Here is a 56,041-nt window from a genome sequence, read left to right as displayed (position 1 = left end):
GAGTCACGTACCCCTTGTGCTCCGAGAAGCCGTAGGAAGGGAACTGCCCGTCCAACTCGACCATGATCCGGTCCCGGGTCACCTTGGCCAGCACGCTGGCGGCGGCCACGCACGCGGCCACGCGGTCGCCCTTCCAGACGGCCAGGCCGGGCACACCCATGCCGTCGAGCGGGAAGCCGTCGGTCAGCACGTACTCAGGCCCCACGGGCAGCGACGCCAGTGCCCGGCGCATCGCCAGCAGGTTGCACACGTGCAGCCCCCGGGCATCGACCTCGGCCGCCGGAATGACGACCACCGAATAGGCCAGGGCCCGCTTGACCACCTCGGCATAGATGCGCTCCCGGGCCAGCGGCGTCAACAGCTTCGAGTCCGCCAGGCCCTCGATCTCGCCGCGCTTCCCCTCGGGCAGCACCGCGGCCGCGGCCACCAGCGGACCGGCACACGCACCCCGGCCGGCCTCGTCGGCGCCCGCCACATGCCGGAACCCACGCCGCTGCAGCGCGCGCTCGAGGGCGTAGAGGCCGCCCTCGCGGCGTACCACGGTGCGTGGTGGTGTCAGCACGGCTGATCAGTCCTTCCCCAGCACCCGGCGCAGCACGACGGTGAGCTCGTCGGGGTAGTACCGCTCCTTCGTACGCTCCAGTTCCTCGATCGACCACCACCGGTGCTCGGTGATCGACTCCTGCTCGATCTGGTCGAAGCCGGTGGTGTCCACCACCCACGTCGGCACGCGCAGCAGGAAGAACTCCTGCTGCTGCCGGTACCAGACGCCGTCGACCCGAGGACAGGCCGCCACCAGGCGTGAACCAGTAGGTGTGCGAAGGCCGCCCAGGATCGACGCCGTGGAACAACAGCACGCGCTCACCGTCGTCGACCAGCAACACCCGCGCGGCACGCCGCGGCCGAAACTCGGTCACCGAGCCAGCTTAGTCAGGCGCGCCCCGGCGCCTGACCAACGCCTAGCCCGCCGACGGATCCGGCACGGTGTTGAACGTCTCCGGAACCGACAGCCACGTCGCCCGGCCCACCGGCCAGAAGACCACGAACGCCCGGCCGACCACCGAGTCCTCGGTGATCGTCGAGATCAGCGGGTCGCCGTCGCTCTGCTTCCAGTGCTCCAGCGAGTCGCCGGACGCGGCCCGGTGGTCGCCCATCACCCAGATGCGGCCCTTGGGCACCGTGAAGTCGAAGGGCTGGTCCGCGGCGGGGTCGCTGATGCCGTTCTCGTTGAACAGGTACGGCTCGTCGATCGAGTGCCCGTTGACCCGCAGCCGCTTCTGCTCGTCGCAGCACTCGATCCGGTCGCCGCCGACGGCGATCACGCGCTTGATGAAGTCTTCGTCGTCGAGCCCGCTGCGCCACTCCGACGGCGCGCGGAACACGATGATCTCGCCACGCTCGGGTGAGCGGAAGTTATAGACGATCTTGTTGACCAGCACCCGGTCGTTGACGTTGAGCGTGTGCTCCATCGACGGCGACGGGATGTAGAAGGTCTGCAGGAGGAATGCCCGCACCAGGACGGCGACGAGGATCGCGACGCCCAGCAGGATCGGCAGTTCTTTCCAGAACGACGAGCTGCGCGGCGACTTCTGGGGGGTCTGTTCCTCAATCACGGACGGAGCCTACGTTGTAGATCTGGGAGTCTGCGTCGGGAACGCGCCAGAAAAAGGACGGACGCGAAGATTGGCATTGTGACGACAATGTCTCCCTTTCCCGGCAGAGGCGAATCAGTTCCACGAATGGGCACGCCGGTGCCGCCACCCTCGCCACCATCGATCGGTGGCGGGACGCTGTCGAACGTATCGGGGATCGACAGGTTGGCCCACCGGTCCTGCGGCCACACCACCACGAACGCGCGTCCCACCACGTTGTCGACCGGGACCGGCCCCTGACAACGCGCGTCCTGCGAGACACCGCGGTGGTCGCCCATCACGAACAACTGGTTGGGCGGCACGACCACTTCGGCGAACTGCCGCGACCGGCACTCGCCGGCCACCGGCGGCACGTCGAGCGGCGAGTTGTCGAAGATGTACGGCTCGTCGAGGCCCTTGCCGTTGACCATCACGCGGCCTTGGTCGTCGCAACAGCTGACCCGGTCGCCACCGACGGCGATCACGCGCTTGATGAAGTCCTTGGCGCCGGGCCGGCTGATCCCGATGAGGTCGCCGAACGTACGGCCCAAACTGCTGAACAGGCCCGGGTCGCCGCCGTCGACCGGCTGCGGCGCCCAGGCCTCGGGACCCCGGAACACGACGACCTCGCCGCGCTTCGGATCCCGTACGTCATAAACGATCTTGTTGACCAGCACCCGGTCGCCGACGAGCAGGGTGTTCTCCATCGAGCCGGACGGGATGAAGAACGCCTGCAGCAGCAGGCTGCGGATCAGCACAGCGAGGCAGAACGCCACGATCAGCAGCAGTGGCAGCTCTTGCCAGAGAGGCATTTGCATGCGGCGCCGGGGAAACCGGCGCCGCCGTTCCTGGCCGACATCGCCTCGATCCACGCCGAGCCTCTCCCCAGGTCAGTCAAGCGCCCGCAGGCGGACGCACACCACCGCCCGAGGCGATTCCCGATCGAGAGGCCTCGTGGGGGCTAGCCTAACCGCACGAGGCCATGGCACAGCAGTGACAGATGTCAGCTCGGCTGCTTCTCGCGCTTCTCCTTGATCTTGGCCTTCTTGCCGCGCAGCTCACGGAGGTAGTACAGCTTCGCGCGACGCACGTCACCGCGGGTCACGACCTCGATCCGGTCGATGGCCGGGCTGTTGACGGGGTAGGTGCGCTCGACACCGACACCGAAGCTCATCTTGCGGACGGTGAAGGTCTCCCGCAGGCCAGCACCCTGGCGGCGAATGACCACGCCCTGGAAGATCTGGACACGGGACCGGTTGCCTTCAACGACTCGGGCGTGCACCTTGACGGTGTCACCGGCGCGGAAGTCAGGAATGTCGGTCCGCTGAGACTGGGCGTCGACGGCGTCCAGGGTGTTCATCGCTCATCCTTCGGTATGACGGCACACCGGACCCGGTGCGCGACGGGTGATCCTGATCCCCCACCAGTCCAGGAGATCCTCGCAGCCATTCCACGGCGTGGCGCGACTGCGGCAAGAAGCAACCTCACTACTTTGCCATACGGCCCGGCGCTCCCCGAAATCACCCCATGGGCAAGATCAATATCGAGGGGATGTCCCGGGTCCGTCTGGGCCGCGACCGTCGCTCCCGCCGGAGACCGCTCCGCTGCCAGGTCCGTCGCCGGTCGCGCGTTGGAGATCGAGGAAATCGTTGCTGCCGGAGCAGCATCCATCTCCCTAGATCCGCCCGCATCCGCGGCAGCGGCGGCGTGGCGCGGGAGCGGACGCCCGCGTCGCGTACCCGGTTGTGCATTAGACAACCGACACAACCAACTTGCCCGTTGTGTGCCGACGGGCGAAGTCGACGCAGGCTTGTGGGCCTTCGGCGAGCGTGTAGCGGCGGCCGATCGTGGCTCGTAGAGCGCCGGTGACGGCGGCCTCGGCCACCTCGCGCATGCCGCCGAGTGCGCCGTCCATGTCCAGCACGAAGTGCAGGTCGACGTCGTCGCGGCCGAGCCACCCCGGCTCCGGGACGGGATACGTGATCGTCAACAGCCGTCCCCCGGGTCGCAGCGAGCTCGCCACCCGCTTGAGGTCGTCGCTCGGCAGCACCGCGTTGATCACCACGTCGATCCCCGACGGGTAGTCCGAGTAGCCGATCACCTCAGCCGCACCCAATGCCCGCAGCAGCTCCACGTCCGAGGTCGTCGCGGTCGCGATCACCTCGGCGCCCGCAGCGGCCAACAACGGCACCACCGTCGTGCCGACCCCGCCGGTCGCGCCGACGACCAGCACCCGCTCCCCCGCCCGGATCCCGGCCGTCGCCAGCAACGCCCGCGCGGTCAGGCCGACCGTGGGCAGCGCGGCCGCGGCCTCCAGAGCCAGCCCCGCGGGTCGATGGGCGAGGAACGGGGTGTCCGCCTCGAAGACCGCGTACTCCGCCAACGATCCGGTGCCCAGCGACGGCCTGGTCTGGCCCGCCATCGCCCGCAACGCCCGCGGGATCGCCTGCCCGAAGATCTCGTCGCCCACCGCGAACGCCGTCACCCCCGCGCCGACCGCGCTCACCGTCCCGGCGAAGTCGTTGCCCGGCACGTGCGGGAACTCCAACGGCACCGAGTCGCGGAAGTCGCCGCTCGGCAGCCGCACGTCGGCCGGGTTGATCGAGGCCGCGGCGATGCGCACCTGGATCTGTCCCGGACCCGCCTGCGGCACCGGCACCTCGGCGACCTCGTAGGACTCCGGCGGCCCGTACCCGGTAGCAACGACAGCTCTCATCACCCGCACCCACCTCAGCTAAACGGACCGCTTGGTCACCTTCGCTCAAGCTAACAATAAACGGACCGCCCGGTCAACTTGCTAGAGTCCCCAGGTGACCGAGACGCCGCGACCGCTGCGGGCCGACGCCGTCCGCAACCGGCGGGCACTGCTCGCCGCGGCGGCGGACGAGTTCGCCGAGCGCGGCCTGGACGCCTCGATCGCCGACATCGCCCGCCGGGCCGGGGTCGGCAAGGGCACGGTCTTCCGGCACTTCGCCACGAAGGACGACCTCATCGCGGCGATCGTCATCGACCGGATGGACGCCCTGAACGCCGCCGGCGAGCGCCTGCTGGCCGAGGCGCCCGACGCCGGCGTCGCACTGCGGGAGTTCCTCTCCATCGCCGCCGAGCAGCGCCAGCAGCGCGACCTCTCGTTCCTCCAGCAGGCCGGCGACCTGTCCCCGGAGGTCACCGCCGTCCGCACGCGGATGTACGACACGATCGACCGGCTCGTCGAGAAAGCCCACGCGAGCAACGCCGTGCGTCGGGACGTCACCGGCACCGACGTGATCCTGCTGATGTGCGCGCCGAACTACGTCGTCAGCTACGTCCCGGACGCACCGCCGGACCTGTGGCGCCGCTACCTGGCGATCATCTTCGACGGCCTACGGCCGGAGGGGGCACAGCCCCTGCCCCACCCGCCACCGACAGCAACCGCTTGAGCGAGACCGTCGATCGGCCCCGACACCCACTCCCGGGAGCCGCGATGGCGCCAGCCCTGACCGCGTCAGCTCTCGTCCGGAAGGGGCGCAGCGGCCTCGTCGAGCACGGACCGGTCGGCTTTGTCGAGCTCCGGCGCGTCAGGCCCGACCAACATGTCTGGGCGACGCGAAGCGGTCCGGCGCAGTGACTCGTCCCGGCGCCAGCGCGCGATCCGGCCGTGGTCACCCGACCGCAGGATGTCCGGCACGGCCAGGTCCCGCCACACCGGCGGCTTCGTGTAAACCGGCGCTTCCAGCAGCCCAGCCGCGTGCGACTCCTCCGCCAGGGAGTCGGCATTGCCGAGCACACCCGGCAGCAGCCGGACCACCGCCTCCATGACCACCAGGACCGCGACCTCGCCGCCGAAGAGCACATAGTCGCCCAGCGACACCTCGGTCACCGGCATCCGGGACGAGGCGTGGTCGATCACCCGCTGGTCGATGCCCTCGTAACGCCCACACGCGAAGACCAGATGAGACTCGGCGGCCAGCGCGTGCGCCGTCGCCTGGGTAAAGGGAGCGCCTACCGGCGTCGGCACGACCAGCCTCGACGACGGTCCCGCCAACGAATCGAGCGCCTGACCCCACGGCTCCGGCCGCATCACCATGCCAGGCCCACCGCCGTAGGGCGTGTCGTCCACGGTGCGATGGACGTCGGACGTCCACGACCGCAGGTCGTGCACCCCGACGGACAGCAGCCCGGTCGCCTGCGCCTTGCCGATCAGCGACAGCGACAACGGCGCCAGGTAGTCGGGAAAGATCGTTACTACGTCGACCCGCATCACAGGTCCAGCAGACCCTCCGGCGCGTCGACGATCACGCGGCCGCCGGCCAGGTCGACCTCGGGCACGATCGCCTTCACGAACGGCACCAGCGCCGGACGACCGTCCGGGCGAGAAAGCACGAGCAGGTCCGAAGCCGGCGCGTGGTCGATCCGGGCGACGGTGCCGAGCACCTCACCGCCGGGGCTCACCGCGGACAGGCCGACCAACTGGTGGTCCAGGAACTCGTCCGGATCCTCGGGCACCGCGATCTCGTCGGAGTCGACGACGAGCAGCACGTTGCGCAGGTTGTCCACGAGGTCACGGTCGTAGTAGCCGTCGAAGAGCACCAACGGGCGTCCCTGGTGCCAGCGCAGGTCCTCGATGGTGAGCGTCTCCGGCACGACGGAAGCGACGCTGGCCGCTGTCGGGTCGGTGCGCAGCACCGACCCGACAGCGAACCGCTGCTCGGGCTCGTCGGTCCGGACCTCGACGGTGACCTCACCGCGAATGCCGTGGGGCCGACCGATCCGGCCGACGACGAGGAGCATCAGTACGCGTCGACGATGTCGACCCGGACGCCCCGGCCGCCGATCGAACCGATGACCTGGCGGAGAGCCTTGGCGGTGCGCCCGCCGCGGCCGATCACGGTGCCCAGGTCCTCGGGGTTGACACGCACTTCGAGCCGCTTGCCACGACGTGAGTCGACCATCCGGACACGTACGTCATCCGGGTGGTCGACGATGCCCTTGACGAGGTGCTCCAGCGCGGGCCGGAGTGCCACGTCAGGCCTGCTCGCCGGAGTCCGCAACCGCCTGCTCCTCGGACTTGGGTGCGTCGGCCTTGGGAGCCTCGGCCTCAGCCTTGGGCTCCGCGGCCTTCGCGGACTTCTTCGCTGCCTTGGTCGGCGCCGGCGCGTCGCTCAGCCCGGCCGCGGCACGCGCCTCGACCTCGTAGGCCTCACGCTTGTCGACCCGCGGCGCGGCGACGAGCAGCGGCGGCGGAGCCGGCAGGCCCTTGAACTGCTGCCAGTCGCCGGTCCGCTCGAGGATCCGCTGCACGGCCTCGCTCGGCTGCGCACCCACCGACAGCCAGTACTGCACGCGGTCGGACTTGACCTCGATCAGCGACGGCTCTTCCTTGGGGTGGTAGATGCCGACGTACTCGATCGCCCGGCCGTCACGCTTGGTGCGCGAGTCGGCGACGACGATGCGGTATTGCGGGTTGCGGATCTTGCCCATCCGCAGAAGCCGGATCTTTACGGCCACAGTCTGTTCGCTCCTGTTGCGATACGTGGGTGATCGGCCGGCCGACGCAGTGGGGTTTGAGTCGAGGACCGTTCGTGGACTGGCAACGCGTTCGGGGTAGAGGGCGCCAAACGCATGCCGGATACCAACTAGCCATTCTGCCAGATGGTCCGTCGAAGCATTCGGCGGGCCATCCGGACATCAAAACAGAGGTTATTCGTGTCCCGGGTTCGTCGGGGGCGCGACCGTTGCTCCCGCCGGAGATCGCTCCGCTGCGCTCCACTTGCCAGCTTCGCGGCTGGTCACCGTTACCGCAAAACGGTCAGACCGCCCGCGGGCGGTCCCAACCCGACGGAAGATCAGCCGGGATCCGCCACGCCGGGTCCGGAAGGAGGTCGCACCAGGTGCCGTCGAAGGGGAACTTGCCCGCTTCGATCAGCTCCAGGACCGCTTCGCCGTTCTGGCGGATCGTGGCCGCCTCGGCCGCGTCCCAGTAGCCCGATTTGCCGGTTTTTGCGGCTAGCTCGTCCTCGTCCTTCCAACTCCACGTGCGGTCTGGCGCCACCACGATGTCCAGCGCGTGGTCAGCCGTGTCGATGCCGGCGACGTCGCCGTCGTCCCACCGGGTGAACGGGTCCTCGAGGTTCACGTACCAGCTGTCGAAGTCGCCCGTGTGCTGGTCGAAGAACCACCAGACCGACCACGGCGACCCGTCTGCGGGATGGAACGGCATGATCGGGCCGCCGAGCCAGGGCCGCCTCGTCAGCTCCATCGGACCGAGCTCGTCCAGCGTCCCGTCGTGGTGGGTGCGACCGTCCGGCGTCATCAGCCGCCAGATGCTGACCCCGGCCGGCTGCCACAGCCGCAGTCCGCGCTCGTCGTCGGAGAGCACCACCATCGAGCCGATCCAGCTGATCCGCCCACCACGCCAGTAACGCCGCACGATCGTGCGACCAGGAGTGAAAGCCATGGACCGCACCCTACGGAGATCAGCCGGCGTCCGTGCTCCCCCGCGAGACGACCGGCCGGTCCCAGCCCGCCGGCAGCTCCGTCGGAATCACCCACGAGGGGTCCGGCTGGAAGTCGGTCCAGGTGCCGTCGAACGGGAACTCGCCCGCCTCGATCCGCTTGACGACCCGCCAGCCTTCGGCGCGGACGGCGGCCTCGTCGCGTACCCAGTAGTGGTCCGGAAAGGCCAGCCGCTCGGTGAACTCGTCCTCGTCCTTCCAGCGCCACGACCGGTCCGGGTCGACCACGATGTCGAGGTCCTGGTCGACCACGTCGATCCCGGCGAGGTCGCCGTCGTCCCAGCGGACCGCGCGCTCTTCGAGGTTCACGTACCAGTTGACCAGTCGGCCGTCCGGGTCCCGGAACCACCAGACCGAGTGGTCCTCGCCGATCGGATGGAACTTGAGCACGCCGTTGCCCATCCACGGATGCAGCTTCACCCCGTAGGACAGCGTGATCCATTCGGCGAACGGCATCGCCCGCATGCCCCGGCCGTCGGCGGAGACCTCGGAGGCCACCACCGAGCCGGGCGCGATCCAGACCAGCAGCCCGCGCTCGTCGTCGCTGACCACCCGGGCGGGGCGAACCCAGCCCAGGCGGTCGTGCCGGGCGTTGCGGTGGACGATCAGGCTGCCGGGAGCGAACCCCATCAGTAGGAGCGGCCGAGGATGGCGACCAGCTCCGGCTCGTCCTGCGAGTCGGGCACGGAGCCGTCGGCCCGGACCAGGCAGCGCACGGTCACGCCCTGGCCGTTGGCCTCGGCCTCGCCCTCGACGCCGACCGCCGACCACGGCACGCGCGCCCAGCCGGTCGCCGTCGCCGCGATCGCGTCGGCCAGGGTCGACACCTCGACGGTGCGCGACTCGCGGAACGCCAGCGCCTCGTCGTGCAGCTTCTGCTGGTCCTCTTCGAGCATCGCGAGCACCCGACCGACCACGTCGGCCACCGGCACGGGGGTCTTGCTGCCGTCGAACCGCCGCGCCACGACGGCGTTGCCGGCCGCCAGGTCGCGGGGACCGACCTCGATCCGCACCGGGTAGCCCTTGAGCTCGGCGTCGACCGCCCGCCGCCCGAACGCGGTGTCGACCCGGTCGTCGAGACCGACCCGCACGCCAGCGTCCCGGAGCGCGTCACGCAGCTTGTGCGCGGCCGCGGTCACCCCGTCGCCGTCCTTGACGACCATCACGTACGCCTGGATCGGTGCGAGTCGCGGCGGCACCCGCAGGCCGTTGTCGTCACCGTGGCTCATGATCAGGCCGCCGAGCATCCGGGTGGACGTGCCCCAGGAGGTCGTCCAGGCGTGCTCGACCCCGCCGCTGGCCGCGGAGTAGCTGATGTCGAAGGCCTTCGCGAAGTTCTGCCCGAGCTCGTGCGAGGTGCCCATCTGCAGGGCCTTGCCGTCGCCCATCATGCCCTCGAGCGTGTAGGTGCTGGTCGCGCCCGCGAACCGCTCCCGGTTGGTCTTGCGCCCGACCACCACCGGGATGCCGAGGACGCCGACCATGAAGTCCTCGTACACCTCGTGCAGGATCTTGCGCGCGTAGCTGCGCGCGTCGTCCTCCGTGGCGTGCGCGGTGTGGCCCTCCTGCCAGAGGAACTCGCTGGTCCGCAGGAAGATCCGGGGCCGAAGCTCCCACCGCACGACGTTGGCCCACTGGTTGAGCAGCAGGGGCAGGTCGCGGTAAGAATCCACCCACTTGGCCATGAACTCGCCGATAACGGTCTCGCTCGTGGGCCGGACGACGACCGGCTCGGCGAGCTGCTTGCCACCACCGTGGGTGACGACGGCGAGCTCGGGCGAGAAGCCCTCGACGTGCTCGGCCTCGCGCTTGAGGTAGCTCTCGGGGATGAACAACGGGAAGTAGGCGTTCTCGGCGCCCGCGATCTTGATCCGCGCATCCATCTCGGCCTGCATGCGCTCCCAGATGGAGTACCCGGCCGGTCGGATCACCATCGTGCCGCGCACCGGGCCGTTGTCGGCGAGCTGCGCCTTGGCGATCAGATCCTGGTACCAGCGGGGAAAGTCCTCCGCACGGGGAGTAAGCACGCGAGCCATAACCGGGAATCCTAGCGAGGAGATATTTGCCTACCGCCACCGCGCCTTGATGATCCATTCATGTACGCGCGTCCGTCGTGGGCGCGACCGTTTGCTCCCGCGCGCACCGGGCGGCCAGACAAGGGGGCCAGCCCTGGTCCGCGGTGGGTTGAAAACCTAGTCTTCGGGCGAAACAGGCTTTGGCCAACTTACGCTGGGCTTTGATGACGACATCTGACGCATACGGGCGAGCGCTGGACACGGCGGAGCGGCTGCTCGGCCAGCCACTGACCCTGCCGCTGACCCCAGGGGAACCGACGGTGGGCGCCGATTTCCGGCGGTTGGCGACCGAGCACACGTTCGGCGACTCATGGAGCCGCCCGGGCCTCGACGACCGCACCCGGGCGTTGATCTCCGTAACCATCGCGGCGACGTTGGGCACCCACGAGCCGCTGCGCGGGCAGGTCCGGATCGCCCTGAACAGCGGGGTCACCAAGGCGGAGATCATCGAGCTCTTCATCCACCTGGAGGCCTATGCGGGCGCCGCCCGCGCCTTCGACTCCTACCAGACCGTCCTGGCGGTCTTCGCCGAACAACCCGACACCGCGTAGCCCCTCGACCACCACGGCCCAAGCCGGTCAGCACCGACGGGCGAGCACCATCAGCATGCAGCCGCCGTTGCCGACCCATTGACGCGGACCCGAACCACCGCCGCCATGCCACAGCCGCCCACCGCCACCACCCAGACAATCGACGGCGACGTCAAGAGGCCCCGAACCATCCGCCGGCTTCTATCGGATGACGCGGCCTCGCAGGACGATTCGGCGTGGGTCGCGGACCACCCGCAGGTCCGCGCGCGGGTCCGCGTCGTAGACCACCAGGTCGGCCAGGCCGCCCTCGACCAACCCCGCGAAGCCCAGCCACTCGCGAGCCTCCCAGGACGCCGCGGCCAGGACGTCTGTCGCCGGCACGCCGGCTTTCTCGTGGAGCATCAGCATCTCGTCGGCGGCGACTCCGTGCGGGATGGCGCCGCCCGCGTCCGTGCCGACGCGGATGGGGACACCCGCCTCGTGCGCCGCGCGGACGACCTCCGGGAAGCGGGCGTGCAGGGCGCGCATGTGGGACGCGTACCCCGGGAACTTCTCGTCAGCCCGCGCCGCGATGTCGTCGAACGTCTCGATATTGATCATTGTGGGCACGAGGACCGTGCCGCGTCTGGCCATCTCGTCGACGTCGTCCAGAGACAGGCCCGTGCCGTGCTCGACCGAGTCGACGCCCGCGCGCACCAATGTGGACACCGTCGCTTCGTGGAAGGTGTGCACCGCCACCCGGGCACCCGCGGCGTGCGCGGCGTCGATGGCCGCGGCCAACACGTCCGGCTCGAACGTCGGGCCGAGGTCAGCCAGCGACCGGTCCAGCCAGTCGCCGACCAGCTTGACCCACCCGTTGCCGGCCCGGGCCTGCTCAGCGGCGGCACGCGGCAACTCCTCCGGCGAGCACTCGACCGGAATCCCCTTCAGGTGCGTCTTCGGCGCGGCCAGATGCCGGCCCGCCCGGGACAGCCGGGGCGCGTCGGGGTGGTCGTCGAGCTCGGGATAGGGAAATGGCGAGCCCGCGTCACGAATGGCCAGCGTGCCTGCGTCGCGGTCGATGACGGCGGCGGCCAGCGCCTGCTCGACGGAGGTGATCGCCCCACCGCCGGCAGCGATCCCGATGTGGCAGTGCGCGTCGACCAGGCCGGGCAGCACGAAACCGCCGTCGCTGATCGTCTCGGCACCGGACACCGGCGAGAAGGTCACCCGGTCGCCGACCAGCCAGAGGTCGCGGGTGGTGTCGTCGGGGAGCACCACTCCGCGCACGTGCAGCGGCGTCAGCTCACGCACAGCTCGTTGCCTTCCGGGTCGGCCAGCGTCACCCAGCTCATCGGACCCTGCCGTCCGTCGTGCAGGTGAGTGGCGCCCCTGCTGATCAGCCGGGCCACGACGGCGTCGCGGTCGTCGCCGGTGCGTAGGTCCAGGTGCACCCGGTTCTTGACCGTCTTCGGCTCGGGCACCTGCTGGAAGAGCAACCGCGGCGCCCGCTCCAGCCCCTCGGGATGCCGAATGGCCGCGCCGCTCTTCCAGACCAGCGCACCGTTGTGCCGGGCGGTCTCGTCCTCGGTGGCGTGCCCCTGCTCGACCATGCGGCGGATAAACGCCTCGTCCTGCGACTCGACCTCCCACCCCAGAGCCTCGGCCCACCAGTCAGCCAACACATGCGGCTCCGCGCAGTCGACGGTCACCTGAAACTCGTATGCCATCCGGCGATCGTATGCGCGCCGTACGACATCGGCCCGCCGTCAGCGCAGCCTGATGCGATCGAGAATCGCGGCCCGCCGGGCGCTGAGCCGCGGTAGGTCGATCGTGATCGGCCAAGGCTCGTCGACCGCGAACACCTCGGTCGTGTGATCGGCGATCTCGTAGCTGCGTTTAGCCGGCCCGAGCACCATCTCGGTCAACGAGATCTCCGCGCGGTTCTGGTCGATCACCCAATAGGCGGGTAGGCCCGCATCGGCATAGAGACGGGCCTTCTCCACCACGTCGCGGAACTCGGAGTGCTCCGACACGAGCTCGACCGCGAGCACCGCGTCTTCGACGGGCACCGGGGTGCGCCCGTAGTGCTCGATGCGGATGCCGACCAGATCAGGCCGCGGCTCGTTGCGGCGGTTGATCTGGAGCGACTGGTCGGAGCTGACGAGGAAGTCGGGTGGACAGTTGGCACGGAGGGCGAAGCCGATCTCGAACGCGAGATCCTGGTGTGCGGGAACGGGCGACGGCACGATCAACCTTCCGTTGATCAGTTCGTAGCGGAGGTCCCCGGGCAGCTCCCCGAGGTCGTCGACCGTCCACTCCTGCCGTTCGGGCAGCGTCGGTGCAGCGGTCATGGGCTCCTCCTTCGAGTAGTCGCCCATCACGCAAGGTGCTCCTATGATCGCCCGCTGTCCCGGAACACGACTATTTCTCGTTGCCCTCCTGGCGGCGGAGCTTGTTGAAGTCGATCTTCGGCAGTTTGAAGCCCGGCGGTAGCCCCTGCGCGCCGTCGCCCGACAGCGCCGACGGGTCGAACCCCGGCGGCATGCCGCCCGCGCCCGGGAAGCCACCCGGCAGACCGCCGACCGGACGCGGACGCGAGCCGCCCTTCGTACCCTTGCGCTTGTTCTTCGGGCTCTTGGTCGCCTTGCGCCGCGAACCGGGCAGGCCCATCATCCCGCCCATCTGCTTCATCATCTTCTGCGCCTCGGAGAAGCGGTTGAGCAGCTGGTTCACGTCCATGACCGTGACGCCGGAACCGTTCGCGATGCGCGCCCGCCGCGAGCCGTTGATGATCTTCGGGTTGACCCGCTCGTTCGGGGTCATCGACCGGATGATCGCGGTGACCCGGTCGAAGTGCTTGTCGTCGAGGTCCGCCAACTGGTCCTTGACCTGGCCCATGCCGGGCATCATCGCCAGTACGTTCGCGATCGGCCCCATCCGCCGCATCGCCACCATCTGGTCGAGGAAGTCCTCGAGCGTGAACTGCTCGCCGCCCATGAGCTTGGCGGTCATCTTCTCTTTCTGATCGGCGTCGAAGGCCTGCTCGGCCTGCTCGATCAGCGTGAGCACGTCACCCATGCCGAGGATGCGGCTCGCCATCCGGTCGGGGTGGAAGATGTCGAAGTCCTCGAGCTTCTCGCCCGTGGACGCGAACAGGATCGGCTGCCCGGTCACCTCGCGCACCGAGAGCGCCGCACCACCGCGGGCGTCACCGTCCAGCTTGGACAGCACGACACCGGTGATGCCGACACCGTCGCGGAAGGCCTCGGCGGTGTTGACCGCGTCCTGACCGACCATGGCGTCGATGACGAACAGCACCTCGTCAGGGTCGACCGCGTCACGGATGTTGGCGGCCTGCGCCATCATCTCGGCGTCGATGCCCAGCCGGCCGGCGGTGTCGACGATGACGATGTCGCGCGCCACCCGCTTCGCGTGGTCGATCGACGCCCGCGCCACGTCGACGGGGTCGCCCACCCCGTTGCCCGGCTCGGGCGCGAACACCTCGACGCCGGCCCGCTCGCCGAGCACCTGAAGCTGCGTGACCGCGTTGGGCCGCTGAAGGTCGGCCGCGACGAGCAGCGGCTGGTGCCCCTGCCCCGCCAGGAAGCGAGCCAGCTTGCCGGCAAGGGTCGTCTTACCGGAACCCTGGAGACCGGCGAGCATGATCACGGAAGGCGGCTGCTTCGCGAGCTGCAAGCGCCGGGTGTCGCCACCCAGCACGTTGACCAGCTCTTCGTGCACGATCTTGATGACCTGCTGCGCGGGGTTCAGCGCCTGCGAGACCTCGGACCCACGCGCCCGCTCCTTGATCCGCGCGATGAACGCACGAACCACCGGCAGCGCCACATCGGCCTCGAGCAGCGCCAACCGAATCTCGCGCGCCGTAGCGTCGATATCGGCATCGGTCAGCCGCCCCTTGCCACGGAGCTTGGTGAAGATCCCGTTGAGGCGGTCGCTCAGGGTGTCGAACACGTAAACATCCCGTTTGTCATAGTTCTGTGGGCGAAGCAGGCCATGAGAGCCCTCGTTAGGGTATCCGGCGCAGCCCGCTTCGGCCGATCCACCAACCGCCGGGTGACCGACAACCAAGAACAACGCCAAGCAGAAGGCCGGGACACCGACGACCGACAGGAACGCCGAGCAGACGGCCGGCAGACCGACGATCAAGAACAACGCCCAGCGGCTTCCCCGGGTCCGCCGCGGGCGCGACCGTCGCTCCCGCCGGGGATCGCTCGCTGACGCGTCGCTTGCCAGGTCCGCCGCCGGTCGTCCTCACCCCGCCATCAACCCCCGGCGTGTCGGCCCGACACGCGCGGGACGAGAGTTGTCGGAGTGCTCGATTAACCTCCGCCTATGACCGCCATGGACTGGCTGCTCGACAGTGACCCGGCGATTCGCTGGCAGGTGCTGCGCGACCTAGCCGGCGCCCCTCCGCAGGTCGTCGCCGCGGAGCGAGCCAGAGTGGCCCGCGAAGGCTGGGGAGCCCGACTACTGGCGCAGCGCGACCACGGCGGCGGGTGGGCGGGCGGCGCGTGCTTCCCCGGGCCGGACGCCGACACAGCCGATAAGCGATTGCCTGACGACGGCGCCGGCGCGGCCGACCAGCCCTCGCTCGACGGCGGCGCCGGCCAACCATGGATCTCGACACTTCCCACGCTCGACGTGCTGGTCGAGCTCGGCGTCGACCCCGCCGACGAACAGGTCCGCCAGGCCATCACCGACGTGCGCGACACGGTCAGGTGGGAGCACGACGGCCAGCCCTTCTTCGACGGTGAGGTCGAGGCCTGCATCAACGGGCGCACGGTGCGGATCGGCGCTTATTTCGGGCAGCCCGTCGACGGCATCGTCGAACGACTACTCCGGGAGCAATACCCGGACGGCGGCTGGAACTGCGAGCTGGAGAACGGCGCCGAGGTCTCGTCCTTCGCCAGCACGATCAACGTGCTCGACGGCCTGCTCACCTACCAGCAGGCCGGCGGCGCGCTCGACGTCGACGCGGCCCTCCGGCGCGGTGAGGAATACCTCCTCGAACGTGGCCTGTTCCGACGCAAGAGCACCGGCGCCGTGGTCGACGACGACTGGCTGAGCTTCTCGTTCCCGTTCCGCTGGCACTACGACGTGCTCCGCGCGCTCGACTATTTCCGGGCCACCGCGCAACCGCCCGACGCACGCATCCGCGAGGCCGTCGACCTGGTGCGGCGCAAGCGACAGCCAGACGGCACCTGGCTGCTGGAGAACACCCACCCGGGCGAGGTCTTCTTCGCCATGGAGCCGGGCGACGGCCTACCCAGCCGCTGGAACACCCTGCGTGCGACCCGGGTGCTCACCTGGGCACAGCTCGGGGAGGTGAACGCTCAGAGCGCGACCAACCCCGACTGATAGGCGAAGACCACCAACTGTGCGCGGTCCCGCGCGCCCAGTTTGATCATCGCGCGGCTGACGTGCGTTCGGGCCGTCGCGGGCGAGACCACCAGCCGCGCGGCGATCTCCTCGTTCGACAGGCCTTCGCCGACCAGGCCTACGATCTCCCGCTCGCGGTCAGTCAGGGTGCTCAGCTGCGGATGCGGCTTCAACGTGCGTGACGGTCGCGTCGAGAACTCCCGGACCACCCGCCGCGTCACCGACGGCGACAGCAGCGCCTCCCCCGCCGCCACCAGCCGGATCGCCCGCAGCAGTTCCGCCGGCTTCGTGTCCTTCGTCAGGAAGCCGCTGGCCCCGTTCCGCAACGCGTCGAAGACGTACTCGTCCAGCTCGAAGGTCGTCAGCACGATCACCCGGGTGTGTTCCAGCGCGGGATCCGCCACGATCCGCCGCGTGGCTTCGATGCCGTCGATGCCCGGCATGCGCACGTCCATCAGCACGATCGAGGGCGACGTCGAAGCCGCGGTCGCCACCACTTCCAAGCCGTCGGCCGCCTCGCCGACCACCCGCATGCCGTCTTCCGCCTCGACCAGCGACCGCAGGCCGATCCGCACCAGGTCCTGGTCGTCGGCGATCAGCACCGAGATCTCGTCAGACACTCCACTCACCGTCCCCGTCCGGCGCCACCGGCAGCTCGGCGTGCACCCGCCAGCCCCGCCCGGCGCTCAGCGGCCCGGCCGTCAAGCTGCCGCCCAACGCCGTCACCCGCTCCCGCATCCCCTGGAGGCCATGGCCCGGAGCACCGACCACCCCGCCCCGGCCCGTGTCCGTCACCTCGACCACCACCGACGCCGGCAGGTAAGTGATCACCACCGCCGCGGAAGCCGCTCCGGCATGCCGCAGGACGTTGGTCAACGACTCCTGCACCACCCGGTACGCGGCCAGGTCCACCGCCAACGGCAACTCGGCGGACGAGCCCACCACCGACAGCGACACCGGCAACCCGGACTCGGCCAACCGGTCCCGCAGCGCCGGCACCTGCGCCAGCCCGGCCACCGGCGCACGGTCGCCGCGCGAGCGCAGCACCGACAGCGTCACCCGGAGCTCGTCCAGCGCCGCCTTGCTGCTCAGGCTGATCCGGGTCAGCGCCGCCTCCGCCTCCTCGGGCTTTCGCGGCAGGAGGTGCAGCGCGATCTCCGCCTGCATGTTGATCGCCGCCAGCCCGTGTCCGACCACGTCGTGCACCTCCTGGGCGACCCGCAGCCGCTCGTCGTCGGCGATCCGCCGCGCCTCGTCGGCCCGCGACCGCTGCACCGCCTCCCGGCTCACCTTGACGGTCACCCCGATCGCGAACGGCACCGCCACGAACGCCGCCGCCGGCAGCAACCCGCCGAACTTCGTGTTGGTCGGGTCGGTGAAGGGGACGAAGGCATGGAGCGCCAGGAGTACGAACGCACCGCCCCCGACCCACGCCGCCCGGCGCAGCGGCAACTCCTCGGCCACCGTGTAGATGGCCACCGCCAGCGTGATCAGGATGGGACCGTAGGGATAGCCGAGGACCAGATATGCCCCGCTCATCCCGGAGGCCACCGCCAGCGTGCTCACCGGCCAGCGTCGCCGCACGATCGTCGCGACCGCCGCCCCGACGATCAGCCCATAGGCCAGCGCGTCCAGCGGCGTCCGCAGCGTCCCGGTCGCCTGCTGGTTCTCCTGGGCGAAATGCGACCCGAAGATCCCGATGAGCAGCAGGAACGCCGTGACGAGCCCGTCCGCCACCCAGCGCCGCACAGCGCCACGGCGGGCCGACGAGCTCATCACAGCCTCCACACGTCAGAGAATGTCACGGCGGCGCAGGACCACCGCACCTAGCGCCACGAAGAAGACCAGGTACGCCGCGACCACCAACGTCGCCGGCCCACCACCCATCAGAGCCTCCACGCCCGGCGTCCCGGTGGGCGCACCCAGCGAGGCGACCAGCGCGCCGGCTCCCGGCCCGGGCAGCCCTCGCTGCGCGCTGTCCACCCACGGCAGCAGCGGCGCCGCGAGCTGGGAGATCAGGTTCTGCACGGCCAGCATCCACACGAGACCGAGCCCGACCGCGAGCGCGACGCCGCGCAGCAGGATGCCCAGCACCGCCCCGAACATCGTCCACATCGTCGCGATCAGCCACCCGGCACCGATCCCCCGCACGATGTCGAAGGCCGACGGGAACGTCATCGAGGCGTCCTCGGCCACAGCGATCAGCACGCTCGCGACCGTCCCCATCAAGAGGATCGCCAGGACGAAACCGAGCGACGTGAGCGCGAGCACGCCGAACTTGCCGACCAGCACCGTCGTACGCGACGGCCCCTGGGTCAGCACGGTCTTCCAGGAGCCCCAGCCGTACTCGCCACCGACGAACAGCACACCCAGCACCACCAGCAGGGCGCCGAGGAAGACCGGATAGCCGCCGAGCGTGTTGCCCACGATGTTCGCCGGCAGGGTCGCGGCGAGTCCGCGGTCGGCGGTGGCGCCGGTGGTGCCGCTGGTCGCACCGAGATACGGGATCACGTACGCGAACAGCGCACCGAGTGACAACGCGATCCCCAGCAGCAGCCACGTCGCGGGCCGCTTGGACAGCTTCAACAGCTCCGCGCGGAAACTACCGACCATTGCTCTCGCCTCCGGTGAGCTCGAGGAAGACCTGCTCCAGATCACGTTCACGGGTACGCAACTCGCTGACCGCGATCCCCGCCTTGACCATCGACTCGTTGATCTCCGCGGCACGGGAGGGTGAGACCGTGACGTCCAACGCCCCGTCCACGACCGACACCGCCGAAGGCCCCAGCAGCAGGCGCAGCCAGGCGGCCGCGTCGTCGACGGGAGCAGCCGCGATCCGCAGTCCCGCCTCGCTGCGCATCTCGGCCACGGTGTTCTCCGCGACCAGCGCACCGCGCGCGACGATCCCGACCCGGTCGCAGATCTGCTCGACCTCGCCGAGCAGGTGACTGGAGATCAGCACGGTCGATCCGGCCGCCCCGAGTCGGCGGATCAGCGCCCGCATGTCGGCCATGCCGGCCGGGTCGAGCCCGTTGGTCGGCTCGTCCAGGATCAACAGCTGCGGGTCCTTGAGCAGGGCCGCCGCGACCCCGAGCCGCTGCTTCATGCCCAGCGAGTACGTCGCGAACTTGTGCCGCGCCCGATCGCTCAGGTCGACCAGGTCGAGCACGACGTCGATCCGCCGGTCGTCGACCCCGGCGTACCGGGCCAGCACCCGCAGGTTGTCCCGCCCGCTCAGGTAGGGATAGAACGCCGGACCCTCGATCAGCGCCCCGACACCGGACAGGTCACCGGGCGGCTTGCCGTGCAGCAGCACCCGCCCGCTGGTGGGCCGCACAAGGCCGAGCAGCATCCGCAGGGTGGTCGTCTTCCCCGCACCGTTGGGACCCAGAAATCCGTAGACCTCACCGGCCCGGACCGACAGATCGAGATCCTGTACGGCGACGACCTCGCCGTACCGTTTCGTCAGCTTTTCGCACACCACCGGTTCCATGCCCCATACGCTGCCGGCCGGAAGGGCAAAGGGCGTCAGTGCACGAGCGGCACCCGGCGTACGTCCGGGAACGTAGAAAACCGCGTAAACGGGCCGCTTCAGGACGCAGCGGCGGCCAGCACGGCTTCCTCGACGGCCTGCTCCCCCGAGCCGATGCCGACCAGGTAGAACGCGTCCACCACGTCGCCGCCCAGCGTGGAGATGCGCGCCGCCCGCACCGAGGCGCCGGCGTCGTCGAGCGCGCTGGCCACCCGGTAGAGCAACGCCGGCGAGTCGGCGGCCCGAAGCTCCAGCACGACCGCGTCGGTGGCCGCGTCCCGGTGCCAGACCACCCGCGGCGGCGCCCCGGAACCGCCCGAGCGACCGCGGCCCCGCAGCCGCTGTGTCACCGACACGTCGCCGGCCACCGCCCGCCGCAGGTCGTTGGCCAGCGCGATCGGGTCCGGAGACGCGCCATAGCGCGGAGACGTGAGGAGCTCGACCAGCGCCCGTTCCTCCACGGTGGACACGTCGGCGCCCAACACGTCGAGCCGGTGCAGCGCGAGACACCCGGCCACCGCGGCCAGCAGCCCGCGCCGGTCGGCGGCGGCCACCGCGACCCGGTCACCGTCCAGGTGTACGGCCGGCAGCGGCCCCGCCACCAGCGCCGGGTCGGGGCTGGGCAGCGCGGGCAGCACCCCGGTGTCCAGCGCGGTGTGCGTGAGACGCACGAGCGAGTCGATCAGCCGGCCCTTCCAGTCGGACCAGGCGGCCGGCCCCGTGGCCAACGCGTCGGCCCGGGCCAGCCCATGCAAGAGGTCCAATGTGGTCGCGTCACCGACGGCCGCGGCGACGGAGGCGATCGTCTTCGGGTCCGAGAGGTCCCGGCGGGTGGCCACCTCGGGCAGCAGCAGGTGTAGCCGGACCAGCTTCTCGATCAACGCGACGTCGGCCGGCGGCAGCCCGATCCGCGCGGCTACGGCGGCCGCGACCGGCGCGCCGACCGTGCTGTGGTCGCCGGGCAGCCCCTTCCCGACGTCGTGCAGGAACGCGGCCAGCAGCAGCAGGTCGGGCCGGTCGACCTCGCGGGTGAAACCGGTCGCCTCGGCCGCCGCCTGCACGAGGTGGCGGTCGAGGGTGAACCGGTGCACGGGGTTGTGCTGGGGCAGGCTGCGCATCCGCGCCCACTCGGGCAGCCAGCCGTCGACCAGCCCGTACCGGTCGCAGGTCTCCCAGGTCGGCACGAGCCCGCTGCCGGCGCCGAGCAGGGTGACCAGCGCGGCCCGCGCCGCGGGTGGCCAAGGTGACGGCAGCGGCGGGCAGTAGGCGGCCAGCCACTCGCAGGTCGCCCGGGAGATGGGCAGGCGGGTCGTGGCGGCCGCGGCGGCGACCCGCAGCGACAGCGACGGGTCAGGCCGGGCACCGATCGCGGTGCGGGCCAGCACGAGCTCGCCGTCCTGCTCCACCACGTCGCGGGCGATCGGGCGGCGCACCGGCTTGCCGTCGCCGCCGCGGCGGCGGACCACCCGGACCCGGTCGGCGGCCCGCCAGGCGTCGTCGAGGGCGTTGGCGACCGTACGCGCGTCGCTCGCCACCCGCCGCAGCAGCGCGTCACCGTCGTCGAGGCCCAGGAGCCCGGCCACCGAAGCCCGCTCCTGCGCCACAAGCCGGTCGACCCGCCGCCCCACGGTGACGTGCAGCGCGTCCCGGGTGTCCAGCAGCCGCAGGTGCGCGGCCCGGACGGCCGGCCGCAGCGCGTCGGTGACACCGGAGCGCGCGATCCCGCGCAGCACACCGACGTCGCGCAGCCCGCCGGCCGCCTCCTTGAGGTCGCCCTCGAGCAGGAACGCCAGCTCGCCATGCGCCTCCCAGCGGGCCGTGGTCACGGAACGCAGCGCGGGAAGCTGCCGGATCGCGGTGCGCCGCCACTGATCGGCGGCGGCCGACGCGAGCTGTGCGGTCAAAGCCTCGTCGCCGGCGATGTGCCGGGCGTCGAGGAGCCCGAGTGCGACCTTGACGTCGTCGTGCGCCACGGACAGCGCCTCGGGGAGCGTGCGCACGGAGTGGTCGAGGCCGAGCCTGGCGTCCCAGATCGGGTACCAGAGCGAGGCGGCCAGCTCGTCCATCCCGGGCACGCCGTCGTGCAGGAGCACGAGGTCGAGGTCGGCGTGCGGGGCGCACTCCCGGCGCCCCAGGCCGCCGACGGCCACGAGCGCGACGCCTGCCGCTTCGGCCGTGGCCGGCCCGGGCGCGGCCGAGGCGACCGCGTCGGCGAAGAGGGCGCGCAGCCAGCCGTCGAGGGCGCTCGCCCTGGCCAGCCGAGCGGTCGCCCCGATGCCGTCAGGAACGACCAGGGGATCGACTCCGGCCGAAGCCGGAACCGATCCCCTGGTCGTCGTCATGCCACTCAGAGCGCGTCGAGGCCGCGCTCGCCGGTGCGGACCCGGACGACGTCCTCGACGGGCGTCACCCAGACCTTGCCGTCACCGATCTTCCCGGTACGCGCCGCCGTGACTACCGCGTCGACCACCTTGTCGACGTCGATCTCGTCGGTCAGCACCTCGACCCGGATCTTCGGCAGGAACTCCACCGTGTACTCGGCACCCCGGTAGACCTCCGTGTGCCCCTTCTGCCGGCCGTAGCCCTGCACCTCGCTGACGGTCAGCCCGGCCACGCCGAGGGCGTGCAGGGCCTCCTTGACCGCGTCCAGCTGGTAGGGCTTGATGACCGCGGTCACCAGCTTCATATCCAACCCCTCCATCGCTAGAAAACTTAGCCGGAGACCTTCTCGCTGACCGGTTTCTCGTCTGGTACGTCGCTGTTCGACTTCGCCGCGGTGATCCCGGCGAGCTGGAACGCGCTGGCGGCACCGCCGCCACCGGCCGGCGACAGGTCGTACGCCGACTCGGCGTGCTCCGCCACGTCGATGCCCTCGACCTCGGCCTCAGGCGTGGCACGCAGGCCGACGACCTTCTTGACCACCCACGCGATGCCCATGGCGAGCACCAGCGAGTAGACCGTGACGACCAGGCTGCCGAGGAACTGGCGGCCGAGCTGGGTCGCACCGCCGCCGTAGAAGAGGCCGTTGCTGGCACCCAGCACGTCGGTGATCGCCGAGTTGACCTGCGTGGTCGCGAAGAAGCCGATCGACAGCGAGCCGATCCAGCCACCGACGAAGTGGACACCGACCACGTCGAGCGAGTCGTCGAAGCCGAGCCGGTACTTCAGGCTCACCGCCAGGGCGCAGACCGCACCGGCGATGGCACCGACGATCACGGCCGGGATCGGGGCGATGAAGCCACACGCCGGGGTGATGGCGACCAGACCGGCGATCGCGCCGGACGAGGCACCGACCAGGGTCGGCTTGCCGCCCCTGATCCACTCGACGATGATCCAGCCGAGCACGCCGGCCGCCGTCGCGACCTGGGTGTTGAGGAACGCCACCGCGGTGGTGCCGTCGACCGTGAGCTCGGAGCCGGCGTTGAAGCCGAACCAGCCGAACCACAGCAGGCCGGCGCCGAGCGCGACCAGCGGCACGTTGTGCGGCTTGGTGCTCTCCTTCGGCCAACCGATCCGCTTGCCGAGGATCAGCGCCAGGCCGAGCGCGGCCGCACCGGCGTTGATGTGCACCGCCGTACCACCGGCGAAGTCCAAGGCTTTGATCTTGGCGCCGATGAAGCCGCCACCCCAGACCCAGTGCGCGACCGGGATGTAGACCAGCGTGAACCACGCGCCCGCGAACAGCAGCCAGCCGGCGAACTTCATCCGGTCGGATACCGCACCGCTGATCAGTGCGACGGTGATGACCGCGAACATCATCTGGAACACGAGGAACACGTACACCGGAATGCCGGTCGTTCCCCAGATGTCACCGAGGAAGTTCGTCTCGGTGCCGAGGTACTGCGTGAAGCTGCCGATGACGTTGTTGAGGCCGGAGTTGCCGTTGGAGCCGAATGACAAGGTGAAGCCGTAGATGACCCAAAGCACTGAGATGAGCCCGATCGAGCTGAAGCTCATCATCATCATGTTCAGTACGCCCTTGGACCGGTTGAGGCCGCCGTAGAACAGCGCCAGACCCGGTGTCATGAGCAGCACCAGCGCGGACGACAGAAGTAGCCAGGCGGTGTTCCCGGTGTCGATCTCCACGCTGCCTCCTCTCGGTAGGTTTCCTCCCTCCGGCAGGCAGAGCAGCGTCGCCCGACAGCCGGTTCGGGGGGAAGCCTCCCGGGCCGCTGTTTCGCGCAAGGTCGCGAGTCGGTTACCGCATCGTGACGGGTTGTTTCGTACGTGTGAAGAAACGGGCGGTCAACGCAGCGCGTATTCCAAGGTGTGGCGTTCGTAGTCGAGCAGGCGGAGATCGCGCATAGGCCGACGAAGGTGACCCTTGTGCACGATCCGGACGAACGCCGGGTCACCGGCGGCGGCCATCCGGCGGATGCCCTCCACGTGGTCGACGATCCTCTTGCGGATCGTGCGCACCAGGCGGTGCCGGTCGCGCGGGATCAGCCCGTAGGCGTCGGCGAACATCCGCAGCCGCTGCGGCCGGTTGGGCCGCTTCCAGCCGAGCGTGTAGGAGTCCCGGTCGGAGAAGAGCGGCACCCAGGTCCAGGCCGCGTACGCGACGTCGTAGATCCGCGCGCCCGGCGACGACAGGTCGAAGTCGATCAAGGCCAGCGTGCCGTCCGGGCGCCAGATCACGTTGTGCGGCGCGGCGTCGTGGTGGCAGATCACCTCGGTGTCCGGCGGCGGTGGGCCGAACGAGCGCCAGACCGCGTTGTGCTCGGGCGCGAAGCCGTACTGCGCGTCGTGGAACATCCGCAGCATCGTCGCGACCGTGATCAGCGCCTCGTCGGTGACCCAGTGCGGCGCCAGCGGGTACTCGCCGCACTCGCCCTCGAGGTACGAGAGCACCTCGCGGTTGCGCTCGTCCATGCCGAGCACCCGTGGCGACCCGGTAAAACCGACATATTCCAGGTGACGCAGCAGGGCGTGCACAGAGGGGGTCCACGGCCCGGCGTTGCGCCGAACCGTGTCACCGACGCGCACGACGGTGCTGACGTTTCCCCCGCGAAGAGGAACTTCCTGCTGCGTCACGTACGGTCTCCCGAGTCCGGAGGCCTGCGGCTGGTAGGTCACCCGAGGTTACGCGTCCGTGCCAACAAGCGCGTCGACGAAGGCGGCCGGCTCGAAGGGGGCGAGATCGTCCGGACCCTCGCCGAGACCGACGAGCTTGACCGGGATGCCCAGCTTGCGCTGCACGGCGATGACGATACCGCCCTTGGCGGTGCCATCGAGCTTGGTCAGCACCACGCCGGTCACGTCGACCACCTCGGTGAACACCCGGGCCTGCTCCAGCCCGTTCTGGCCGGTCGTGGCGTCGAGCACGAGCAGCGTCTCGTCGACCGGGCCGTGCTTCTCGACCACCCGCTTGACCTTGCTGAGCTCGTCCATCAGGCCGACCTTGTTCTGGAGGCGACCCGCGGTGTCTACCAGCACGGTGTCGACACCGGTGTCGACGCCCCTCTTGACCGCGTCGAACGCGACGCTGGCCGGGTCGGCACCCTCGGGGCCGCGGACCACCTCGGCGCCGACACGACCGGCCCAGGTGGCCAACTGCTCGGCGGCGGCGGCCCGGAACGTGTCGGCGGCGCCCAGCAGCACGGTGTGCCCGTCGGCGATCAGCACCCGGGCGATCTTGCCGCAGGTGGTGGTCTTGCCGGAGCCGTTGACGCCGACGACCATCAGCACGGACGGCTTCCCGCTGACCTTGAGCGAGCGGTCGAGCCCGGGGTCCAGCGCCTCGATGAGCTCGGCCGACAGCAGCCCGCGCAGCTCGCTGGGGGTGCGGGTGCCGAGCACCTTGGTGCGCTCGCGGAGCCGGTCGACGATCTCCCGGGTCGCCTCGACACCGACGTCGGCGCCGATCAGGCTGTCCTCGATCTCCTCCCAGGCGTCGTCGTCGAGCCGGTCGCGGGAGAGCACGGACAGCAGGCCCTTGCCGAACACGTTCTGTGAGCGGGAGAGTCGCCCGCGCAGCCGGATCAGCCGGCCGGCGGTGGGCGCCGGGGTCTCGATCGTGGGAGGCGCCGGCGCCTCGGGCGCCTCGGTCGGGCGTTCCGGCGCCAGGATGCCGACACCACCCGCCTCCTCGGCGGGCTCCTCGGGCGCTCCGGTCGGGCGTGGCGGGGCCGGCGGCACGGCCCGGCGGCGGATCCGGGGCACGAGCAGGCCGAGCCCGGCCAGCAGCAGCACGCCGGCCAAGACGATTCCGAGGATCACGTATTCCATACCGAAATCCTGACATGCCGCGCGCGGACCCATGCGGCGGCCGGTGTGAGGTGTCGCGCCTTCGGCTATGGCGCCAAGGCACCCTGGGTAGAAAGGATGGTCCCCGGTCACTCCCCCCGTCCTGGAGGTTGGAAACGCATGTCGACAGCACGTCTGCTGATCGGTCCGGTGCTCCGCCGGGTCGTCGACACCCGGGCCACGATCTGGGTCGAGACGGCGACGCCTGCTGTCGTCACGGTGCGTGCGGAGGGAGGTGCGGAAGGTAGCGCTTCCACCTTCACCGCCTTCGACCACCACTACGCGCTGGTCGTCGTCGAGGGGCTGCCGGCGGACGCGGTCACGCCGTACGAGGTGTTCGTCGACGAGGAGAAGGTGTGGCCCGAGCCCGACTCCGCGTACCCCGGCAGCGTGATCCGCACCCGCATGGGTGACGACAGCGGCCAACCGGTCAAGTTGGTCTTCGGATCGTGCCGGGAGGCGACACCGCGCTCGACCGGGCACAAACTTCCCCCGGACGCGCTCGACGCCTTCTCCCGCCGGTTGATGGCCGACGAGGGGGTCCGGCCCGACCTGCTGGTGCTGCTGGGCGACCAGGTCTACGCCGACATGACCTCCAAGGAGGTACGCCGGTTCCTGCGCAAACAGCGCAAGCGGCGCAAGGCCAAGCTGACCGACGCACCGCCGCACCAGGTCGTCACGTTCCACGAGTACACCCAGCTCTACCTGGAGTCGTGGCGCGACCCGGAGATCCGCTGGCTGCTGTCCACCGTGCCGAGCGTGATGATCTTCGACGACCACGAGATCATCGACGACTGGAACTCGTCGGCGTCCTGGCGGGTGGCGGCGCGCGAGCAGCCCTGGTGGTCCGAGCGGATCACCAGCGGGCTGGCGTCGTACTGGGTCTACCAGCACCTGGGCAACCTGCACCCGGACGAGCTCGCCACCGACGCGCTCTACCCGAAGGTGGTCGGCGCTTCCGATGCGACGGAGCTCCTGCGCGAGTTCGGCGAGCGGGTCGACCGGGAGGCCGACGCCGCGCACGACACCGAGCGCTGGCGGGCGACGCAGTACCAGTGGTCCTACCGGGTCGACCTGGGCCGGACCCGGCTGGTCGTGCTCGACAACCGGTGCAGCCGGGTGCTCGACCCCGACAGCCGCGCCATGCTGCCGCCCGGCGAGTGGTCGTGGTTCCTCGACCAGGCCCACGGCGACTACGACCACCTGGTGGTCGGCTCGTCGCTGCCGTGGCTGCTCCCGCACGGCATCCACCACCTGGAGGCGTGGAACGAGCGCCTGGCCGCCTCGGACCGCGGCTTCGTGGCCAACGCGGCCGAGAAGGTGCGCCGCGCGGTTGACCTGGAGCACTGGGCGGCGTTCCAGCGCTCGTTCGAGGACCTGGCCGAGCTGTTCGCCCGGATCGGATCCGGCCCACGCACGTCCGGCGGCGAGCGCGTCGGTGCCGGCCCGGCCTACCCGGCACCGGCGTCGATCAACGTGCTCTCCGGCGACGTACACCATTCGTATGTGGCGCGGGTCCGCTTCCGCGACGCCGACGTGACCACGCCGGTGCACCAGCTGACCTGCTCCCCGATCCACAACGCGGTGCCGGCCGTGATGAAGCCGGTGATGACGCTGGGCTGGTGGCGGGGGCCGTCGGCGCTGGTGCGCGCACTGGCGAAGACGGCCCGGGTACGCAAGAACAGCATCGGGTGGCGCAAGCTGGCCGGCCCCTACTTCGGCAACGCGGTCAGCACGCTCTCGCTGTCGGGAGTGTCGGCGGCGGTCACCATCGAAGGCACCCGACCGGACGGCGAGCTGGCCCGGGTCGCCTCGCTGCCCCTGACCGAGCCGGTTGCGACGGAGCCAATGCTGCCGGCCCAGAAACCGGGCGGCGTGCCGGCCAACGAACCGGCATGATGCCCCGATGACCTGGGTTGCCCCTGACATCGAACGCCGCACCGAGCCCTACGTCGCCGACGAGCGCACCATGCTCCAGGGCTGGCTCGACTGGCACCGCGACACGCTCCTCTGGAAGTGCCGGGGCCTGAGCGGCGAGGAACTGACCCGGCGGACGGTCGAGCCGTCGACGCTGAGCCTGCTCGGCCTGGTGCGGCACATGGCAGCGGTGGAGCGCAGCTGGTTCCACCGGGCTGCGGGCGCACCGCACGAGAGCCTCTTCTACAGCGACGACAACCTGGACGGCGACTTCAACGACGGCACCGCGTCGTCGGCCGAGGCGGACTTCGCGACCTTCCGCGCGGAGTGCGCCAAGGCCGACGCGCTCGTGGCTGACCTCCCGCTGGACCACACCTTCGAGACGACCCGAGACCGCACGATCAACCTGCGCTGGGTCTACACCCACATGATCGAGGAGTACGCCCGCCACAACGGCCACGCGGACCTGCTACGCGAACGCCTGGACGGCAAAACCGGCGACTGACGCTCCTCAGCGCCGGGCGATCAACCGCTCTGTCAGAACCTTCAGCACTTCGGCGAGCAGGTCGGCGGCCACGTTGCCGACGTGCTTGCGGATGAACCGCGTATCTATCGCGCGAACCTGCTCCGTCATCACGAAGGAGGGCGCCGACAGACCGTTGCCCGCGTCAGGCAACACCGCAACGTGGTTGGGCACGTCGCGATCCCTCGTCGTCAATGGACAGACCAGCGCGAGGTTAGGTATGCGCGCATAGTCATGACTGTGAACAACCAGAACGGGCCGAAGGCCACCCTGCTCCGCACCGCGGACCCGGGCCACACCCAGGTCAGCGATGTAGAGGGCGCCCGCCCTCACCGGTCGTGAATGGTCGGCGGAATGTCGTCGACCATGTCAGGGGGCGGCGGGATCGGCCCGACCGGCCCCAAGTGGGCATACTCAGGGAACTCATCATCGTCGCCACCGGCATAGCCGTTGGCATAGCCGCGCGAGACTTGCTCCCAGAACTCATGGTGCTCAGCGATATCCAGCAACACCTCAATCTCCTCCCCCATCGCTCGACCGTGTTTGGCAGCCCAGGCCGATAGTCGGTCGCGCGTGCGGGTCTCAACGCTGATCGTGGTCTTGCCCATATCGATGAGGGTAGTGCACGGCATGCATGATCGCATGCATGCCGCTATGCCAGATTGAGTGCCGCTCGGATATAGGGAATGTCGGCCGGTCCGGTCCAGCGGTAGGCGGCCAGCCCCGCCGCCCGCGCCCCCAGGACGAAGCGCTCGCTGTCGTCGACGAAGAGCACGTTGCGCGGCGGCGTGTGCAGGGCCAGGCAGGCCGCCCCGAAATACTCGGGGGCCGGCTTCGGGATGCGCAGCTCCGAGGAGTTGATAACCGCGTCGAACTCGTCCGCCAGGCCCAGCGTGCGCAGGTCCGCCGGCAGCAGGTCGGTGGCGTTGGTGGCCAGGCCGACCTTGATGCCGGCCGCGCGGGCGTCGCGGATCAGCTGGAGCAGGCCGGGCTCGACGGTGCCCCGGTACTGCTCCCACTCCTTGACCGCCGCCCGCGACCGGTCCGGGTCGCCGGTCTGCTCCGCGAGGTCCGCGGCGATCAGGTCGGCCCACTCGTCGTGGGTGATCTCGCCGATGATCGCCGGCATGAGCCGGGACCAGTCGAGCGCGGCCCGGTACAGCGCGCCCGGCTTGAGGTCGTGCGCCGCCTCGATGCCGTGGATCACGGCCGGGTCCCAGCGGCGCAGGGTGCCGTCCAGGTCGACCAGCAGCGCGGTCGCCTTGGGCCGCATCAGTCCTCCTCGCTGGCTAGCCGCTGGCTGATCACTTCGGTCACGCCGTTGCGCATGGTCACGCCGTACAAGGCGTCAGCGACCTCCATGGTGCGCTTCTGGTGGGTGATGATGATCAGCTGGCTCTTCTCGCGAAGCTGGGCCATCAGCGTGATCAGTCGGCCGAGGTTGACGTCGTCCAGCGCCGCCTCGACCTCGTCCATGATGTAGAACGGGCTGGGCCGGGCACGGAAGATCGCGACCAGCATGGCGACCGCAGTCAGTGAGCGCTCGCCACCCGACAGCAGCGACAGGCGCTTGATCTTCTTGCCCGGCGGGCGGGCCTCGACCTCGACGCCCGTGGTCAGCATGTCCTCGGGATCGGTGAGCACCAGGCGACCCTCGCCGCCGGGGAACAGCACCGTGAAGACCTGCTCGAACTCGCGGGCCGTGTCGTGATACGCGTTGGTGAACACCTCGAGGATGCGGTCGTCCACGTCCTTGACCACGGTCAGCAGGTCACGCCGGGTGTTCTTGAGGTCCTCGAGCTGGTCCGACAGGAACTTGAACCGCTCCTCGAGCGCCGCGAACTCCTCCAGCGCCAGTGGGTTGACCTTGCCGAGCAAAGCCAGCTCGCGTTCCGCCTTCGCGGCCCGCTTCTCCTGGGTCGGCCGGTCGTAGGGCAGCGCTTCGGGCTCCGGCTCACCCGCCGCGGCGGCCGCGGCCAGAGCGACCTGCGTCGGGGGTACGGGCTGCGCCGGGCCGTACTCGGCGACCAGCGTCTCGACGTCGAGCGAGAAGTCCTCGGCGGCCTTGATCTCTAGCTGCTCGATCCGCATCCGCTGCTCGGCCCGGGCCACCTCGTCGCGGTGCACGGCGCTGGTCAGCCGCTCCAGGTCGCTGGCGAGCCGCTTGGCCGCCGCGCGTACCTCCTGGAACTCGGCCTCCCGCGCGGACCGGGCCGAGGCCACGGCGTCGCGGGTCTCCTCGGCGGCGGCCAGCGAGACCGCGACCCGGGCCAGCGCCTCGCGGGCGCCGATCTCGACGGCGCGGGCGATGCCGGCGCCGCGCACCCGGGCGGCCTTGCGGGCGGCCGTGCGCTCGCGGGCGGCGCGCTCGGCGGCGGCCTGGCGGGCCAGCGACTCGGCGCGGCCGGCGATCGACGCGACCCGCTCCTCGGCGGTGCGGACCGACAGCCGCACCTCCATCTCGTTCTGCCGTGCCTGTGGCACCATCGCGGCGAGCTGATCGCGCTCCTCGGTCGACGGCTCCTCGTCGATCGGGGTGGTCTCCGCCAGCTCGAGCCGGGTCTCCAGCTCGGCCAGCGCGGTCAGGTCCCGATCGCGGGCCTCCTGCGCCCGGGCGCGGGAAGCGCCGAGACGCTCGGTCTCCGCAGCCGCGGATCGGGCGGCGGCACCGAGCTCGGCGAGCCGGCGGGCGGCGGCGTTGCGCTGCCCCTCGGCGGCCCGCTTCTCCCGCTCGGTGACCTGCACGGCCTCCTTACGGCTCGCGACGGCGGCGCGCGCGGTCGCGAGCTGCGTGCGGAGCTGCTCGATCTGCTCCTCGGCGCTGGACCGGTTGGCCGCCGCCTCGTCGACCGCCGCCTGCAGCTCGATGAAGCTCTGGGCCTTGGCCGAGCCACCAGCAGCGGCGTACGCGCCGACGACGTCGCCATCCGGGGTGACCGCGCGCAGCTGCGGGTTGTCGGCCACCGCGCGGGTCGCCTGCTCCAGGCCGCTGGTCAGGATCACGTCGCGGAGCGCCCAGTGCACGGCCGGCCGGATGCGCTCGTCGCAGCGGACCACGTCCGGCGCCCAGCGCGCACCCTCCGGCAGTGACGGCCGCAGCGCGTCCGGCGAGCCGATCATGCCCGGGCCGGCCGGCGTGCCGACCAGCAGCGACGCGCGACCGGCGTCCTGGATCTTGAGGTAGCGCATCGCCTCGGCGGCCTCGTCCACGCCGGCGACCGCGACCGCGTCGGCGAGCACGCCGAGCGCGGCGGCCAGGGCCGCCTCGTGGCCCGGCTCGACGGTCAGCATGCCGGCCAGGCTGCCGAGCAGGCCGGGCACCTGGTCGGCCCGGCTCAGCAGCGCTCCGGCGCCGTCCTTGCGCCGCAGGCCGAGCGAGAGCGCCTCCTCGCGCGCCTTCCAGGTCGCCGCGTCCTTCTCGGCGACCCGCTCCCGGTTGGTCAGCTCGCGTACCTCGGCCGCGGCCACCTCGTGCGCGGCCACCGCCTCGTCGTGCCGGGCGTCCAGGTCGGCGTCGGCCAGGTCGGCCTCCGACGACTCCGCCGCGACCGCGTCGACCTCGGCCTGCGCACGCTGCGCGCGGGCCTGCGCGTCGGCGTGAGCCGCGGCCAGCCGTTCGATCTCCTCGGAGCCGCTGTTGCTCCGGGCGCGGGCGGCGTTGACCTGGCCGGTGAGCTTGGCCAGCCCTTCGCGGCGGTCGGCGATCGCCTTGGCCGCCGCGCGCAGCGCCTGCTCGGCCGCGGCGAGCTGGCGCTCGAGCGCCTGCCGGGACTCGACCGCCTCGGCGAGGTGGGTCTGGTCGTCCTTGAGCGCGGCCCGGAGCGTGTCCTCCTGTTGCCTTATGCGCTCGGACTCGGCGGCCAGCTCGTCGGGGTCACGCCCGGGACGCTCGTCGTCGGGGGTGGCGCTCAGGTGGCGCAGGCGCTCGCTGGCCAGTTGTTCGGTCGACCGGAAGCGCTCCTGGAGGGCGGACAGCTTGTACCAGGCGTCCTGGGCGGCCGCGAGCAGTGGCGCGTCCTCGGCCAGGGCGGCCTCGAGCTGGGTCAGGCGGCGCTGGACCTGCTCGTGCTCGTCCTCGACGTACTCGCGCCGCTCGCGCAGGGCCGCCTCGTCGGCGATCTCCTTGTCGAGGGTGGTGCGCAGCGTGAACAGGTCGTCGGCGAGCAGCCGGAGCCGGGCGTCACGCAGGTCGGACTGGATGCCGGCCGCGCGCCGGGCCACCTCGGCCTGCCGGCCCAGCGGCTTGAGCTGACGGCGGAGCTCGGCGGTCAGGTCCGTGAGCCGGTTGAGGTTGGTCTGCATCGCGTCGAGCTTCCGCAGCGCCTTCTCTTTGCGCTTGCGGTGCTTGAGGACGCCGGCCGCCTCCTCGATGAACGCGCGGCGGTCCTCCGGCTTCGCGTGCAGCACGGCGTCGAGCTGCCCCTGGCCGACGATGACGTGCATCTCCCGGCCGATGCCGGAGTCGCTGAGCAGCTCCTGGATGTCGAGCAGGCGGCACGAGTTGCCGTTGATCTCGTATTCGCTCTCACCGGACCGGAACATCCGCCGAGTGATCGACACCTCGGTGTAGTCGATCGGCAGCGCACCGTCCTGGTTGTCGATCGTCAGAGTGACCTCGGCGCGACCCAGCGGCGCACGGCCGGCCGTACCGGCGAAGATCACGTCTTCCATCTTGCCGCCGCGCAGAGCCTTGGCGCCCTGCTCGCCGAGCACCCAGGAGATCGCGTCGACCACGTTGGACTTGCCAGAGCCGTTGGGCCCCACGACGCAGGTGATGCCCGGCTCCAGCCGCAACGTCGTCGCGGAGGCGAAGGACTTGAAGCCCTTCACGGTCAAGCTCTTGAGATGCACCTAATCGAATCCTCGTCCGACGGCCCGCCGTCGGGGCTCACGTGGGTATCCAGCTGTCGTGCAGATCCTCTGCCGCCGCGACGCTGTCGCGCCCACGGCCATGGTTCCTCGGCCACCGAGTAGCTTTCGCGCCTCCGCCACCATCCGGTCTCGTGCCCCGGTCCGCGCCACCTGGACGCCTCCGGCGCCTCGGCCTTGCGTTCCCGGTCTGCCGCGCTCGTTGGTGTCCCGGCGTTGGCCACCAGGTTCGGGGCCGGCGGGACACCGCTCGCGGCCCGGCGTCTTCCGGGCCAAGCGTATCCCGGCCGGCTTTCGCCGGTCCGGTTGCTTCCCGGCAGTATGGGTCCACCGTGCGGGTGATGCCGGCGACACGCCGAACGACCGGAAGGCGTCGCGAGGCGGCAGCATCGCGACGGCTGAGTACTGCAAGGCTGAGTACTGCAAGGCAGCAGGGCAAAAAGCTGCGCGCCGACACATGAGTGGCGGCGCGCTTCTGGTGGTGCGTGCGGGTCACGCGAGCCGGCGGGTGCCGACTGTCGAGATCAGGTGAGTGCGGGCTCCGGGAGCCGGAGCAGACCGTCCGCCTCGGCGGCCGCCGCCGCGAGCCGGTCGTTTTCGGCACGCAACCTGGTGATCTCGAACTCGAGCGCCTGAACTCGGGCACGCAATCGGGTGACCTCGTCGAGCAGACGCCGGTCGGGCGCCGAACCCACGTGGCCGTAGAGGGCCTTCGCCATATCGTCTCCTTGTAAAGCGCAGCCGGAAATGGCCGGCCAACGCGCGCCCAATGCCTCGCGACGTCTGCCCACGGGCACAAGTGGGCACGATCGGGCGCGACTGGCGACACCTCCATGTTCCGCCTGCGACCCGCGTTCGTCAAGCGCAACAAGAAAGCCTTAGGAATTCCTTAGGCAGATTGCCCGATTCAGCAGGTCACGTATAGCGTCCCGAGCGGCTTGATGCAACAGGTTCGACCCAAAAGGGGTCGCGTTTGGAGGGACCGAGTGCAGGACACCGAGCACGCCGACACCGGAAAGCACCGGAACTCTCGGCGTAATTTCGGCCCCCTCGGCCTGGCCTTCGTAGTAATGATCATTTTAGGCGGCCTAGGCGCCGGCGCGGCGCTGTTGCCATCGAGCTTTATCGGCACCTCCAACAGTTCCACCAAGGGCGCCATCGCCGGCCCGGGCGACAGCGCCTTCGACGCCGACACCAGCGGTGGCGAGGACGGCCCGGACGGCGACGCCTACGGCGACGAAACGCTGTCCGAGCCGTCGCCGACGCCGGTCGAGGCCAGCCCCACCGCTCCGCCGTCGCCCAAGCGGACTCTTCGCAAGGCCTCCCCCACGCCGAAGAAGACCACGTCGTCGCCGACCAAGCGGTCAACCACCAGCAGCGGCGGCAGCACCGTCTCGACCAGCGGCGCCGGCGGCACCGAGCAGGCCAAGGTCGTGGCTGAGACCAACAAGCAGCGGGCGATGAACGGCTGCGGCGCCGTCACCGTCAACGCCAAGCTCACCAAGGCCGCCCAGCTGCACAGCGTCGATCAGGCCGAGCACAACACGATGTCGCACGACGGCAGCAACGGCAGCTCGCCGTGGGACCGCTCCGAGGCCGCCGGCTACAACTTCGCCATCGGCGAGAACGTCGCCATGGGCTACCGCAACGCCGCCGCGGTCATGGACGGCTGGATGAACAGCCCCGGTCACCGCGCCAACATCCTCAACTGCGACGCCAAGGCGATCGGTGTCGGGCTGGCGAAGGCGAGCGACGGGAGCCCGTACTGGACACAGATGTTCGGATCGGTGGCCTGATCGCAGGCCACGCAGGTGGCGCTGTGAAGTAATCCGATTGTCTTCAAGTCGACAGGCCGCCCTTCGGCGCGGCGGTGGGTCGTTGCCTTCTGCATGACCCAGACCGCCGCCGCCGCGGCGCACGGAGTCCCGTCGTGCGCGTCGCACTGATCAACGAAGGCACCTACCCGTACGCGCCCGGAGGCGTCGGCACCTGGTGCCACCAGCTCCTCAACGGGCTCGACGGGCACGAGTTCCACGTCGTCGCGCTCACCGGACACGGCGGGCGGCGCGAGCCCGCCTACCCGGTGCCACGCTCCGTCACCGCGGTCGACACGTACCCCGTATGGGATCGACCCGTCACCGTATCGGGCGGGATCGCCCGGCACCGCCGCCGGCGCGCCGCGTCCGCCGCGGCCGTGCTGCTCTGCCGTGGGCTGCTCGGCGACGACCCGCACAGCGCCGGCATGTTCGCCGACGGGCTGCGCCGGCTGACCGAGCTGTCCGGCGACGGCACGCACCCGCTGTTCGGCACGGAGCTGCCCGAGGTGCTGCTCGACGCCTGGCAGGCCTCCGCCGCGCCGGCCGCAGGGCGACCCGCGCTGCCGCGCCTCTCCCTGCGCGACGCCCGCTCCGCCGCCGTGCTGCTCGAGCACGCCGTGCGCCCGCTGGCCTGCCGCACCCCGAAGGTGGATCTCTGTCACCCGGCCGCCGCCGGCCTGCCGGTGCTGGTCGCGCTGGCCGCCAAGTGGCGCGCCGGCACGCCCTACCTGCTCACCGAACACGGCGTCTACCTGCGCGAACGCTATCTGGAGCACGGCGCCGGGATGCCGCTCGCGGTCAAGACCGTGGTGCTGCGCTTCTACCGCGCGCTGGCCCGGCTCGGCTACGAGGAGGCCGCGCTCGTCGCCGCGGTCAGCCGTTTCAACCAGCGCTGGGAGCTGCGGCTCGGCGCCCACCCCGCCAAGGTCGTGGTGGTGCCCAACGGGGTCGAGCCGTTGCGCTACCCGCCGCTGGCCACCGAGCCGACCGTGCCGACGGTCACCTGGGTCGGGCGCATCGACCCGCTCAAGGACCTGCACACGCTGATCCGGGCGATGCGTACGATCCGCGACGCGGAACCGCTGGCCCGGCTGCGGCTGGCCGGCCCGGTGCCGGAGACCGGCCGGGACTATGCCGCGAGCTGTCTCGCCCTGATCGAACGGCTGGGCCTGCGCGACGCGGTCGACCTGTCCGGACCGGTGACGTGCAGCCGGGAGGCCTACGCGGACGGTCACGTCGTCGCCCTCTCGAGCATCTCGGAGGGCCTCCCCTACACGATCATCGAGGCGATGATGTGCGGCCGGCCGACGGTCAGCACCGACGTCGGCGGTGTGCCCGAGGTCGTCGGCGGCACCGGGCTGATCGTGCCGCCCGGAGACCCGGTCGCCTTCGGCCACGCCTGCCTGGAGCTGCTGGGCGACGGGGAGCGGCGGCGGACCCTCGGCGCGCACGGCCGCGACCGGGCGCTCGCGCATTTCACCGTCGACCGGATGCTGGCCGCGTACCGCGCGCTCTACACCGACGTCCGGGCGGTGGCGGCGGCATGAGCGCACCCACGATCGGGCCGGTCGGTCCGCCGCCGCGGTCGATCGCCGACCTGGCCGAGCGGTTCGCCGGCAACGTGGTGGTGGTCGACGTCGAGGAGCTGGTCGCGACCATCGAGGCGGCCGGCATCAGCGACAGGCAGGCGCAGGTGAGGTACGGCGTGCCGACCGTGTTCGCGCTCGGCGAGGCGGTGCTGGCCCAGCTCTGGGCGCGGCGCGGCCGGCCGGGTGCGCACCCGCCCGCCCGCGCCCCGTTCGCCCGCGCCGCGCTGGCCCGGGCGGCGCTGTTCCTGACGCCGGCGCTCGCCGCGATCGCCTCGGGCGCGACGCTCGACCGGGTCGGCTGGCCGCTGCTCGCGGTGACGCTGGTGCTCGGCTGGTCCGGGGGTCAGGCGCTGGCCTGCGCCGGGTCCGCGCGAGCCGGGCGGGGTGCGACCGGGGCGGCGCTGCGCCGGCTGGGGCTGGGCCTGCTGGTCGGTGCGGCCGGCTGCGGCGGCGCGATCGCCCTGGGCCCGAGCTGGCTGGTCGGTTCGCGCGTCGTCGCGTACGCCGTCTGCGGTGTCGAGCTCGTCGCCTTCGCCACGATCGCGGCCGCCCTGGTCGGGAACCGGGTCGGCGCGGTGCTGCGCTGGTCGGCGCCGGTGTGGCTGGTCAGCCTCGCGCTGCTGGCCGGAGTGGTGCCGGCCTGGGCGCTCGGCGCGGCGATCGGGCTCGCCGCCGCCCGCGCCTTCGCCCCGGCGTTGCGCCGCGACGCACCCGGCGCCCGGGTGCCGGTGCGGACGCCGGTCGGCGCGGTGGTCGCGTACGCCCTTGTCGGAGCCGGCCAGGCAGGATCGTTCCTGCTGGTCTGGCGGCTTGAGCAGGGAGCCGCCGCGGTCCCGCTGTTGCTGGCCGTGCCGCTGATCGAGCTGTTCGTCGGCTGGCACGCCGCCGGCGCCGCCGAGGGGCTGGACCTCTACGACGACGTCGCCGCCTACCGCCGCCACCTGCGCGCCCTCGGCGTCGCCACCCTGGCCGCTCTCGTGCCGCCGCTGGCGATCGGGGCCGCGCTGGTGGTCGCCGCGTTCCGGCTGCCGTACGAGCTGTCCCGCCACCCGGACGCCCGCGCGCTCGTGCTGTCGGCCGCGGCCGGCGCGCTGCTGGCCGGCGCCTGGGCGGCGACCCTGCTGCTGGCCACCCGCGGCCGGCTGATGCTGGCGGCGCTGCTGGCGCTGGCCCCGGTCGCCTTCGCGGCGGTGCCGGTAGCGGGTTGGCTGGTGGCCGTGCCGACCGGCAACGCCGACTCGTTGATCCAGGTGTTGTTGCCCGCGACGGTGGCCGGCCTGGCCGCGACGTCGGTGCTCGGCATCGCCGCCACCGCACACACCGTCTTCCATTCCGGGAGCTACCGATGATCGAGCTGCCTCGCCGGGTACCCGGCGCCTCCACCGCCGGTCCGGCGCCCACCAGGCTGGTGCCGCTCTACGTGCATCCGCACGAGGACCCGCAGGCCTGGGACCCGGACGCGCTGGTCGGCACCACCGTGATCGTCAACGTGCAGGACGGGCCGGGTGTCGCGCCCGACGAGTCCTACCTCTCGGCGACGGCGCGGCTCGCCCGGGAGGGGGTGCCGATGCTGGGCTACGTCGACCTGGGCTACTCGGCGCGGCCGATCGCCGACATCCTCGACGACGTCGACCGCTGGAGCGCGTACCCGATGTCGGGCGTCTTCCTCGACCGGTGCCCGACCGGCGCGTTCGGCATGGGTCCGGTGGCGTTGGCGGTGCGGGTCGCCCGCCGGGCCGGCCTGTTCGCGACGGTGCTCAACCCCGGCACGCCACCGGAGCCGGTCTACCGCGACCTCGGCGTGCCGATCTGTGTCTTCGAGGGTGCCTGGGACGACTACCAGGAGTGGACCGGCGAGGGCGCGCTGCCCGGCGACGGCCACCTGATCCACAGCGTGCCGCCGTGGCAGCTCGAACACGCGCGCCGCGTGATGGCCTGGCGCGGTGCCGGGTTCGGCCTGGTCACCGACCGCTGGCCGCCGAACCCGTGGCAGGGGCTGCCGTCGGACTCGCCGCGGCCCCTGGCGGTCGTACCCGGCTGAGCCGGCCGCGCAGTGTGCGGGGGCCGGCCGGCTCCCGCCGCGTCAGCGGGCCGCGGCCACCGTCCGCGGTCGCGGCTGGCACTTCGGGCAGGAGAAGGACGAGCGGTTCATGAACGCCTCGCGGCGCATCGGCGCGCCGCAGCGGTTGCAGGGCAGGCCTTCCCGCCCGTACGCGTTGAGGCCTCGCTCGAAATATCCGCTCTCGCCGTTGACGTCGACGTACAGCGAGTCAAAGCTCGTGCCGCCCGCGCGGATCGCCTCCTGCAGCACGTCGCGGACGTGTCCCAGCAGGCGCAGCGCGGCCGGCCGGGTCAGGCGGTCCGTCGGGCGCGCGCCGTGCAGGCCGGCTCGCCACAGCGCCTCGTCGGCGTAGATGTTGCCGACACCGGAGATCAGCGTCTGGTCGAGCAGCGCGCGCTTCACCTCGGTGCGGCGGCGGCGCAGGCCGGCCACGAAACCCTCGTCGGAGAACTCCGGGTCGATCGGGTCGCGGGCGATGTGGGCGATCTCCGCCGGCAGCGAAGCACCACCCGACGAGACCGACAGGCCGCCGAACGTGCGTTGGTCGACGAAGCGCAGCTCGGGATCACCGTCGTCGAAGCGGAAGCGGATCCGCAGGTGGGTCTCGTCGGGGGTGTCGGCCGGCTGGAGCAGCATCTGGCCGGACATGCCCAGGTGGCCGACGATCGCGTCGCCGCTGTCGAGCGGGAGCCACAGGTATTTGCCCCGGCGGCGGACGTCGACGACCCGGCGGCCGACGAGCTGGCCCGCGAAGTCGAGCGGGCCGGGCAGGTGACGGCGGACCGAGCGCGGGTGGTGCACCTCGACCGACGCGATCCGCCGGTCGGCGACGTGCTTCTCCAGACCGCTGCGGACGGTCTCGACCTCGGGTAGCTCGGGCACCGGGTAAACCTATTCGGCGGCGGCCGGCGCGGCCACCTTCTCCGTCACCCGATCGGACAGCTCCCGCCAGGCGGACTCGGCCGCCCGCTGCTCGGCCTCCTTCTTGCTGCGGCCGTCGGCGCCGCCGTAGCGCTTGCCGGCCACCACGACCCAGGCCGTGAACGTCTTGGCGTGGTCGGGGCCGGCCTCGTCGATGCGATATTCCGGCACGCCGAGGCTCAGCGTCGCGGTGAGCTCCTGGAGGCTGGTCTTCCAGTCCAGCGCCGCTCCCCGGCCGGCGGACTCCGCCATCAGCGGGTCGAACAGCCGGTGGATCACCACGGCCGCGGTGTCCAGGCCGTACTGGAGGTAGATGGCGCCGAGCAGCGCCTCGAGGGTGTCGGCCAGGATGCTGTTCTTGTCGCGTCCGCCGGTGGTCTCCTCGCCCTTGCCGAGCAGGAGGTACGGGCCGAGCCCGCCGGGACCGAGCCGCCGGGCCACGTCGGCGAGCGCCCGCATGTTGACCACGCTGGCCCGCAGCTTGGCGAGCTGCCCCTCGGGCAGGTCCGGGTGGTTGTTGAAGAGGGCGGTCGTGATCACGACGCCGAGCACCGAGTCGCCGAGGAACTCCAGGCGCTCGTTGGTCGGCAGCCCGCCGTTCTCGTACGCGTAGGACCGGTGGGTCAGCGCCCGCTCCAGCAGGTCGACGTCGAATCCGATGCCGAACGCCGCTTCGAGCTGCGCGACCGGCGGTCGCCTGCGCTTGTCCAGAGTCATGTGGTCACCTCGATCAGGTCGGCCAACGCCGTCGCGATGCGTGTGATCGCGCGGTTTCGGTGCAGGGTGGCGGCGAGCGCGAGGCCCGACGCGATGTCGTCGGCGGTCCCACCGCCGTGGCAGATCACGACCGTGCCGCCGACACCGAGCAGTGCGGCGGCCCGGGGAGCGGCCCGGCCCGGCGGCGGTCCGCCGGCCATGGCGTAGGCGCCCTCTATGCCCTTGAGCAGGACGTTTCCGGTGAAGCCGTCGGTCACCACGACGTCGGCGCGCTCACCGGACGAGACGTCGTAGCCCTCGACCAGGCCGACGTAGTGGGCGTCGCCACCGAGCTTGAGGTCCGCCAGCATCGGGTCGGTGGTCCGCCGGGCGCGGTCGCCCTTGCCGGGCTCGGTGCCGATGGAGAGCAGGCCGACCCGCGGGCGGGCGATGTCGTGCACGATGCCGGCGTACGCGGCTCCGAGCAGGGCGTGCCCGGCCAGCGTGATGGGCCGGGCCTCCAGCGAGCCGCCGACGTCGAGCAGCGTCACGGGGCCGGCGACGGCGGGAATGGTGGCGAGCAGCGGGGGGCGCCGGATGCCGGGCCAACGGCCCAGGCTGAGCACGGCGGCGGTGACGATGGCCCCCGTGGCGCCGGCGGAGACGAGCGCGTCGGCCGCGCCCTCGGCGACGGCCAGGGCGGCACCGCGGACGGTGGTGTCGAAGCGCCCACCACGCTGCGGCGGGTCGGCCATGCCGACCGCTCCCCACAGGGGTCGCACGGACACGCGATGGCGGGCGGTGGGCGGGACGGCAGCGATGAACTCGTCGGCCACCTCAGCGGGGCCGACGAGCAGCAGGCGCAGATCGGGATCAGCCGCGAACGCCCGCAGAGCGCCGTCAACCACGACGGCGGGAGCTCCGTCCCCGCCGAGGAGGTCGACGGCGATCCGCACGGCGACCGGTTCCAGGGAACGTCCGGGAACCGGGTCGCCGGGCGCCGACGCTGCCCGACCGAGGGTCGGGTGCGTCACGCCGAGATCAGACCTCGATGACCTGACGGCCGTTGTAGGTGCCGCAGACGGAGCACGCGGCGTGCGGCAGCTTCGGCGACTTGCACTGCGGGCAGGCCACGGTCGCGACCGCCGTGGTCTTCCACTGCGCCCGGCGCGACCGGGTGTTGCTCCGCGACATCTTGCGCTTGGGAACGGCCACGGTAGTTACTTCCCTTCACGGTTAAGTTCAGACAGCGCCGCCCAGCGCGGGTCGACCTGCTCGTGACTGTGATCAGCGGGCAGCTCGTCGAGCAGTCCCCCACACTCGGGGCACAGCCCAGGGCAGTCGGCACGGCACACCGGGTTGGTCGGCAGAGCCAACACCACCGCGTCCCGTACCGCCGGTTCCAGGTCGATCAGATCACCCTGGACCCGGCCGATCTCGTCCTCGTCGCTCGTCTCGTCCGTGGTGCTGTGCTCGTAGGCGAACAGCTCCTGGATCGGGACGTCTGCCGAGTCGCTGATCGGGCGCAGGCAGCGGCCGCACTCGCCGGTGATCGGGACGTGGACCGTCCCGGAGACGAGCACGCCCTCGGACACCGACTCGAGTCGCAGATCGAGACCCAATTCGGCGCCTTCCGGCACACCGATCATCTCCAGGCCGAGGTCGGACGGTGCCGCGACGACGCGCTCGATGGTGCGCATGGCACCAGGGCGCCGGGGCAGTTCTCGGGTGTCGAGAACCAGCGGGGCGCGGGGGTCGAGGTTGTGCTGCGTGTTTTTTGGCATAGTCAGACTCCGGCCTGTCGAGGCCGACATGCCAGGTTACCCGAGGCGTGTCGACCGAGGCCAATCGGGCCCGCAACCGGTCAGAAGGGCAGCGGGCGCTCGTTTTCTTCGCTGCCGAAGGTGCCGATCTCGCGCAGCGCGTGCATCTTGTCGCGGCCACGCTCGATCGAGGCTAGCGCGCGGGTGAGGAACTGCTCGAAGTTGGCCAGCGCGGTGTCGACGTAGTCGTCGACCTCTTCCCGCAGCCGCTGGGCCTCGGCCCGGGCCTCGGCGATGATCCGGGCGCCCTCGTGCTCGGCGCTGACCGTGATCTCGTTGACCGACACCAGCCGGGCGTGCTCGGCCTCGCCCTCGCTGATGATCCGGTCGGCCTCGCGCTTGCCGGCGTCCATGATCTTGTCTCGCTCGTCGAGCAGCGCGGCCGCCCTCCGCAGCTCGCTGGGCAGGTCGGCGCGGAGCTCGTCAAGCTTCGCGATCATGGGACCGCGCTCGACCATGGCGCTGTTCCGCGACATCGGGACCGCACGCGCGTGCTCCACCATCGCGATGATCTCGTCGATCTGCTCGAACGGATCCACCGCACTCTCCTGTCATCTTTCGGCCGGCGGCCGGTCGGCTGCTCCACCAATGATGCGGCCCGGAGGCGACACCGCACCCATTCCGGATCGGCGCGTCGCCCTATGTATCGAGAGCCCTACGCACCCGGTATCGAACCACGCCGATCAGGTCAGCGCACTCCGCCCGCGGCGAGCCGGTCGCGGAGCGCGTCCAGGACGTGGTCGGGCACGTGCGCCGACACGTCGCCGCCCCATTTCGCCACCTCTTTGACGAGGCTCGACGAGAGGAACGAGTAGAGGGGGTTGGTCGGCATGAACAAGGTCTCGACGCCGGCGAGCCCGATGTTCATCTGTGCCATCTTGAGCTCGTAGTCGAAGTCGCTGACCGCCCGCAGGCCCTTGACCACGACGGCCGCCTGCACGGTCCGGCAGAAGTCGACCAGCAGACCCTGGAACGACTCGATCCGGACGTTTCCGTAGCCGCCGGTCGCCTCACGGAGCATCTCGATGCGCTCGTCGACGGTGAACAACCCGGTCTTCGACTGGTTGATCAACACCCCGACGATCACCTCGTCGAACAGCCGGCTCGCCCGGCCGATGATGTCCAAGTGACCATTGGTGACCGGGTCGAACGATCCGGGACACACCGCACGCCTCATGATCGGCGACCGTACCAAAGCGTCGTCTCCCCGTAACGTCGACTGCGCACGGACGTGACCCCCTCCACCTGCGGCGGCGGACCGCTCCGCGACGAGCGCTCGAAAATGAGCAGGGCGTCTTCGGCCAGCCAGCCACCGCGGACCAGTGCGGTCGCCGTCGCGGCGATCTCTTCGTCGTCCACCGCGTACGGCGGATCGGCGAACACCACGTCGTAGGGGTCGCCGTCGGGTCCCCGGCCCAGGACCGCGGCGACCCGGTCGACGACCAGCCGGGCGGCGGGCTCGGCCCGGAGCGTCGTCAGGTTGACCTGGATCGTGCGCGCCGCGCGGGCATCGGACTCGACCAGCAGCACGTGGGCGGCACCCCGGGACAGCGCCTCGAGCCCGACCGCGCCGGACCCCGCGTAGAGGTCGGCGAACCGGGCGCCGTCGAGGTCCACCATCGAGTCGATGCTGCTGAACAGCGCCTCGCGTACCCGGTCGGAAGTGGGTCGGGTGCCCGCGCCCGGCGGTGCCGCCAGCCGGCGACCGCCCAGCGTGCCCGCGACGATGCGGGTCATGACTGCGTGCCCATAACCGTGCAGGCTACTCGTCCGGTCGGGTGGGCACCTCGTCCCGCTCCGCGACTTTCAGGGTTCGGAGAGTGACGAGTCGTATATCAACAATCACGAATCGATATCACCATCCTTAGGTCCGGCTGATAACGGCGTGTCCGTTTTAGAAACCGCTAAGGTCTCCGCCTGTGCCGGCTGCCGCCCAGCCTGCGCAAGACGTGCGAGGCAATCGACCCGAGCCACGACTGACCACACCCGACAGTGGCTACGGGTGTCTCGACCGTGCCCTGAAAGCCCCCATCTGTCAGGAGTACGCGTGTTCCACATCCCATCCACATTGCGGCGACCGCTCGCCGTCGCAGGGGCCGCCGTCGTCGGCCTCGCCGCGGCGGTCGTCCTCGGCCCGGCCCCGGCCAGCGCCCACCACCCGGTGGTCTCGGGCACCGCCACGTGCGTCGAGGGCAAGTGGCAGGTCGACTGGGAGGTCGCCAACAGCGAGAAGGACCTCGCCGGCGACATCGTCAGCGCCACCTTCGACCCGGCTTTCCAGAGCGACACCGTCAAGGCCGGCGCGGTTCTGCCGGCGTTCGCCGGTGAGGCCAGCCTGCTCAAGACCACCCAGACGCTCGACGTCAACGTCACCAAGGCGTCCCTGACCGTCGAGTCGCACTGGCTGCGCGGCAAGAAGGACATCTCGGCGACCCGGTCGGCGACCGTCAACATCCCCCGGGGCGGCTGCAAGACTTCGAAGCCGGCGGTGGTGTTCACCGACGACTGCGCCGGCCAGGTCACCGTGGTGGTGTCCAACGGCAGCGAGGCCACCAAGGCCCTCCGCTACACGATCGTGGTCGGCGAGGAGCAGGTCGCCAAGGGCACCGTCGAGATCGGGAAGTCCTCGGAGCCGTTCGTGGTGCCGGCGAGCGAAGACGGCACCCCGGTCGCGGTTGTCGTCAGGACCCGCGACAAGGTGATCGGCGAGCACACGTGGACCGGTCCGGAGGGCGGCTGCGAGCCCGAGGTCGCCGTCGACCAGACCTGTGACGAGCTGAGCATCTCGGTCACCAACCCGCCGGAGGGCCTCGAGTTCGAGGTCGTCTTCACCCCGAGCACCGGCGAGCCGCAGACCATGAAGGTGGAGAAGGACAAGACCGCGACGGTCACCTTCCCGGCCTCCGACGGCCTGACCGTCACGCCCAGCATCGACGGCACCGACCTCGACCCGATCTCGTGGACGAAGCCCGAAGGCTGTGACGAGGACACCCCGACCCTGCCGCTGACCGGCGCCAACGCCGGTGCCATCGCCGGCAGCGCGGGCGGCCTGCTGGTCCTCGGCGGCGTCGTGTTCTACCTCGCCCGTCGCCGTCGCCTCCGGTTCACCGCCTGAGGCTGACTGACTGATCGAACAGGCGCGCCACCCCTCGACCACGAGGGGTGGCGCGCTTGTTTGTGTCCACTGACACGTTGCCGTCAGCGAACCCCGGCTCCGAGCTAGGCGTCCTTATTCTGGTCGGGTCGATCTGGGGGGAGCTCGTAAAACCGTGTCCACATCTGCGACCAGAACCTGGGAAGGCATGACCATCCCGAGTGCTGGTGTCTACAAATTGGACCAGGCTCACAAGCGGGTCGGCTTCCTCGCGCGGCACATGATGGTCAGCCCGGTGCGGGGCGAGTTCCGCGAGGCCAGCGCGCAGATCGTGGTCGGCGAGGACCCGCTGGCGTCGTCGGTGACCGCGATCATCAACACGGGCAGCCTGACCACGCACAACGCGGACCGCGACACCCACCTGCGCAGCCCCGACTTCCTCGACGTCGAGCGCTTCCCCCTGATGCGCTACCGCAGCACCGGCATGACCTGGAAGGGCGCCGACGACCCGATCTTCCTGTGGGCCCGGCTCCGCAACAACAAGCTCAACCGCCGGGCCACCGGCCCCGAGCCGGCGCCGGGACCGGTCCGCTTCACCCTGCACGGCCAGCTCACGGTCCGCGACGTGACCCGCGCCGTCGACCTGAGCGTCGAGTGGGGCGGTGCCCGCCGCGACCCGTACGGCCAGGACATCTTCGGTTTCAGCGCGACCGCCGAGATCGAGCGCGAGGACTACGGCCTGCTGTGGAACGTCGCCCTCGAAAGCGGCGGGGTGCTGGTCGGCAAGACGGTGCACATCGAGATCGCCGGCGAGGCCCTCCGCGCCGACTAGCCCGCCAGCACGCGTTGGTGGATCGCGGTCACCACGGATCGGGCGGACACGAACGCACCGTGCTGCCAGGCGACCTCGTGGCTGAGCCAGTCACCGGCGAAGTAGACCCGGCCCGCCGGCTGGAGGAGCAGTTGGTAGCCGGTCGACGTGTAGCGCGGCGACGTCCAGGCGCCCTCCAGGTATCTCGTCCGATCCCACGCCTGCGACCATGACGACGCGAGCTCGGAACGGTACTTCTCGCCGTGGATCTTCACGCCCTGGGCCAGCGCCCGCGCCGCACGCTCGGCGTGCGGCAGCGCGCTGTAGGTGCGGGCCGCCGCACCGGTGTTGTAGTAGCCGACGACCAGGCCCCGGCGGCCGTGGAAGCCGTGCGACGGGTACCAGATGTGCTGGAGGTCCAGGTCGGTCTCGGTGATCCCGCCGTAGATCCGGTCGTCCTCCTCCCACCAACGGCGCCGGTACTCCAGACCGATCTTGCCGGCGGCCGTGACGCCGAACTCGGAGAGCGCCGAGGTCACCGGGGTGCCCAGGTTGTGCGGGACGCGGGCCATCAGGTGCGGCGGCAGCGTCGCGACGCAGAAGTCGGCCCGCAGCACCCGGGTGGCCTGTCCCTGCCGATAGGTGATCGCGACAGACGAGCCGGTGTCGGTCACGTCGGTCACCTCGGCGCCGACCTTGATCCGGTGGCCGCCGACCGCCCTGGCCAGCGCCCTGGGAATCTGGTCCATCCCGCCGACCGGCTGGAACATCAGCATCGCCTGGTCGTAGCCGAGCTCGAACGAGAAGTACCGGCCGACGTTGCTGGCGAACACGTCGGACAGCGCGGCGGGACCGGCCAGCGGCGTGCCCACGTCGTTGCCCGCACCGGGATAGGCGGCGAACCCGCGCCGGCTGCCACCGGTGTAGGCCAGGGTCGAGCCGAGCGAGCCGTACGACCGCAGGAACGTCATCAGCCGCTCCTTGTCGGCCGTGGTCAACGCCGCGTCCAGGGCGCCCTGGTCCGTCGCCTTGGCCAGCAGCTCCGAGACGTAGCCGAGGACGTCGGCCTTCGCGGTGCGGTAGCGGACCGGCGCGGTCATCCCGGCGGCCTCGTTGTAGATCAGCGCGTCGGCGTTGGCGTTGGTGAACACCTCGATCGGGACGCCCAGCTCGCGGCAGTAGTCGAGGGTGACCATCCACTGGGCCAGCCGGCCCGGCCCGGCGTTGAGGTAGACGCCGTCACCGAACCGCGCCTTCTGGGTGCGCCCGTCGAGGTCGGTCTCCTCGGTGCCGCCCCGGACGGTGAAGTTGCGCCCGCCGACCACGTCGCGGGCCTCCAGCACGGTGCAGTCGTAGCCGGCCTTCCCGAGCTCGTAGGCGGTGGCCAGCCCGGCGACGCCGCCGCCGAGGACGGCCACGCGGGCTCCCCGGCCGCGCCCGGTCAGATGGAAGTCGGCCGGGCTGGGCGCCCGGTAGGCCGGCGCCGTGGCGGCGGCGGTGGGTGCGAGGCCGAGGGCGCCCATGGTCGCGAACATCGCGCCCGCTCCCCCGCTGATTCCTACGGCCCGGAGGAAACCTCGACGGCTGACGGTCATGCGTCCCCCTTCGGGAAGATCGACATGACGCGCAGTCTGTAAGGGCCAGATTTCGACCGAGCCCTTGCGGTGTTACTGACGTATTTCCATACGTCAGGCCGAACCGGCGCAGCCCGCGGGTGGGGTTGCGAGCTTCGGGACCGTCTCGATGATCGGGTTGGAGAACACGATCGCCCACTGGCCCGCGGCCTCGTACGACTTCGGCACCGTCACCTGGATCGTGATCTCGCGGTCCACCGTCGTCAGGACCGTCGCCTCCGGGGTGACCACGTCGTGCCAGCAGACCTTGTCGAGCAGGCTGACCAGGTCCGTCTGGGGGAAGGTCGGCGCCGGGACGCCGCAGGCCAGGGTGATCGCCGGGTCACCGTAGGCGGCGTTCTGCTCCGTGCCCGCCGTCACCGGTCGTTGGGCACGGTCCCGGAGCGACTGCGGGAGCTGCGAGAGCAGGGCGCGGCAGAGCGTAGTGGCCCGGGGCGAGAGCGCCGGCGCCGTCATCGTCACCGGGGTCGTCGCCTGCGGTGCCGGGGCCGAGGTGGCCGGCGCGGCTTTCGGCTCGTCGGGCGAAAAGCGCCAGAAGGACAGCAACGCCACGAGCACGGCCAGGGGAATGGCAACCGCGGTCGCGAGCAGCGCGGCCTGGCGGGTCGAACGGTCCACTCAGAGATGCACCACCGAACAGGTGATCGTGCGGGTAATTCCGGGTACGAGCTGGACCCGGGAAACGATCATTTTCCCGAGCTCGTCAAGGGTGTGTGCCTCGGTCAGCGCGATGACCTCGTATGGTCCGGTGACGGCGTCGACCCGGACGACGCCCGGAATATCCGAGATTGACGCGGCCACGTCACGCGCCTTTCCGACCTCGGTCTGGATGAGGATGTACGCCTGGACCACGACCCGTCTCCAATCGCCGCCAACGGCACGAGAAGTGAAACTACCGCAACGGAGCAGGCACCGAACCCGGAGGTTACTGGTGAGTGTGGCGCGCACGGGCGAGTTCGGGCTGATCGCCCGGGTGACCGCCCGGCTTCAGCCCGGCCCTGGCACTCTGCTGGGCCCGGGTGACGACGCCGCGATCGTCGCCGCGCCCGACGCCCGCGTGGTGGCGTCCACCGACGCTCTGGTCGAAGGTCGCCACTTCCGTCGCGACTGGGCCAGCGCGGTCGAGATCGGGCACCGCGCGGCCGCGGCCAACCTGGCCGACATCGCCGCGATGGGCGCGACGCCGACCGCGCTGCTGGTGGCGCTCTGCGCGCCGCCGGGCCTGGACGCCCGCTGGGCCGAGGACCTGGCCGACGGGCTCGCCGCCGAGGCCGCCATCGTGGGCGCAGCCGTGGTCGGCGGCGACATGGCCGGCAGCCCGACGCTGACCATCGTCGTGACCGCGCTCGGCGACCTGGCCGGGCGGCGGCCGGTGACCCGCGACGGCGCCCGGGCCGGCGACGTGGTCGCGCTGTGTGGCCGGGTCGGCTACGCGGCGGCCGGCTACACCGTGCTGAGCCGCGGTTTCCGGACCCCGGTGCTGCTCGTCGACGCTTACCGCCGGCCGAAGGTGCCCTACGCCGCCGGGCCGGCAGCCGCACGGGCCGGCGCGACCGCGATGCTCGACGTCTCCGACGGCCTGCTCCAGGACCTCGGGCACATCGCGCGGGCCAGCAAGGTGTTGATCGACATCGACCGCGGGGCGTTCGAGGTGCCGCCGCAGATGCGGGACGCGGCGCAGGCGCTCGGCGTCGACCCGTACCACTGGGTGCTCGGCGGCGGTGACGACCACGCGCTGGCCGCGACCTTCCCGCCCGACCGCATCCTCCCGGACGGCTGGCGCGAGATCGGCCGGGTCAGCGAGGGCGCGGGCGTGACGGTCGACGGCAAGTCACCCAAGGGCCCGCTCGGCTGGGACCATTTCGCCTCGTAAGAAGGGGAACCTCGATGGGGCGTCGTGGCAAGTAGGGGTATGACCACGACGACCACGGGAGCCGACCCGACGGATCTGGCCGGCATGTTCACCGCCTACGGGCGGGACCTGCTGCGCTACTGCACCCGCCGGGTAGGCGAGCAGGTCGCCGAAGACGTCGTGGCGGAGACCTTTCTCGTCGCGTACGAGCAGCGTTTCCGCTACGACCCCGGCCGGGGCGCGGTGCTGCCGTGGCTCTACGGCATCGCCACCAATCTGCTGCGCCGGCATCGACGCACCGAGCTCCGGGCACTGCGCGCGCTCGCCGACGCCGAGCCAGGGCCGGACGCGGCCGAGGAGCGGGTCGACGCCCAGCGCACCGTCCGCCGGCTCGCCACGGTGCTCGCCGAGCTCCCCCGGCGCCAGCGCGACGTGCTGCTGCTGTTCGCCGTGGCGGAGCTCGACTACGCCGAGATCGCCGCGGCCCTCGACATCCCACCCGGCACGGTCCGGTCGGCCCTGCACCGGGCGCGCGCGAAGGTTCGCGCCGCCCTCACCCCTGAAGGAGAGACACCGTGAACCGCGCCGACCCCGACATCACCGCCGTCCGCGACCTGCCACCGGGCCTGGTCGAGCCGACCGACGCGTCCGTCTCCCGCACGTGGCACACCATGACCCGCCGACAGGCGCCCTCCGCCCGTTCCCGGTTCCGCCGCTGGGTGCCGGCGGCCGCCGCCCTGGTGGTCGCCGGCCTGGCCACGACCGGTGCGGTGGTCCTCCAGGGCGGTGGCGCCACCCCGGGGATCAGCGTCGGCAGCTCCCCGTCGAACCCCAAGGGCGGAGATCCGTCCCCCGGACCCAGATCCGGGGGCGCGAAGATCACCGCACCGCCGACCAGGGACCCGCTGCCCCTCGGGTCCAGCACGTCGATCAACGCCAGGCAGTCGCTCGACCGGCTGGCCACCAAGGCGGCCAGCTCACCGACGCGGACGGTCGGACCTGACCAGTTGATCTACACGCGGATGTACGGGGTGAGCTCGACCGACAACATCGCCGACGCCGCGCCGCCGGTGCTGGCCGCGGACGAGACCGAGATCTGGTTCACGCCCGAAGGCATGACCGCCGTGGCGAATATCCGCAACGACGTCGACCGGGGTGGGAGCACCGACGCGGGCACGCCGGTGGACAAGCCGTCGATCTGGCAGCCGACACCGGCGTGGCTCGCGGCGCTGCCGACCGACCCGGCCGCCTTGCGGGAAGAGCTTCTGGAGGGCATCGGCGGCAACGCCAAGCGCAGCGACGACAGCCTGCTCGCCAAGGAGATCGGCGAGCTGCTGGTCAGCTCCGAGCCGCTGCTGACGGCCGACGTCCGGGTGGCCATGCTCGAGTCGATCAAGAACTGGAAAGGCCTGTCCGCCCGGGAGACCGTCTTCGACGGCAGGAAGCTCTGGGCGATCCGGCAGACGGAGAACGGCCGTTTCGACGAGCTGCTCTTCGACCCGGCCACGGGGCGGGCCGTCGGGCGGGCGTCGGGCTCGGACGGCACGGTCGACTACCAGGTCCTCTGGACCCACAAGATCGTCGCGAAGGCCGGCGACCGGTAGATCGTGATCGTCGCTACAGCGGCGGCGGCCGGTCCGTGACCGGTCGCCGCCGTACCGTCGGGTCCGTGGAACATCTGGACATCAAACGGCTGCCGTTCACGGCGCCCGAGTCGGTGGCGCTGGTCGCCGAGCTCATGATCGACCTCGGCGCCCGCTACGGCAGCTCGGGTGACGACACCCCCGTCGACCCGACCGACTTCGACCCGCCCGGCGGCGACTTCCTCGTCGCCTTCCTCGACGGCGAGCCGGTCGGCTGCGCGGGCTGGCGGTCCCATGGCAACGGGGAAGCCGAGCTCAAGCGGATGTACACCGCGCCCGCCGGGCGCCGGCGCGGGGTGGCCCGGGCCGTGCTGCGCGCGATCGAGGACTCCGCCCGGGAGGCGGGTCGCAAGCGCGTGATCCTGGAGACCGGCGACAAGCAGCCCGAGGCGATCGCGTTCTACGTCGCCAACGGGTACGAGCGGATCCCCGACTTCGGCTACTACCGCGACTCGCCGGGCGTGCGGTCCTACGGCCGAACTTTGTGAACACAGCAAGCCGCCGGGCCCTGTCAGGCCCGGCGGCTTGGTGAAAGATCTCGAGCGCGCCGTCAGGCGCGCGTGACCTTGCCCGCCTTGATGCACGAGGTGCAGACCTGCATCTTGCGGGTGTTGCCACCACCGGCCGGGGTGCGCACCGTCTGGATGTTGGGGTTCCAGCGGCGGTTGGTCCGCCGGTGCGAGTGGGAAACGTTGTGGCCGAAGCCCGGCCCCTTGCCACAGACGTCGCACACGCTAGCCACGGGTTACTCCTGGGATCTGGTCGCCTTGGGGGTTGCTGGAGGGTCCACGCCGACCAGGCAACCTGTCGAGAATACCCGACCCCCGCACCACCCGGCGAATCGGCTCCCACCGCAGGGCGCGGCGGGGTTGACTGGAGGGCGGGAGGTCGTCATGAGGGTACTGCTCGCCGGCGCCACCGGCGCCATCGGGACGCCGCTGATCCAACGGCTGGTCGCCTACCACCACGAGGTCATCGGGATCACGCGGTTGCTGGCCAACACCCGCCGGCTCGAGGCGTTCGGGGCGAAGACGCTGGTCGCAGACGTCATGGACCGCGACGACCTGCTGCGGGCGGTCTCCGGTCTCCAGGCGGACGTGGTGATCCACGAGTGCACCGCCCTGACCCGCCCGCCGCTGCGCTTCCGCGACATGGACAAGACCAACGAGCTGCGCACGAAGGGCAGCGCCAACCTGGTCGAGGCGGCGAAGGAGGTCGGCGCGAAGCGGTTCCTGACCCAGTCGATCGTGTACGGGTACGGGTACGGCGACCACGGCACGAAGGAGCTCACCGAGGCCGACCCGTTCGGGGTGCCCACCGACGGTCCGCTCGGCCCGATCATGGACGCCTTCCACGAGGCCGAGGCGACGGCCTCCGAGACGCCGGGGCTCGACGGCGTGGCGCTGCGCTATGGCCTCTTCTACGGCAGCGATCCCGGGACAAAACGGATGATCGGCGCAGTACGCAAGCGACGGCTGCCGGTGATCAAGGGCGGCGGGGGCGAGATCCCGATGATCCACCTCGACGACGCGGCGTCGGCCACCGTGGCGGCGATGGAGAAGGGGCGGCCGGGCAGCGCGTACAACATCGTCGATGGTGTCCCGGTGACCTGGGGCGAGCTCCTCGACGAGATGGCCAGCCTGGTCGACGCCAAGCCGCCGCTGCGGGTGCCGGCGGCGGTGCTGCGCAGGGTGGCGCCCTACGGCTACACGGCGATGACCACGTCGATGCGCGTCTCGAACGAACGCGCGCAGAACGAGCTGGGCTGGTCGCCGGCGGTGGTCGACTACAAGCAGGGCCTGAGGATCATCGCCACGGAGTAGGTCACATTCACATTCCGGTCCCGGGTCCGTCGTGGGCACGGCCGTCGCTCCCGCCGGAGACCGGGCCGGGCCCGAGGGGCCCGTCCCTGCCAGGTCCGCCGCCGGCAGAGCTACAAACCACGAGGGGTCCGTCACGCCCGTTGTCCCCTCACCGGCGGCACGCCGGATCGACGGAGTTGTCAGGCCCAACCGATAGGCTCGGGGCGTGTTGGAGAGCCTCGACGCCCCGGCGCTGCGCCGCTGGTGCGCGGGTGCCCTGGCGGCGCTGCGCCGCCATCAGAGCGAGATCGACGCGCTCAACGTCTATCCGGTGCCCGACGGTGACACGGGCACCAACCTCGTGCTCACGCTGACCTCGGCCAACGAGGCGCTGGTCTTCGACCCGATCGCCGAAGGCGACGCCACCCCCCACGGCCAGGTGCTGCGCCTGATGGCCCGCGGCGCCCTGCTCGGCGCCCGCGGCAACTCCGGCGTGATCATCTCGCAGATCCTGCGCGGGCTGGCCGACGCCACCTCGGCCCTGCCGGCGATCGACGGGCCGGCCCTGGCCAGAGGCCTACGATCCGGCGCCGACGCGGCCTACAACGCGGTCGCCGACCCGGTCGAAGGCACAGTCCTCACCGTGGCCGCAGCCGCCGCCACCGCGGCCTCAAGCGCGAGCGAGTCCGGGTCTTTGGCTGAGGTTGTGCGGGCCGCTGCTCGGGCCGCGGCCGAGGCGTTGGCGCGCACGCCTTCGCAGTTGCCCGCGCTCGCGCGCGCAGGGGTGGTCGACGCAGGTGGGCGTGGGCTGTGCGTCGTGCTCGACGCTCTGGCCGAAGTCGTGACCGGCGAGGTGGTGGCCGAGGCCCGGCTGCTCCCGGCGCCGCGGGCCAGCCGGCCGCTGGTCGCGGCGCGGGAGAGCGGCTCGCCCGACTTCGACTACGAGGTGCAGTTCCTGCTCGACGCTCCCGAGCCGGCCGTCGAGAAGCTGCGCGCCCGGCTGTTCGAGCTCGGCGACTCGCTCGTCGTGGTCGGCACCGGCGAGGGTGACGAGTCCACCTGGAACGTGCACGTCCACGTCAACGACGTCGGCGCCGCGATCGAGGCCGGTGTCGAGGCCGGGCGGCCGCACCGCATCACCGTCACCCGGTTCGCCGAGCAGATCGGTGCCGGCGGGCCGGACCGCGCCGCCGTGGTGGTGGCCGCCGGCGAGGGCATCGCGGAGCTGTTCGCGAGCGAGGGCGCCGCCGTGGTCCGTGCCAACCCGTCCACCCGCGAGCTGCTCGCGGCGATCACCGCCACCGGCGCCGCACACGTGGTCGTGCTGCCCAACGACCCCAACACCCAGACGGTCGCCGCCGCGGCTGCGCGGGAGTCCACGGCCGCCGTGCGGGTCGTGCCGACGCGGTCGCCCGTGCAGGCCCTGGCGGCGCTGGCCGTTCGCGACCCGGCGCGCGAGTTCGACGACGACGTCATCGCGATGGCCGAGGCGGCCGGCGCGTGCCGCTACGCCGAGGTCTGCCACGCCAGCCGCGACGCGTTGACGGTCGCCGGGCCGTGCCGGCGCGGTGACGTGCTCGCGCTCGTCGAGGGCGAGGTGCACCTGATCGGCGCCGACCTGGCCGGCACCTGCCGCGACCTGCTCGACCGGCTGCTGGGCGGCGGCGGCGAGCTCGTCACGCTGATCACCGGGGCCGACGCGCCGGCGGGGCTGGCCGACGAGCTCCGGGCGCACGCCGCCACGCACTGGCCGTTCGTCGAGGTGCACGTCTTCGCCGGCGGGCATCCGCACTATCCGCTGCTGGTGGGTGTCGAATGACCACACTGGACGAGCCGCTGAAGAAGGTGCTCGGCGACAAGACCGCCAAGGCGCTCGACAAGCACCTCGACCTCCGTACCGTCGGCGATCTGGTCTATCACTTCCCCCGCCGCTACGACGAGCGTGGCGAGCACACCGACATCCGCTCGCTGTCGGTCGGTGAGGACGTCACCGTGCTCGGCCAGGTGCGGCGGGCCACCACCCGCCCGATGCGGCAGCGCAGCGGCCGGCTCCTCGAGGTGCTGGTCGAGGACGGCACCGGCGGCATGCTCACGCTGACCTTCTTCAACCAGGCGTGGCGCGAGCGCGACCTGCGGCCCGGCCGCTGGGGGCTGTTCGCCGGCAAGGTCACCGAGTTCCGCGGCAAGCGCCAGCTCAACGGCCCTGACTACGTGCTGCTGGGCGACGAGGGCGAGGCCTCCGAGGAGATCGAGGAGTTCGCCGGCGCACTGATCCCGGTCTACCCGGCCGCCGGCTCGGTGCCCACCTGGACCATCGCCCGCTGCGTCCGGGTCGTGCTCGACACGCTCGCCCCCGTCGAAGACCCGCTGCCGGCGACCGTGCGCGCGGGCCGCGGCCTGCTCCCACTCGACACGGCGTTGCGCGAGATCCACCGCCCCGGCTCCCGCGAAGACCTGCACAAGGCGCGCCGCCGGCTCAAGTGGGACGAGGCGTTCGCGGTGCAGCTCACCCTGGTGCGCCGCAAGGTCCAGGCGACCGCGTTGCCGGCCCGCCCGCGCCCGGCCAGGCCCGAGGGTGTGCTGTCCACGTTCGACACCCGGCTGCCGTACGAGCTGACCGAGGGCCAGCGCCGCGTCGGCACCGAGATCGCCGCCGACCTGTCCACCAGCCACCCCATGCACCGGCTGCTCCAGGGCGAGGTCGGCTCCGGCAAGACGGTGTGCGCGCTGCGGGCGATGCTCCAGGTCGTCGACGCCGGCGGCCAGGCCGCGCTCCTGGCGCCGACCGAGGTGCTCGCCGCGCAACACCACCGGTCGATCTCGGCCCTGCTCGGCCCGCTCGGCCGCGCCGGCGAGCTCGACGGTGACCCGGCCGGCACCCAGATCGCGCTGGTCACGGGGTCGCTCGGGGCGGCGGCGCGGCGGGCGGCGGCGGCCGAGGTGGCCTCCGGCGCGGCCGGCATCGTGGTCGGCACCCACGCCCTGCTCTACGAGAGCGTCGAGTTCAACGACCTCGGCCTGGTGGTGGTCGACGAGCAGCACCGCTTCGGCGTGGAGCAGCGCGACGCGCTGCGCGCCAAGGCCGACCAGCCGCCGCA

The 56,041-nt window shown here is 71.3% G+C and carries 61 protein-coding genes (2 of these 61 only partly in view); 18 read left to right on the top strand and 43 right to left on the bottom strand.

Annotated features, from left to right (window positions below; translation table 11 throughout):
* From AB0J88_RS38470 to AB0J88_RS38445, 6 genes are all read right to left on the bottom strand, one after another.
* Nucleotides 1-562: the 5' portion of a ribonuclease HII gene (locus tag AB0J88_RS38470; protein WP_364342062.1), read on the bottom strand. It extends 218 nt beyond the left edge of the window; only the first 562 of its 780 coding nucleotides appear in the window; it begins with the start codon at nt 560-562; its stop codon lies off the left edge, out of view.
* Between the two features lie 6 nt (nt 563-568).
* Nucleotides 569-796, bottom strand: coding sequence for a hypothetical protein (locus AB0J88_RS38465; protein WP_364342060.1), 228 nt, complete (start codon nt 794-796; stop codon nt 569-571).
* Nucleotides 797-959: 163 nt separating this feature from the next.
* Complete coding sequence (lepB, locus tag AB0J88_RS38460) at nt 960-1,613, bottom strand: signal peptidase I (RefSeq protein ID WP_090794230.1); 654 nt, start codon at nt 1,611-1,613, stop codon at nt 960-962.
* Nucleotides 1,610-2,503: a signal peptidase I gene (lepB, locus tag AB0J88_RS38455; protein WP_364342058.1), complete on the bottom strand. Its 894-nt coding sequence runs from the start codon at nt 2,501-2,503 to the stop codon at nt 1,610-1,612. The genes lepB (AB0J88_RS38460) and lepB (AB0J88_RS38455) overlap by 4 nt, the downstream gene beginning before the upstream one ends.
* 131 nt (nt 2,504-2,634) lie before the next feature.
* Nucleotides 2,635-2,991: a 50S ribosomal protein L19 gene (gene rplS / locus AB0J88_RS38450; protein WP_364342055.1), complete on the bottom strand. Its 357-nt coding sequence runs from the start codon at nt 2,989-2,991 to the stop codon at nt 2,635-2,637.
* Nucleotides 2,992-3,381: 390 nt separating this feature from the next.
* The gene (locus AB0J88_RS38445; RefSeq protein ID WP_364342052.1) at nt 3,382-4,347 is read right to left on the bottom strand and encodes an NADP-dependent oxidoreductase; all 966 of its coding nucleotides are present in this window, start codon (nt 4,345-4,347) and stop codon (nt 3,382-3,384) included.
* 94 nt (nt 4,348-4,441) lie between these two features.
* Here AB0J88_RS38445 and AB0J88_RS38440 point away from each other — a divergent pair, with 94 nt between their 5' ends.
* Nucleotides 4,442-5,050: a helix-turn-helix domain-containing protein gene (locus AB0J88_RS38440; protein WP_364342049.1), complete on the top strand. Its 609-nt coding sequence runs from the start codon at nt 4,442-4,444 to the stop codon at nt 5,048-5,050.
* Between the two features lie 65 nt (nt 5,051-5,115).
* Here the strand turns inward: AB0J88_RS38440 and trmD are convergent, their stop codons facing one another.
* From trmD to proS, 7 genes are all read right to left on the bottom strand, one after another.
* Nucleotides 5,116-5,871, bottom strand: a complete 756-nt coding sequence (trmD, locus tag AB0J88_RS38435; RefSeq protein WP_364342046.1) for a tRNA (guanosine(37)-N1)-methyltransferase TrmD — start codon at nt 5,869-5,871, stop codon at nt 5,116-5,118.
* Nucleotides 5,871-6,401, bottom strand: coding sequence for a ribosome maturation factor RimM (gene rimM, locus AB0J88_RS38430; RefSeq protein ID WP_364738172.1), 531 nt, complete (start codon nt 6,399-6,401; stop codon nt 5,871-5,873). Before rimM ends, trmD begins: the two co-directional genes overlap by 1 nt.
* On the bottom strand, nt 6,401-6,661 hold the full coding sequence (locus AB0J88_RS38425) for an RNA-binding protein (protein WP_179266510.1): 261 nt from the start codon (nt 6,659-6,661) through the stop codon (nt 6,401-6,403). The genes rimM and AB0J88_RS38425 overlap by 1 nt, the downstream gene beginning before the upstream one ends.
* Nucleotides 6,636-7,118, bottom strand: a complete 483-nt coding sequence (rpsP, locus tag AB0J88_RS38420; RefSeq protein WP_364358457.1) for a 30S ribosomal protein S16 — start codon at nt 7,116-7,118, stop codon at nt 6,636-6,638. Before rpsP ends, AB0J88_RS38425 begins: the two co-directional genes overlap by 26 nt.
* Before the next feature lie 301 nt (nt 7,119-7,419).
* The gene (locus AB0J88_RS38415) at nt 7,420-8,067 is read right to left on the bottom strand and encodes a DUF402 domain-containing protein (RefSeq protein ID WP_364358460.1); all 648 of its coding nucleotides are present in this window, start codon (nt 8,065-8,067) and stop codon (nt 7,420-7,422) included.
* 19 nt (nt 8,068-8,086) lie between these two features.
* Complete coding sequence (locus AB0J88_RS38410; protein ID WP_364358463.1) at nt 8,087-8,755, bottom strand: DUF402 domain-containing protein; 669 nt, start codon at nt 8,753-8,755, stop codon at nt 8,087-8,089.
* Nucleotides 8,755-10,161, bottom strand: coding sequence for a proline--tRNA ligase (gene proS, locus AB0J88_RS38405; RefSeq protein WP_364358466.1), 1,407 nt, complete (start codon nt 10,159-10,161; stop codon nt 8,755-8,757). The genes AB0J88_RS38410 and proS overlap by 1 nt, the downstream gene beginning before the upstream one ends.
* A 203-nt stretch (nt 10,162-10,364) precedes the next feature.
* Here proS and AB0J88_RS38400 point away from each other — a divergent pair, with 203 nt between their 5' ends.
* Nucleotides 10,365-10,751, top strand: coding sequence for a carboxymuconolactone decarboxylase family protein (locus tag AB0J88_RS38400; RefSeq protein WP_364358469.1), 387 nt, complete (start codon nt 10,365-10,367; stop codon nt 10,749-10,751).
* A gap of 180 nt (nt 10,752-10,931) precedes the next feature.
* On the opposite strand, the gene AB0J88_RS38395 is transcribed toward AB0J88_RS38400, so the two are convergent.
* From AB0J88_RS38395 to ffh, 4 genes are all read right to left on the bottom strand, one after another.
* Nucleotides 10,932-12,014 (bottom strand): amidohydrolase family protein, encoded by a 1,083-nt coding sequence (locus AB0J88_RS38395; RefSeq protein WP_364358867.1) that lies wholly within the window; start codon nt 12,012-12,014, stop codon nt 10,932-10,934.
* On the bottom strand, nt 12,011-12,439 hold the full coding sequence (locus tag AB0J88_RS38390; RefSeq protein WP_364358472.1) for a VOC family protein: 429 nt from the start codon (nt 12,437-12,439) through the stop codon (nt 12,011-12,013). Before AB0J88_RS38390 ends, AB0J88_RS38395 begins: the two co-directional genes overlap by 4 nt.
* Nucleotides 12,440-12,478: 39 nt before the next feature.
* Nucleotides 12,479-13,063, bottom strand: coding sequence for a Uma2 family endonuclease (locus AB0J88_RS38385; RefSeq protein ID WP_364358475.1), 585 nt, complete (start codon nt 13,061-13,063; stop codon nt 12,479-12,481).
* A 70-nt stretch (nt 13,064-13,133) separates the two neighbouring features.
* Nucleotides 13,134-14,684, bottom strand: a complete 1,551-nt coding sequence (gene ffh, locus AB0J88_RS38380; protein ID WP_364358478.1) for a signal recognition particle protein — start codon at nt 14,682-14,684, stop codon at nt 13,134-13,136.
* Nucleotides 14,685-15,065: 381 nt separating this feature from the next.
* Here ffh and AB0J88_RS38375 point away from each other — a divergent pair, with 381 nt between their 5' ends.
* Nucleotides 15,066-16,091: a hypothetical protein gene (locus tag AB0J88_RS38375; protein WP_364358481.1), complete on the top strand. Its 1,026-nt coding sequence runs from the start codon at nt 15,066-15,068 to the stop codon at nt 16,089-16,091.
* On the opposite strand, the gene AB0J88_RS38370 is transcribed toward AB0J88_RS38375, so the two are convergent.
* From AB0J88_RS38370 to ftsY, 9 genes are all read right to left on the bottom strand, one after another.
* On the bottom strand, nt 16,067-16,732 hold the full coding sequence (locus tag AB0J88_RS38370) for a response regulator transcription factor (RefSeq protein WP_364358484.1): 666 nt from the start codon (nt 16,730-16,732) through the stop codon (nt 16,067-16,069). The two genes, AB0J88_RS38375 and AB0J88_RS38370, sit on opposite strands and share 25 nt — an antisense overlap.
* Nucleotides 16,725-17,888: a histidine kinase gene (locus AB0J88_RS38365; RefSeq protein ID WP_364358487.1), complete on the bottom strand. Its 1,164-nt coding sequence runs from the start codon at nt 17,886-17,888 to the stop codon at nt 16,725-16,727. The genes AB0J88_RS38370 and AB0J88_RS38365 overlap by 8 nt, the downstream gene beginning before the upstream one ends.
* A 15-nt stretch (nt 17,889-17,903) precedes the next feature.
* The gene (locus AB0J88_RS38360; protein WP_364358489.1) at nt 17,904-18,725 is read right to left on the bottom strand and encodes an ABC transporter permease; all 822 of its coding nucleotides are present in this window, start codon (nt 18,723-18,725) and stop codon (nt 17,904-17,906) included.
* Complete coding sequence (locus AB0J88_RS38355) at nt 18,715-19,605, bottom strand: ABC transporter ATP-binding protein (protein WP_364358492.1); 891 nt, start codon at nt 19,603-19,605, stop codon at nt 18,715-18,717. Before AB0J88_RS38355 ends, AB0J88_RS38360 begins: the two co-directional genes overlap by 11 nt.
* A 98-nt stretch (nt 19,606-19,703) precedes the next feature.
* Complete coding sequence (locus tag AB0J88_RS38350) at nt 19,704-21,986, bottom strand: [protein-PII] uridylyltransferase (RefSeq protein WP_364358495.1); 2,283 nt, start codon at nt 21,984-21,986, stop codon at nt 19,704-19,706.
* A gap of 5 nt (nt 21,987-21,991) precedes the next feature.
* Complete coding sequence (locus AB0J88_RS38345) at nt 21,992-22,330, bottom strand: P-II family nitrogen regulator (RefSeq protein WP_176984980.1); 339 nt, start codon at nt 22,328-22,330, stop codon at nt 21,992-21,994.
* 26 nt (nt 22,331-22,356) lie between these two features.
* Entirely contained in the window at nt 22,357-23,730 is a 1,374-nt protein-coding gene (locus AB0J88_RS38340) for an ammonium transporter (protein ID WP_364358498.1), read from the bottom strand.
* Between the two features lie 159 nt (nt 23,731-23,889).
* Nucleotides 23,890-24,720: an aminoglycoside phosphotransferase family protein gene (locus AB0J88_RS38335; protein WP_364358501.1), complete on the bottom strand. Its 831-nt coding sequence runs from the start codon at nt 24,718-24,720 to the stop codon at nt 23,890-23,892.
* Between the two features lie 6 nt (nt 24,721-24,726).
* The gene (gene ftsY, locus AB0J88_RS38330; protein ID WP_364358504.1) at nt 24,727-25,872 is read right to left on the bottom strand and encodes a signal recognition particle-docking protein FtsY; all 1,146 of its coding nucleotides are present in this window, start codon (nt 25,870-25,872) and stop codon (nt 24,727-24,729) included.
* A 138-nt stretch (nt 25,873-26,010) separates the two neighbouring features.
* On the opposite strand from ftsY, the gene AB0J88_RS38325 reads away from it, so the two are divergent.
* Both AB0J88_RS38325 and AB0J88_RS38320 read left to right on the top strand, forming a co-directional pair.
* Entirely contained in the window at nt 26,011-27,789 is a 1,779-nt protein-coding gene (locus AB0J88_RS38325) for an alkaline phosphatase D family protein (RefSeq protein WP_364358508.1), read from the top strand.
* Nucleotides 27,790-27,796: 7 nt separating this feature from the next.
* Nucleotides 27,797-28,312 (top strand): DinB family protein, encoded by a 516-nt coding sequence (locus tag AB0J88_RS38320; RefSeq protein WP_364358511.1) that lies wholly within the window; start codon nt 27,797-27,799, stop codon nt 28,310-28,312.
* A 6-nt stretch (nt 28,313-28,318) separates the two neighbouring features.
* On the opposite strand, the gene AB0J88_RS38315 is transcribed toward AB0J88_RS38320, so the two are convergent.
* The 5 genes from AB0J88_RS38315 to AB0J88_RS38295 form a co-directional block, all read right to left on the bottom strand.
* Nucleotides 28,319-28,663, bottom strand: a complete 345-nt coding sequence (locus AB0J88_RS38315) for a type II toxin-antitoxin system PemK/MazF family toxin (RefSeq protein WP_364358514.1) — start codon at nt 28,661-28,663, stop codon at nt 28,319-28,321.
* Nucleotides 28,660-28,938 carry a hypothetical protein gene (locus tag AB0J88_RS38310; RefSeq protein WP_364358517.1) on the bottom strand — a complete coding sequence of 93 codons (279 nt, stop codon included), beginning with the start codon at nt 28,936-28,938 and terminating at the stop codon, nt 28,660-28,662. The genes AB0J88_RS38315 and AB0J88_RS38310 overlap by 4 nt, the downstream gene beginning before the upstream one ends.
* A gap of 44 nt (nt 28,939-28,982) precedes the next feature.
* A complete protein-coding gene (locus AB0J88_RS38305; protein WP_364358870.1) occupies nt 28,983-29,606 on the bottom strand; it encodes an HAD-IA family hydrolase in 624 nt (207 codons plus the stop codon).
* The gene (gene smc, locus AB0J88_RS38300; RefSeq protein ID WP_364358520.1) at nt 29,603-33,181 is read right to left on the bottom strand and encodes a chromosome segregation protein SMC; all 3,579 of its coding nucleotides are present in this window, start codon (nt 33,179-33,181) and stop codon (nt 29,603-29,605) included. The genes AB0J88_RS38305 and smc overlap by 4 nt, the downstream gene beginning before the upstream one ends.
* A 542-nt stretch (nt 33,182-33,723) precedes the next feature.
* Complete coding sequence (locus tag AB0J88_RS38295) at nt 33,724-33,918, bottom strand: hypothetical protein (protein WP_089254960.1); 195 nt, start codon at nt 33,916-33,918, stop codon at nt 33,724-33,726.
* Nucleotides 33,919-34,185: 267 nt separating this feature from the next.
* On the opposite strand from AB0J88_RS38295, the gene AB0J88_RS38290 reads away from it, so the two are divergent.
* From AB0J88_RS38290 to AB0J88_RS38275, 4 genes are all read left to right on the top strand, one after another.
* Nucleotides 34,186-34,995, top strand: a complete 810-nt coding sequence (locus AB0J88_RS38290; RefSeq protein ID WP_364358523.1) for a CAP domain-containing protein — start codon at nt 34,186-34,188, stop codon at nt 34,993-34,995.
* A 134-nt stretch (nt 34,996-35,129) separates the two neighbouring features.
* Entirely contained in the window at nt 35,130-36,563 is a 1,434-nt protein-coding gene (gene pelF / locus AB0J88_RS38285; RefSeq protein WP_364358526.1) for a GT4 family glycosyltransferase PelF, read from the top strand.
* Entirely contained in the window at nt 36,560-37,954 is a 1,395-nt protein-coding gene (locus AB0J88_RS38280) for a hypothetical protein (protein ID WP_364358529.1), read from the top strand. Before pelF ends, AB0J88_RS38280 begins: the two co-directional genes overlap by 4 nt.
* Entirely contained in the window at nt 37,951-38,646 is a 696-nt protein-coding gene (locus tag AB0J88_RS38275) for a spherulation-specific family 4 protein (protein ID WP_364358532.1), read from the top strand. The genes AB0J88_RS38280 and AB0J88_RS38275 overlap by 4 nt, the downstream gene beginning before the upstream one ends.
* Before the next feature lie 42 nt (nt 38,647-38,688).
* Here the strand turns inward: AB0J88_RS38275 and mutM are convergent, their stop codons facing one another.
* The 8 genes from mutM to rsmD all read right to left on the bottom strand — a co-directional run bounded on the left by mutM (nt 38,689) and on the right by rsmD (nt 43,844).
* Nucleotides 38,689-39,549 (bottom strand): bifunctional DNA-formamidopyrimidine glycosylase/DNA-(apurinic or apyrimidinic site) lyase, encoded by an 861-nt coding sequence (gene mutM, locus AB0J88_RS38270; protein WP_364358535.1) that lies wholly within the window; start codon nt 39,547-39,549, stop codon nt 38,689-38,691.
* A 9-nt stretch (nt 39,550-39,558) separates the two neighbouring features.
* Nucleotides 39,559-40,305: a ribonuclease III gene (rnc, locus tag AB0J88_RS38265; RefSeq protein ID WP_364358538.1), complete on the bottom strand. Its 747-nt coding sequence runs from the start codon at nt 40,303-40,305 to the stop codon at nt 39,559-39,561.
* Nucleotides 40,302-41,255 carry a phosphate acyltransferase PlsX gene (locus tag AB0J88_RS38260; protein WP_364358873.1) on the bottom strand — a complete coding sequence of 318 codons (954 nt, stop codon included), beginning with the start codon at nt 41,253-41,255 and terminating at the stop codon, nt 40,302-40,304. Before AB0J88_RS38260 ends, rnc begins: the two co-directional genes overlap by 4 nt.
* A 70-nt stretch (nt 41,256-41,325) precedes the next feature.
* The gene (gene rpmF, locus AB0J88_RS38255; RefSeq protein WP_089254967.1) at nt 41,326-41,499 is read right to left on the bottom strand and encodes a 50S ribosomal protein L32; all 174 of its coding nucleotides are present in this window, start codon (nt 41,497-41,499) and stop codon (nt 41,326-41,328) included.
* 5 nt (nt 41,500-41,504) lie between these two features.
* Nucleotides 41,505-42,068, bottom strand: coding sequence for a YceD family protein (locus tag AB0J88_RS38250; RefSeq protein ID WP_364358541.1), 564 nt, complete (start codon nt 42,066-42,068; stop codon nt 41,505-41,507).
* A gap of 80 nt (nt 42,069-42,148) precedes the next feature.
* Nucleotides 42,149-42,646 (bottom strand): hypothetical protein, encoded by a 498-nt coding sequence (locus AB0J88_RS38245; RefSeq protein ID WP_364358543.1) that lies wholly within the window; start codon nt 42,644-42,646, stop codon nt 42,149-42,151.
* 149 nt (nt 42,647-42,795) lie between these two features.
* Nucleotides 42,796-43,284: a pantetheine-phosphate adenylyltransferase gene (coaD, locus tag AB0J88_RS38240; protein ID WP_364358546.1), complete on the bottom strand. Its 489-nt coding sequence runs from the start codon at nt 43,282-43,284 to the stop codon at nt 42,796-42,798.
* Nucleotides 43,281-43,844, bottom strand: coding sequence for a 16S rRNA (guanine(966)-N(2))-methyltransferase RsmD (gene rsmD / locus AB0J88_RS38235; RefSeq protein ID WP_364358549.1), 564 nt, complete (start codon nt 43,842-43,844; stop codon nt 43,281-43,283). The genes coaD and rsmD overlap by 4 nt, the downstream gene beginning before the upstream one ends.
* Nucleotides 43,845-44,154: 310 nt before the next feature.
* On the opposite strand from rsmD, the gene AB0J88_RS38230 reads away from it, so the two are divergent.
* Both AB0J88_RS38230 and AB0J88_RS38225 read left to right on the top strand, forming a co-directional pair.
* Nucleotides 44,155-45,222, top strand: a complete 1,068-nt coding sequence (locus AB0J88_RS38230) for an LPXTG cell wall anchor domain-containing protein (protein WP_364358552.1) — start codon at nt 44,155-44,157, stop codon at nt 45,220-45,222.
* Nucleotides 45,223-45,409: 187 nt separating this feature from the next.
* Nucleotides 45,410-46,033 (top strand): YceI family protein, encoded by a 624-nt coding sequence (locus AB0J88_RS38225; protein WP_364358555.1) that lies wholly within the window; start codon nt 45,410-45,412, stop codon nt 46,031-46,033.
* Here the strand turns inward: AB0J88_RS38225 and AB0J88_RS38220 are convergent.
* The 3 genes from AB0J88_RS38220 to AB0J88_RS38210 form a co-directional block, all read right to left on the bottom strand.
* The gene (locus AB0J88_RS38220) at nt 46,030-47,607 is read right to left on the bottom strand and encodes an FAD-dependent oxidoreductase (RefSeq protein WP_364358558.1); all 1,578 of its coding nucleotides are present in this window, start codon (nt 47,605-47,607) and stop codon (nt 46,030-46,032) included. The two genes, AB0J88_RS38225 and AB0J88_RS38220, sit on opposite strands and share 4 nt — an antisense overlap.
* A gap of 93 nt (nt 47,608-47,700) precedes the next feature.
* Nucleotides 47,701-48,264, bottom strand: a complete 564-nt coding sequence (locus tag AB0J88_RS38215; protein WP_364358561.1) for a DUF3515 family protein — start codon at nt 48,262-48,264, stop codon at nt 47,701-47,703.
* On the bottom strand, nt 48,265-48,498 hold the full coding sequence (locus tag AB0J88_RS38210) for an Lrp/AsnC ligand binding domain-containing protein (protein ID WP_089254975.1): 234 nt from the start codon (nt 48,496-48,498) through the stop codon (nt 48,265-48,267). It lies immediately after the preceding gene.
* Nucleotides 48,499-48,577: 79 nt separating this feature from the next.
* Here AB0J88_RS38210 and AB0J88_RS38205 point away from each other — a divergent pair, with 79 nt between their 5' ends.
* From AB0J88_RS38205 to AB0J88_RS38190, 4 genes are all read left to right on the top strand, one after another.
* On the top strand, nt 48,578-49,519 hold the full coding sequence (locus AB0J88_RS38205) for a thiamine-phosphate kinase (RefSeq protein ID WP_364358564.1): 942 nt from the start codon (nt 48,578-48,580) through the stop codon (nt 49,517-49,519).
* Nucleotides 49,520-49,558: 39 nt separating this feature from the next.
* Complete coding sequence (locus AB0J88_RS38200) at nt 49,559-50,077, top strand: sigma-70 family RNA polymerase sigma factor (RefSeq protein ID WP_364358567.1); 519 nt, start codon at nt 49,559-49,561, stop codon at nt 50,075-50,077.
* Entirely contained in the window at nt 50,074-51,102 is a 1,029-nt protein-coding gene (locus AB0J88_RS38195) for a hypothetical protein (RefSeq protein WP_364358570.1), read from the top strand. The genes AB0J88_RS38200 and AB0J88_RS38195 overlap by 4 nt, the downstream gene beginning before the upstream one ends.
* A 74-nt stretch (nt 51,103-51,176) precedes the next feature.
* Entirely contained in the window at nt 51,177-51,629 is a 453-nt protein-coding gene (locus tag AB0J88_RS38190) for a GNAT family N-acetyltransferase (protein WP_364358876.1), read from the top strand.
* Between the two features lie 62 nt (nt 51,630-51,691).
* Here the strand turns inward: AB0J88_RS38190 and rpmB are convergent, their stop codons facing one another.
* The gene (rpmB, locus tag AB0J88_RS38185) at nt 51,692-51,883 is read right to left on the bottom strand and encodes a 50S ribosomal protein L28 (protein WP_089254979.1); all 192 of its coding nucleotides are present in this window, start codon (nt 51,881-51,883) and stop codon (nt 51,692-51,694) included.
* Nucleotides 51,884-52,034: 151 nt separating this feature from the next.
* Here rpmB and AB0J88_RS38180 point away from each other — a divergent pair, with 151 nt between their 5' ends.
* The 3 genes from AB0J88_RS38180 to recG form a co-directional block, all read left to right on the top strand.
* Nucleotides 52,035-52,964 carry an NAD(P)-dependent oxidoreductase gene (locus tag AB0J88_RS38180; RefSeq protein ID WP_364358573.1) on the top strand — a complete coding sequence of 310 codons (930 nt, stop codon included), beginning with the start codon at nt 52,035-52,037 and terminating at the stop codon, nt 52,962-52,964.
* A 205-nt stretch (nt 52,965-53,169) separates the two neighbouring features.
* Entirely contained in the window at nt 53,170-54,762 is a 1,593-nt protein-coding gene (locus tag AB0J88_RS38175) for a DAK2 domain-containing protein (protein ID WP_364358576.1), read from the top strand.
* Nucleotides 54,759-56,041, top strand: the 5' portion of a protein-coding gene (gene recG / locus AB0J88_RS38170; RefSeq protein ID WP_364358579.1) for an ATP-dependent DNA helicase RecG. Its footprint extends 898 nt past the window's final position; 1,283 of the gene's 2,181 nt are visible here — the first part of the coding sequence; the start codon lies at nt 54,759-54,761; its stop codon lies beyond the right edge, outside the window. The genes AB0J88_RS38175 and recG overlap by 4 nt, the downstream gene beginning before the upstream one ends.

The sequence above is a fragment of the Asanoa sp. NPDC049475 genome (assembly GCF_040676915.1).
GTDB lineage: Bacteria > Actinomycetota > Actinomycetes > Mycobacteriales > Micromonosporaceae > Asanoa.
The sequence above is the reverse complement of the archived record's forward strand: the minus strand, read 5'-3'. Positions and strand labels throughout refer to the sequence as shown.

Coding starts and splice junctions, on each gene's coding strand:
- rplS (WP_364342055.1), bottom strand. CDS start 2,991: ATGAACACCCTGGACGCCGTCGACGCCCAGTCTCAGCGGACCGACATT.
- AB0J88_RS38445 (WP_364342052.1), bottom strand. CDS start 4,347: ATGAGAGCTGTCGTTGCTACCGGGTACGGGCCGCCGGAGTCCTACGAG.
- trmD (WP_364342046.1), bottom strand. CDS start 5,871: ATGCGGGTCGACGTAGTAACGATCTTTCCCGACTACCTGGCGCCGTTG.
- rimM (WP_364738172.1), bottom strand. CDS start 6,401: ATGCTCCTCGTCGTCGGCCGGATCGGTCGGCCCCACGGCATTCGCGGT.
- AB0J88_RS38415 (WP_364358460.1), bottom strand. CDS start 8,067: ATGGCTTTCACTCCTGGTCGCACGATCGTGCGGCGTTACTGGCGTGGT.
- AB0J88_RS38410 (WP_364358463.1), bottom strand. CDS start 8,755: ATGGGGTTCGCTCCCGGCAGCCTGATCGTCCACCGCAACGCCCGGCAC.
- proS (WP_364358466.1), bottom strand. CDS start 10,161: ATGGCTCGCGTGCTTACTCCCCGTGCGGAGGACTTTCCCCGCTGGTAC.
- AB0J88_RS38400 (WP_364358469.1), top strand. CDS start 10,365: ATGACGACATCTGACGCATACGGGCGAGCGCTGGACACGGCGGAGCGG.
- AB0J88_RS38390 (WP_364358472.1), bottom strand. CDS start 12,439: ATGGCATACGAGTTTCAGGTGACCGTCGACTGCGCGGAGCCGCATGTG.
- AB0J88_RS38385 (WP_364358475.1), bottom strand. CDS start 13,063: ATGACCGCTGCACCGACGCTGCCCGAACGGCAGGAGTGGACGGTCGAC.
- AB0J88_RS38375 (WP_364358481.1), top strand. CDS start 15,066: ATGACCGCCATGGACTGGCTGCTCGACAGTGACCCGGCGATTCGCTGG.
- AB0J88_RS38365 (WP_364358487.1), bottom strand. CDS start 17,888: ATGAGCTCGTCGGCCCGCCGTGGCGCTGTGCGGCGCTGGGTGGCGGAC.
- AB0J88_RS38360 (WP_364358489.1), bottom strand. CDS start 18,725: ATGGTCGGTAGTTTCCGCGCGGAGCTGTTGAAGCTGTCCAAGCGGCCC.
- AB0J88_RS38355 (WP_364358492.1), bottom strand. CDS start 19,605: ATGGAACCGGTGGTGTGCGAAAAGCTGACGAAACGGTACGGCGAGGTC.
- AB0J88_RS38350 (WP_364358495.1), bottom strand. CDS start 21,986: ATGACGACGACCAGGGGATCGGTTCCGGCTTCGGCCGGAGTCGATCCC.
- AB0J88_RS38345 (WP_176984980.1), bottom strand. CDS start 22,330: ATGAAGCTGGTGACCGCGGTCATCAAGCCCTACCAGCTGGACGCGGTC.
- ftsY (WP_364358504.1), bottom strand. CDS start 25,872: ATGGAATACGTGATCCTCGGAATCGTCTTGGCCGGCGTGCTGCTGCTG.
- AB0J88_RS38325 (WP_364358508.1), top strand. CDS start 26,011: ATGTCGACAGCACGTCTGCTGATCGGTCCGGTGCTCCGCCGGGTCGTC.
- AB0J88_RS38320 (WP_364358511.1), top strand. CDS start 27,797: ATGACCTGGGTTGCCCCTGACATCGAACGCCGCACCGAGCCCTACGTC.
- AB0J88_RS38310 (WP_364358517.1), bottom strand. CDS start 28,938: ATGGGCAAGACCACGATCAGCGTTGAGACCCGCACGCGCGACCGACTA.
- AB0J88_RS38295 (WP_089254960.1), bottom strand. CDS start 33,918: ATGGCGAAGGCCCTCTACGGCCACGTGGGTTCGGCGCCCGACCGGCGT.
- AB0J88_RS38280 (WP_364358529.1), top strand. CDS start 36,560: ATGAGCGCACCCACGATCGGGCCGGTCGGTCCGCCGCCGCGGTCGATC.
- AB0J88_RS38275 (WP_364358532.1), top strand. CDS start 37,951: ATGATCGAGCTGCCTCGCCGGGTACCCGGCGCCTCCACCGCCGGTCCG.
- rnc (WP_364358538.1), bottom strand. CDS start 40,305: ATGACTCTGGACAAGCGCAGGCGACCGCCGGTCGCGCAGCTCGAAGCG.
- AB0J88_RS38250 (WP_364358541.1), bottom strand. CDS start 42,068: ATGCCAAAAAACACGCAGCACAACCTCGACCCCCGCGCCCCGCTGGTT.
- coaD (WP_364358546.1), bottom strand. CDS start 43,284: ATGAGGCGTGCGGTGTGTCCCGGATCGTTCGACCCGGTCACCAATGGT.
- rsmD (WP_364358549.1), bottom strand. CDS start 43,844: ATGACCCGCATCGTCGCGGGCACGCTGGGCGGTCGCCGGCTGGCGGCA.
- AB0J88_RS38225 (WP_364358555.1), top strand. CDS start 45,410: ATGACCATCCCGAGTGCTGGTGTCTACAAATTGGACCAGGCTCACAAG.
- AB0J88_RS38220 (WP_364358558.1), bottom strand. CDS start 47,607: ATGACCGTCAGCCGTCGAGGTTTCCTCCGGGCCGTAGGAATCAGCGGG.
- AB0J88_RS38200 (WP_364358567.1), top strand. CDS start 49,559: ATGACCACGACGACCACGGGAGCCGACCCGACGGATCTGGCCGGCATG.
- AB0J88_RS38180 (WP_364358573.1), top strand. CDS start 52,035: ATGAGGGTACTGCTCGCCGGCGCCACCGGCGCCATCGGGACGCCGCTG.